Consider the following 55,203-nt stretch of genomic DNA (forward strand, 5'->3'; position numbering starts at 1 on the left):
CGCGTGGGAGGGTGACACGCATCTGGTGCTGAAGCCCAGCGAGGCCTTCACTGCGGCCAGCGTCGGCTTCGTCGGTGCGTCGGACGGGCTGACTGATCTGAAGGACGGCAGGCTGGACTGGACCTATGCTTCGACCGGCGAGACGGCGGGCAATACGATGATGACCGGGGCCCTGCCGCGCCTGCGCATGGGCCAGAGCGTTCAGCGCGACTTCGTTATCGGCTTCGGCGACAGCGAGGCGGCGGCCCAGGCGGCGGCGGACGGCGCCTTCGCGACCGGACTGGACGAGGTGCTGGCCCGCTTCAACGGCGAGGGCGAGCGCGCGGGTTGGGAGGACTATGTCGCCTCGCTGAGCGAGCTGCCGCGCATCGCCGAACAGTCCACCGACAGCGGCAAGCTGGCCTATGCCTCGGCCCTGATGCTGAAGGTGCAAGAGGACCGCACCCACGCCGGCGCCCTGATCGCGTCGTTGTCGAACCCCTGGGGCGACACGGTGGACGCGTCGAAATCCTCGACCGGCTACAAGGCGGTCTGGCCGCGCGACTTCTATCAGGTGGCCATGGCCCTGGCGGCCCTGGGCGACAGGGAGACGCCACTGGCGGCCTTCAACTATCTGCCGCAGGTGCAGGTCGGCCCGAACACGCCCGGCAATACGGGCGTCGGCGGCTGGTTCCTGCAGAAGACCCATGTCGATGGCGAACTGGAGTGGGTCGCGGTCCAGCTGGATCAGACGGCCATGCCGATCATGCTGGGCTACCGGCTGTGGAAGATGGGCTGGCTGTCAGACGCCCAGATGACCGAGCACTACAACGCCATGCTGAAGCCGGCCGCCGACTTCCTGGTCGATGGCGGCAAGGTCGGGCTGTTGTGGAACGACGCGGAGATCAAGCCGCCCTTCACCCAGCAGGAACGCTGGGAGGAGCAGCAGGGCTATTCGCCGTCCAGCACCGCCGCCGTGGTCGCCGGCCTGACGGTCGCCGCCGAGATGGCCCGCGCCTCGGGCGATGCGGCGGGCGCGACCCGCTACCAGACCGCCGCCGACGGGTATGCGTCCAAGATCGAAGAGCGGATGTTCACCACCAACGGCGACTTCGGCGACGGCGGCTACTACATCCGCATCAGCCAGAACGAGAACCCGAACGACAAGGCCCCGATCGGCGCCGCCAACGGCCAGATCGCCCCGGCCGAGGATCGGGTGGTGGACGGCGGCTTCCTGGAGCTGGTCCGCTACGGCGTGCGCAAGGCGGACGATCCTCACATCCTGTCCACCCTGCCGGTCTATGATGATCAGAGCCTGGAAGACCTTTACCGCGTCCGCTACGACTTCGGGCCCGAGGGCGACAAGACCCCGGGTTGGCGACGTTATGGCGTGGACGGCTATGGCGAGGATCATCTAACGGGCGCCAACTATGGCGTCGGCGGCGAAATGAGCCCCGGTCAGCGCGGCCGGGTCTGGCCCTTCTTCACTGGGGAACGCGGCCATTATGAACTGGCCCGCGTCAGCGTGAACGGGACGCCGTCCGCCGCTGACATCGCCGCCATCCGCCAGACCTATGTGCGCGGCATGGAGCGGTTCGCCAACGACGGCCTGATGCTGGCCGAACAGGTCTGGGACGGGGTCGGCGATCCCACGGCCCACGACTACGCCCTGGGCCAGAACACGGATTCGGCCACGCCCCTGGCCTGGACCCATGCCGAATATCTGAAGCTGTTGCGATCTTTGGCCGACGGCAAGGTGTGGGACCGGTACGACCCTGTCGCAGCCCGCTACGCCCGCTGATACGGAGAAGGCCCCGGAGATTGCTCTCCGGGGCCTCTTTCTTAGAGTGGTGATGGCTGGGATCAGAAGACCAGCTTGACCGAACCGACCACTCGGTCCTCGGCGCCGGGCACGCCGTCCACGTCGGTGTCGTGGTAGCGCACATCGAGAGCCAGGTTGTCGGTCAGGGCGTAGGCGACCCCGGCGTTCCAGGTCACATAGTCATCGGTGACGTCCAGCCACTGCTGGCCCACGGCGCCCGAGATCGTCCACTTGTCAGCGGGGCTGAAGGCGCCGTTGATTTCCGCATAGGTGGCGGCTTCGTCCGCACCGAAGAAGTCGGGCGAGTAGTAGACGGCGGCGCCGACCGTGGCGGGCCCTACAGCACGCGAAGCCGCCGCCTTGAACTCGGCGTAGTTATAGTCCGCGCCATCGGGTTCACCGGGGTACAAATAGCCGATCACCCCGAAGTCGAGGGCGAAGCCGGCCGCTTCGGTGCGATAGCCCCCGTAGATGTCGATCTCAGCATCGGTGGCGTCGCCGAAATCGACGTTCGAAGCCCAGGCCCCGGCATAGAAGCTGCCGGACGTGATATCGACGCCGCCCTGGATGGCGGGATCTTCGCTCGTCTGGCTGAAGCCGCGGAACACGTAGTCGGTCACGATGCCGGCGTTGAAGGCGACGTCGACGCTTTGCGCCGAGGCGGGCGCGGCCAGACCGATCAGGCCGGCGGCGAGAGCGGCCGCAGCGGCGGCGGAACGGAAGAATCCAGATTTCATAGTTATATCCCCTTGATTATATTTGTTTCTGTAGCGCCGAGGCTCACTCGGCAGGCGGGACGCGGCCGGCGGAGCCGCGTCCCGATTCCGTCAGTGATCCAGGCTCTCGCCGTGCAGCGAGGTATCCAGACCGGCGGCTTCTTCCGCCTCGCTCACGCGCAGGCCCGTGGTGAACTTGCAGATGATGAGGATGACGAAGGTGCCGACTGCGCTGTAGGCGATGGTCCAGGCCAGGCCGAGGGCCTGGGAGCCGACATTGGCGCCTTCCGACAGGCTGTTGATCGCGGTGGTCGCGAACACGCCGGTCAGCAGGGCGCCGATCAGACCGCCGGCGCCGTGGATGCCGAAGGCGTCCAGGGAGTCGTCGTAGCGCAGCAGTTTCTTGATCCAGACCGACGAGATGTAGCAGACCGGTCCGGCGATCAGGCCGATGATGACGGCGCCCTTGGGATCGACGAAGCCGGCCGCCGGGGTGATGGCCACCAGGCCGGCGACCACGCCCGAGAGCATTCCGATCAGCGAAACCTTCTTCTTTTCGATCAGTTCGATGATCTTCCAGGTCAGGGCGGCGGCGGCGGCGGCGAGGACGGTGTTCAGCAGAGCGACAGCCATCAGGTCGTTGGCGGCGCCCGCCGAACCGGCGTTGAAGCCGATCCAGCCGACCAGCAGCAGCGAGGCGCCGATCATGGTCAGAACCGGGTTGTGCGCGACGATGGGTTCAGCGCCATAGCCTTTGCGACGGCCCAGGAAGATGGCGCAGACCAGACCGGCCACGCCCGAGTTGACGTGGACGACCGCACCGCCGGCAAAGTCCAGCACGCCGGCCGAACCGAGGAAGCCGCCGCCCCACACCCAGTGACAGATGGGCGAGTAGATCAGCAGCGACCACAGGGCCGTGAACAGCAACAGACCCGAGTATTTCATCCGCTCGGCGAAGGCGCCGGTGACCAGGGCCGGGGTGATGATGGCGAAGGTCATCTGGAAGGCGATGAACAGATATTCGGGAATACCCGTCAGCAGACTGTTGGCCGTGCCCAGGGTGACGCCGTTCAGGAACAGCATCTCGATGCTGCCGACATAGGGCTGAAGCATCGGGTCCGGATTGGCGCCGAAGGCGATGCTGTAGCCGGCGATGAACCAGACCAGCGACACGACGGCGAAGACGCCGACCGACTGGGTGATGGTGGCGATGACGTTCTTGCGGCGCACCATGCCGCCGTAGAACAGCGCCAGGCCCGGCAGGGTCATCAGCAGGACCAGGGCGGTCGAAGTGCCCAGCCAAGCCGTGCCCGCAGCGTCCAGCTCGAGCGCCGACTGATGCGCCAGAAGCGCAGGGCCCGCCTCGGGCGTTTGGGCGAACGCCCCGCCCGCGTAAAACAGCCCGATGGTCAGAAGCAGGAGCGCGGCGGCTCCCGGAAGTCGATTCCAGACACGCGACATGAGCAAAAATCCCCCTTAGCAATCTCGCAGATGCGAAGGTTTTACTGCAATCGCGTTCGACGCAAGAGGCTTGACCGTAAACGGTGCAACTTTCTTGCAACGGTCATTAAGAAAAAGTGAAGCCCCGCATGATCCGTGCGTCACGCGGGGCTCTTTGTATTAATTCGTGTTCCGACAAACGGTGTTTGCGGCACGAAATTCGGACTGCGATCTGGTCAAGCCCAGTGCATTTGCACCCGATGCGCCGCCGCCCAGTGGATGGCCCGGATGGCGTCGATGACCGCCTCGGTCGCGGCGCGCGTGCCCAAGGCTCCGCCCAGATCGGCGGTAACGGCGCCGGCGGCGAGGACGGCCGCCACGGCGGCCTCGATCGAGTCGGCCTCATCCTCCAGCTTCAGGCTGTGACGCAGCAGCAGGGCCGCCGACAGGATGGTTCCGACCGGATTGGCCAGATCCTGTCCGGCGATGTCCGGCGCCGAGCCGTGGATCGGCTCGAACAGGCCCGGCCCTTCGGTCCCCAGCGAGGCCGACGGCAACAGGCCGATCGAACCGCCCAGCACCGAGATCTCGTCCGACAGGATGTCGCCGAACATGTTCTCGGTCAGGATGACGTCATATTCGCGCGGCTTGCGGATCAGGTGCATGGCCATGGAATCGACCAGGGCGTGTTCCAGCGCGATCTCGGGGAATTCCTCGGCGTGGATGCGGGTCACGACCTCACGCCACAGGCGGCTGGTCTCCATGACATTGGCCTTGTCGACCGAGGTCACCTTGCCGCGCCGCTGGCGGGCGGTCTGGAAGGCGGCGCGGGTGACGCGCTCGATCTCCGGCACCGTGTATTCGCACAGGTCGGTGGCGCGGTCGGCGGTGCGGGTCTTCTCGCCAAAATAGACGCCGCCTGTCAGTTCGCGGAAGACGATCAGATCGACGCCCTCGACGATCTCCTTCTTCAGCGGCGAACGGTGCGCCAGCACCGGCGAGACCTGCAACGGCCGCAGATTGGCGAACAGGCCCATGGCCTTGCGGATGGCCAGCAGGCCCTCTTCGGGCCGACGCTTGCCGCCGTCCCACTTGGGCCCGCCGACCGCGCCCAGCAGAACCGCGTCGGCGGCGACGCAGGCGGCGCGCGTCGCCTCAGGCAGGGGCTCGCCCGTCTCGTCTATTGCGGCGCCGCCGATCAGATGTTCGGAGAAGTTGAAACTGTGGCCGTAGAAGTCGCCGATGACCGCCAGGACGTCGCGCGCGGCGCGCGTCACCTCCGGCCCGACGCCGTCGCCGGGCAGCAGAACGATATTATAGGTCTTGGGGGCGGTATGGGGCATCAGACGGTCTCTCTCGAACGCTCATAGGCTTCGATCTCAGGCAGGTTTGATTGTAGCCAGCCCAGGGTGTCCACCCCGTTCAGCAGGCATTCGCGCGCGAAGGATTCAACCGTAAACGACACGGGCTGAGCATTGCCGCGCCGGATCTGGTTGGCTTGAAGGTCGATCGTGACCGGTTGGTCCGGTTGCGACGCCAGATCGTCCCACACGCCCTGGCTGACGACGATGGGCAGCAGGCCGTTTTTCAACGCGTTAGATGTAAAAATGTCAGCGATCTCAGTCGAGATCACCGCCCGAAACCCATAGTCGTACAGGGCCCAGGGGGCGTGTTCGCGCGACGAGCCGCAGGCGAAATTCTTGCCCGCCAGCAGGATGCGATGCTCGGCCGGATCGATGCGGTTCAGGATGGCCTCGGGCTTCTCCGATCCGTCCGTCTCATAGCGCCAGTCATAAAAGGCCGCCTTGCCCAGCCCCTCGCGCGAGGTCGTGGTCAGAAAGCGCGCGGGGATGATCTGGTCCGTGTCGATATTGGCCTGACTCAAGGTCACGGTCTTGGAGGTCAAAACCTGAAAGGGCTCAGACATGCTCAACCTCATTCAGATAGACGCGCGGATCGGTCAGCACCCCGGCCACCGCCGTCGCCGCCGCCGTCGCGGGACTGGCCAGGATGGTGCGGGCGTCCTTGCCCTGGCGGCCTTCGAAATTGCGGTTGGAGGTCGAGACGGCCAGCTGACCCGGCGCGACGAAATCACCGTTCATGGCGATACACATCGAACAGCCGGGAATGCGCCATTCGGCGCCGGCGGCGATAAAGACCTCGTGCAGGCCTTCGGCCTCGGCGTCGCGACGCACGGCCTCCGAACCGGGAACCACCAGCATGCGCAGGCCCGGCTTGACCTTGCGGCCGCGCAGCACCTCGGCGGCGGCGCGCAAGTCGGGCAGACGGCCGTTGGTGCACGAGCCGATGAAGACCACGTCCACCGGCTGGCTGGTCGTCGCCTCGCCGGCGGTGAAGCCCATATAGGCGATGGCCTTGCGGTCGGAGTCCGACTGGGGTTGCGGCACGGGCGTGCCGATCGGCGCGCCCGCGTCGGGAGTCGTGCCCCAGGTCGCCATCGGACGGATGGCGGCGCCGTCGATGGCCACTTCCTTGTCGAAGACTGCGCCCGGATCGCTGGACAGTTTCAGCCATTCGGCCGTCGCCGCCGGATAGTCGGCGGGGACGTGTTTCCGGCCGCGCAGCCAGTCGATGGTGGTCTGGTCCGGGGCGATCATGCCCGCCCGCGCGCCGGCCTCGATGGACATGTTGCACAGGGTCATCCGCCCTTCCATGTCCAGCGACCGCACCGCCTCGCCGGCGTATTCGATGACATAGCCGGTGCCGCCGCCGAAGCCGATGGCGGCGATCACGGCCAAGGCGACATCCTTGCCCGAGACGCCGGGCTGCAGACGCCCGTCCACCGTCACCCGCATAGCCTTGGCCTTGCGCTGCAACAGGCACTGGGTCGCCAGCACATGGCCGACTTCCGAGGTGCCGATGCCGAAGGCCAGGGCCCCGAAGGCGCCGTGGGTGGCGGTGTGGCTGTCGCCGCAGACCACAGTCATGCCCGGCTGAGTCAGGCCCAGTTCCGGTCCCATAACGTGGACCACGCCCCGGTCGTCGGAGTCCCAGCCCGCCAGGGGCACCCCATGCGCGGCGCAGTTCTTCTCCAGCCGATGCACCTGAGCCTCGGCCTGGGCCGTGACATAGGGCTTCAGCCCGTTCAGCCCCGCCGGCAGGGTCGGGGTCGAATGGTCCAGGGTGGCGTAGGTGCGGTCGGGGCGGCGCACCTTCAGGCCACGCGCCTCGATCTCGCTGAAGGCCTGCGGGCTGGTGACTTCGTGGACCAGGTGCAGGTCGATATACAGAACCCCAGGCGTGTCAGCGGTCTCGGACCGCACGACGTGGGCGTCCCAGACCTTGTCGAACAGGGTTTTGGGATCAGGCATACTGGGCCACCGTCACGCCGTCGACACGGTCGATGATGGCGATCAGTTCGGCGTCGCTGATCTCGCCGATCTGGTCGGCGCGCTGCTTGAAGCCGGCGACCACCGCAACCAGCCGCTCGCCCTCGATGGGACGGCCGATGGTCTCGGCGCGCTTGGCGATGGCGTGGCGGCCCGAATGCTTGCCCAGAACGAACCAGCTGCCTTCGAAGCCCACGTCCTGGGGCCGCATGATCTCATAGGTGCGGCTGTCGGCCAGCATGCCGTGCTGATGGATGCCGGCCTCGTGAGCGAAGGCGTTGATTCCGACCACCGACTTGTTGCGAGCGATGACCGTCTCGGTGATCTCGCACAGGATCTTGGAGGCGCGAACCAGATGGCGGCTGTCGGCGCCGGTCGTGACGCCGTAACGGTCCTCGCGGACCTTCAGGGCCATGATGACCTCTTCGATCGAGGCGTTGCCGGCGCGCTCGCCGATGCCGTTGATCGCGCCTTCGACCTGACGCGCACCGCCCTCGATGGCGGCCAGGGAGTTGGCGACCGCCATGCCCAGGTCGTCGTGGCAGTGGGCCGAGAAGATCACGTGCGGGTGGCGCTTGTGGATCCGCGCGGCCAGGGCGCGATACGTCTCGCGCACCTCTTCCGGGGTCGCGTAACCGACGGTGTCGGGCACGTTCAGGGTCCGGGCGCCGGCGTCGGCGGCGGCCTCCAGCACATCGGCCAGGAATTCGGGCTCGGTGCGGAAGGCGTCCTCCGCCGAGAACTCGACGTCATCGAACAGGCTGGCGGCGTATTCGACCGAGCGGACGGCCGTCGACAGCACCTCGTTGGTCGACATCTTCAGCTTGGCGGTGCGGTGGATCGGGCTGGTGCCGATGAAGGTGTGGCAGCGGCGATGCGACTTGGGCGCCGGCTGCAGGGCGCGGAAGGTGGCGTCGATGTCCTTTTCGTTGGCGCGCGACAGCGAGCAGAAGATCGGCCCTTCGACCTCCCCGGCCACGCGGCGGATACAGTCCTCGTCGCCCGGCGAGGCTGCGGCGAAGCCGGCCTCGATAACGTCGACGCCCAGGTCCTTCAGGACCTGGGCCATCTTCACCTTGGCTTGGGCGCTCATGGAGAAGCCGGGCGCCTGCTCCCCGTCCCGCATCGTCGTGTCGAAGATGATGACGCGGTTGGGGTCGGCGGCGATCTCCTCAGTTCGGGATACGCCGGATACTCGTACTTTTTCGGCGGTCATTACGCGGCCTCGGATTGAATAATGTCGTTGCCGATGCGGCGCACGCCGAACAGGCGGTCGATCTGGCGGCCCAGATTCTCCATGCACCGGCCGGCGTCGCGGCCGCGCACGGTCAGGGCGATGCGGCGGAAGGCTCCCTCGTCGGCCATGTTCATGCCGTCGATGTGGAAGCCCCGGCGCTCCACAAGGCCGATGAGACGCTGAAGCGAACCGTCTGCACGGTCGATCTGGATGTGGATCGTGTTGCTCATCTCAGGAGCCCTCCATCATTTCGGCGTTGCTCTTGCCCGGCGGAACCAGCGGCCAGACATTGTCTCGGGAATCGATGACCACATGGGCCAGGCAGGGGCCTTCGGCGGCCAGCAGGCGCTGGATGCCGTCGGACACCTGATCACGGCGATCGATACGGAAGGCCTCGATGCCAAAGGCCTCGGCCACCTTCACGAAGTCCGGATTGTCGGACAGGTCGATCTCGGAATAGTTCTCGGCGAAGAACAGCTCCTGCCACTGGCGCACTAGGCCCAGCGAGGAGTTGTCGATCAGCACGATCTTCAGCGGGATGCCGTAACGCTTCAGCGTCGCCAGCTCCTGGATGTTCATCATGAAGCCGCCGTCGCCGGCGATGGTGACGACGGTCGCCGACGGATCGGCCAGCTTGGCGCCGATGCCGGCGGGCAGGCCGAAGCCCATGGCGCCCAGGCCGCCCGAGGTGATGTGGGCTTCGGGCCGCGAGAAGCGGCAGTGCATGGCCGCCCACATCTGATGCTGGCCCACGTCGCAGGCGGCGACGAAATCATCGCCGGCCGCTTCGGACACTTCCTTCAGCAGGGCCGGGGCATAGACGCCCTCGCCCGGCGCGTCATAGCGATAGGCGCCGACGGCGGCCGCCTGGGCGCATTCGACGGCCCACGGCTGAATGTCCAGGGCCGGGCCGCCGGCCAGGCGCGCCGTCAGGGTCTCGATCCCGTCCTTCAGCTCGCCGACGACGGCGACATTGGCCGCCCGCAGCTTGCCGACTTCCGAGGCGTCGATGTCGAAATGGACGATGCGGGCGTTGGGCGCGAACTCGGCCAGCTTGCCCGTCGCGCGGTCGTCGAACCGGGCGCCGACGACGATCAACAGATCGCTGTCCTGGACCGCATGATTTGCGGCGCGAGCGCCGTGCATGCCCAACATGCCCAGCATGCCGGGCGCATCGGTCGGGATGGTGCCCAGGGCGTTCAGGGTCGAGACCTGGGGGATGCCGGTGGCCGCGACGAAGGCGCGCAGGGCCTCGGTCGCACGGCCGATCTTCACCCCGCCGCCGATATAGACCAGCGGCTTCTTGGCGGCGCGAATCGCGGCTTCAGCGGCGGCGATGGCGTCGTGATCGATGCGCGGCGTCTCGTTGGGAATGTGGAAGCCGTAGTCGTCGCTGGTCGTGGCGAACTGCACGTCCTTGGGCAGATCGACCAGGACCGGACCGGGGCGGCCCGAGGCGGCGATATGGAAGGCCTCCTCAATGGCGGCCGGAACCTCGGCCGCGTCGCGGACCAGGATCGAGTGTTTCACGATCGGCAGGGTGACGCCCAGGATGTCGATCTCCTGGAAGGCGTCGGTGCCCATCAGGCCCTGGGCGACATTGCCGGTGATGCAGACCATCGGCACCGAATCCATCATCGCATTGGCGATGCCGGTGATCAGATTGGTGGCGCCGGGGCCGGAGGTGGCCATGCAGACCCCGACCTTGCCGCTCTTGCGGGCATAGGCGTCGGCGGCGAAAGCCGCGCCCTGCTCGTGGCGAACCAGGATGTGCTTCAGCTTCGATCCGGCCAGGGCGTCATAGACCGGCATGATGGCGCCGCCCGGATAACCGAACACCACCTCCACGCCCAGCCGCTCCAGGGTGGAGACCAGCAGGCGCGCCCCCGATTGCGGGGCGGCCTCGGCTGAGGATTTGAAGGCGGCGGCGGTCATCAGGGTCATCCGGTCTTTACGCTTGGGCTCAGGCCGCTTCGGACTTGGGCGTGTTCAGCCAGGCCATCCGCTCGCGCAGACGGGCGCCGACCTGTTCGATCTGGCTTTCGCGGTCCGCCTTCAGCCAGGCCTCGTACTGCGGCTTGCCAGCCTCGTTCTCGGCGATCCAGTTGCGCGCGAAGGTTCCGTCCTGGATCTCGTCCAGGATGGTCTTCATGCGGGCCTTGGTCTCTTCGTTGACGACGCGCGGGCCGCTGGCGACGGCGCCGTACTTGGCCGTCTCAGAGATGAAGTGGTGCATCTTCGAGATGCCGCCTTCGTAGAACAGGTCCACGATCAGCTTCAGCTCGTGCAGGCATTCGAAATAGGCGATCTCGGGCTGGTAGCCTGCCTCGACCAGGGTGTTGAACCCTTGCATGACCAGCTCCTTGGCGCCGCCGCACAGGACGGCCTGTTCGCCGAACAGATCGGTCTCGGTCTCTTCGCGGAAGGTGGTTTCCAGCAGGCCGCCGGTCGCGCCGCCATTGCCCTTGGCGTAGCCCATGGCCCGGTCGCGGGCCTTGCCGGTGACATCCTTTTCGATGGCGAACAGCGAAGGGACGCCGCGACCGCGCTGGAACTCGCGACGGACCAGATCGCCCGGTCCCTTGGGCGCGACTAGGATCACGTCCATGTCGGGACGCGGGGTGATGCGCTCGTAGATGATCGAGAAGCCGTGGGCGAACAGCAGGGCCGAGCCTTCCTTGGCGTTCGGCTCGATGATGTCGCGATAGACGTCGCCCTGGACCATGTCGGGGGTCAGGATGGCGATGATGTCGGCGCCCTTGACGGCCTCGGCCGGTTCGGCGGTCGGGACGCCGTCGGCGGTGGCGTGTTTCCAGCCCGTGCCGCCGTGGCGGACGCCGGCGACCACGTCATGGCCGCTGTCCTTCAGGTTCTGCGCATGGGCCCGGCCTTGCGAGCCATAGCCGATGATGGCGATGCGCTGGCCGGCGATGGCGCCCGGCTTGATGTCTTCGTTGGTGTAGATGGTGATGGCCATGAGAATTCAGGCGTCCTGAGCAGCAGTGGATTTGTGAGACGCCTGACCAAAATCGGGGATCTGGGCCGGCGGCGGGTTGGGAATGGTGACCGCGCCCTGGGCCGCCGAGGCGACCGAGGCGCGGTATTTGGCGAAGACACCTCGCGCCGGGCGGACTACGTGGGGCGTAAAGCCCGCCCGGCGCGTCGCCAGATCGACATTGACGTCGATGCGGCGGTTGGTGACGTCGATGGTGATGCGGTCACCATCGCGAATGAGAGCGATCGGGCCGCCGACGGCGGCTTCCGGCGAGACGTGGCCGGCGACGAAGCCGTAGCTGGCGCCCGAGAAACGGCCGTCGGTCAGCAGGGCGACATTGTCGATCTTGCGGCCCTTCAGGGCGGCCGTGACCTGCAGCATCTCGCGCATGCCGGGGCCGCCTTTAGGCCCTTCGTAGCGGATGATGATGACGTCGCCTTCGCCGACCGAGCCATCCTGAACGGCGTGGAAGGCGTCTTCCTCGCTGTCGAAGACGCAGGCCGGGCCTTCGAACTTATCGACCTTGTGGCCGGTCAGCTTGATGACCGCGCCTTCCGGGGCGACGTCGCCATAGATGACGGCGAAGCTGCCACGGTCCATCACGGGTGCGTCGAAGGTCGTCACCACCACCTGGCCGGGGGTTTCCTCGGCCTCGGCCGCCTCGGCGAACAGGCTGCGGCCGCTGACGGTCGGGGTGTTCACGATCTTGCCGGCCTCGGCCATGCGCTGCGTGACCAGCCGGGTGCCGCCGGCGGCGAACAGGTGCGAGGCCAGGAAGCGGCCGCCCGGCTTCAGGTCGCAGATGACCGGCGCCTCGACACAGGCCTGGTGGCAGTCCTCGACCCCGAAATCGACGCCGGCCTCGGCCGCGATGGCGGTCAGGTGCATGACGGCGTTGGTCGATCCGCCCGAGGCCGAGACGGCCACGGCGGCGTTCTTCAGGCTGGCGCGGGTGATGTATTTGCGGGCCGTGTCGCCGGCGAAGACCCGCTCGACGATCAGTCGGCCGCAGCGCTCGCCCTCGGCGGCCTTGCCGGGATCGACCGCCGGCACGTCATTGGCGCCCATGGGCGAGATGCCCATGACCGACAGGGCCATAGCCATTGTGTTGGCCGTGAACTGGCCGCCGCAGGCCCCGGCGCCGGGGCAGACGGCTTGCTCGACCGCCTTCAGACCGGCGTCGTCCAACGCGCCGGCCGAATGGGCGCCGATGGCCTCGAACACCTCCTGGACCGAGACCTCCTTCGCCCCGATCACGCCAGGCATGATCGTGCCGCCGTAGTAGACCAGGCCTGGGATATCCATCCGGGCCAAAGCCATGGCCGCCGCCGGGATCGTCTTGTCGCAGCCGACGATGCAGACCACACCGTCCAGCTGGTGGCCCTCGATGGCCAGTTCGATGGAGTCGGCGACGACCTCGCGGCTGATCAGCGAGGCCTTCATGCCCGCCGTGCCCATCGAGATGCCGTCGGTGACGACGATGGTGTTGAAATCGACCGGATAGCCGCCCGCTGCGACGATGCCGGCGCGCACATCCTTGGCCAAGCGGTCCAGGTGCATGTTGCACGGCGTGACCGTCGACCAGGTGTTGACGATGCCGATCATCGGCTTGTCGAAGTCGGCGTCCTGCATGCCGGCGGCGCGCAGATACGAGCGGGCTGCGGCCCGGTTCGGGCCGGCCGTCACCGCCGCGCTGCGCGCGTTGGGCTTTCTGGGCTGTGAGGTAGAATCTTGCGTCATCGGTCCGGTTCTTTTTGAACCGCCAAGCACGAAAAACCCCGCTTCCTTTCGGGAGCGGGGTGGTGCGAGGCGATCCTGAGTGTGTCTAGGTCAGGTCGCGTGCATCCACGCCGCTTGCGTAAGCAGGCCGAGGAGTACGAGGAGAATGAGGAATACAGGGGCCTCTAGGCCGTTCGGCGCGCGAACGGCCACTACCGCCTGAGCGGTGCGTCCCTTCATCATGTCGCGCGTCATCGTGGCCACGGGGGCTCCTTGTTCTGACGCCAAGAAACCATACCGGCCGGAGTCGCACAACCCCTGTCGCAAAAATTTTGCTCAATGCATGCCAAACCGCCTCCGCAGAGGTGTTTCTTGCCTGGCGCTCTCCAAACTCACCCGAACCGCAACGCTTGCTCACGCCAAGTTAGGCTTAAGGCGCGGCGGCGGGGTTGAAACCGGGCCGCGACAGTTCCATTGAGACGCCCAACAACATAATCGTTCAGAGGAGCCTCCCCATGACCGTTCGCGTCGCCATCAATGGTTTCGGCCGCATCGGCCGTCTCGTCCTTCGCTCGATCATCGAGCACGGCCGCACGGACATCGAAGTGGTGGCGATCAACGATCTGGGCCCGGTGGAGACCAACGCCCACCTGTTCCGCTATGACTCGGTGCACGGCCGCTTCCCTGGCACGGTGACCTCGGGCGAAGACTGGATCGACGTCGGCACGGGCAAGATCAAGGTCACGGCCGAGCGCGATCCGGCCAACCTGCCGCATGCCGAACTGAAGGTGGACATCGCCTTCGAGTGCACCGGCATCTTCACCGCCAAGGACAAGGCCAGCGCCCACCTAAAGGCCGGCGCCAAGCGCGTCCTAGTCTCGGCTCCCGCCGAGGGCGCGGACAAGACCATCGTCTATAAGGTCAACCACGAGACCCTGACGGCCGACGACATCGTGGTGTCGAACGGCTCGTGCACCACAAACGCCTTGGCCCCCGTCGCCAAGGTGCTGAACGACCTGTTTGGCATCGAGCGCGGCTATATGACCACCATCCACTCCTACACCGGCGACCAGCCGACGCTGGATACGATGCACAAGGATCTGTACCGCGCCCGCGCCGCCGCCCTGTCGATGATCCCGACCTCGACCGGCGCCGCCAAGGCCCTGGGTCTGGTCCTGCCGGAACTGAAGGGCAAGCTGGACGGCTCGTCGATCCGCGTCCCGACCCCGAACGTCTCGGTCGTGGACCTGAAGGTCGTCTCCGGCCGCGACACCTCGGCGGACGAGATCAACGCCGCGCTTCAGGCCGCCGCCGACGGTCCGATGAAGGGCGTCCTGTTCACGACGACCGATCCGCTGGTCTCCAGCGACCTGAACCACATCGCCGCTTCGTCCACCGCCGCCCTGCCCCAGACCCAGGTCGTCGACGGCAAGCTGGCCCGCGTGCTCAGCTGGTACGACAACGAATGGGGCTTCGCAACCCGCATGGCCGACACGGCCCTGGTGATGGCGAAGTTCCTTTAAGAACTTGAAATGAGAGCGGTGCTGACAATCCTGGTTCTTTTGTCAGCGCCGTTCGCTCTCATCGCGGTGATTACGCTGGCGGGCTCCTTCGAGGGCCTGCTGGTAACCTCGGCGAGATGGAAACTGCGCGATCTGGGCCTTCCCCTTTCTTACTTTCTCGTGTGGGCGCCGATCGCGGCATTCACGACGTATCTCTGGCTCTCCTGGACCGATCCGCGTCCTACGAGAGGGATAGTCCGAAACCTCCAAAACGCCGCGACTATCGCGTCGCTGCTGATCCTTGGGCTAACCTTTTTGGCCGCACTCGCCTTCACCTACATCGCGCTCAGCTGGGGCGCAGCCTAGCTGGATTTAAATCATGACCTTCCGCACCCTCGACGATGCCAAGGACCTCGCCGGCAAGACCGCCCTGGTCCGCGTGGACTTCAACGTCCCGATGGAGGGCGGCAAGGTCACGGACGACACCCGGCTGCGGGTCGCACTGCCGACGATCCAGCGTCTGCGCGACGCCGGCGCCAAGGTCGCGCTGCTGGCCCACTTCGACCGTCCCAAGGGCCAGCGCGTCCCGTCGATGAGCCTGAAGCCGGTGGTCCTGCCCCTGGAGGAACTGCTCGGCGCCCCGGTCCGCTTCGCCGACGACTGCATCGGCCCGGACGCCGTGGACGCCATCCGCGACCTGGACGCCGGCGGCGTGGTCCTGCTGGAGAACGTGCGCTTCCACGCGGCGGAAGAAGCCAATGATCCGGTCTTCGCCCAGAAACTGGCGGACCTGGGCGACATCTATGTCAACGACGCCTTCTCGGCCGCCCACCGCGCCCATGCCTCGACCGAAGGGATCGCGCACCACCTGCCCGCCTATGCCGGCGAGTCCATGCGCCGCGAGCTGGACGCCCTGGACGCCGCCCTGGGCAATCCGCAAAAGCCGCTCATCGGCATCGTCGGCGGCGCCAAGGTCTCCACCAAGCTGGACCTGCTGAAGAACCTGGTCGGCAAGCTGGACCGGCTTGCCATCGGCGGCGGCATGGCCAACACCTTCCTGTTCGCCCAGGGCATCGACATCGGCGGTTCGCTGGCCGAACGCGACATGGCCGACACGGCCCGCGAAATCATGGCCGAGGCCGAGGCGCGGGGTTGTGCACTGCTGCTGCCGGTCGATTTCGTGGTGGCGACGGAGGTCAAGCCGGGCGCCGCGTCACGCCCCGTCGTCGCCGGCGGCGCCCTGTCGGCCGACGACAAAATTCTGGACGCCGGTCCGGCCACGGTCGCCCGCCTGCTGGAGGCCCTGACGGCGTCCAAGACCCTGATCTGGAATGGCCCTATGGGCGTGTTCGAGGTTCCGCCCTTCGACGCCGCCACCGTGGCCGTCGCCCGCCATGCGGCGGCTCTGGCCAAGGCCGGAGTGCTGGTCGCCGTCGGCGGCGGCGGCGACACGGTCTCGGCCCTGAACCACGCGGGCGTCTCGGACGACATGACCTTCGTCTCCACCGCCGGCGGCGCCTTCCTGGAATGGATGGAGGGCAAGCCCCTGCCCGGCGTCGAGGCCCTCAGGGTTTAACCGTCGGCGCCCGTGCCACGCCGTACTGTCCGGGATAGGGATTGTCGCACGCCCCAGAAGCGGCTTGCGGATCCCTACAGGCCGGCACATCGCAGCGTGAGGATTGTCGGCACGCGCCCTCCAGGACACTTGCCATAGACCCCGCCCAATCGATTTTTGGCGGCGTCGCACACGCGCTCAGCCCTGCCGATAGAGCGAGCATCAAAAACGTACGCATCGTTCGATTCCAACGTGTAAACCACGCCGACGATCTCACGCATCGGTTGTTCGCACAACCGCACCGATGGTGATCCACGGGATTTGCACACGCGGAGGCGCAGCGGAATCGCGCCCCCGACTTCGTAATATCCCAGGAAGGTGGTTGTTACACGGCGTGACTTTGTTGCGCCGCAACGCTAGTCTCCCGCCCAATCATAAAAGACTTTCGGCTCAGGAGATTTCATCATGGCGCGCATCACGCTGCGACAGCTGCTCGACCACGCGGCGGAGAACGACTACGCCCTGCCCGCCTACAACATCAACAATATGGAGCAGGGTCTGGCGATCATGGAGGCGGCCCACGAGGTCAACGCCCCGGTCATCATCCAGGCCTCGCGCGGCGCCCGCAACTACGCCAACGACATCGTCCTGGCCAAGCTGATCGACGCCCTGGCTGAACTCTATCCCGATATCCCGGTCTGCATGCACCAGGACCACGGCAACGGCCCGGCCACCTGCGCCACCGCCATCCAGTACGGCTTCACCTCGGTGATGATGGACGGCTCGCTGGAGGAGGACGCCAAGACGCCCGCCTCCTACGAATACAATGTCGAGGTCACCCGCCGCGTCACCGAAATGGCCCACGCCTGCGGCGTCTCGGTCGAGGGAGAGCTGGGCGTGCTGGGATCGCTGGAGACTGGCATGGGCGAGGCGGAAGACGGCCACGGCTTCGAGGGCAAGCTCGATCATTCGCAACTGCTGACCGACCCGGATCAGGCCGTCGACTTCGTCGCCGCGACCAAGGTCGACGCCCTGGCCATCGCCATGGGCACCAGCCACGGCGCCTACAAGTTCAGCAAGAAGCCGGACGGCGACATCCTGGCCATGAATGTGATCGAGGACATCCACCGCCGCCTGCCCAACACCCACCTGGTGATGCACGGCAGCTCGTCGGTGCCGCAGGACCTGCAGGACATCATCAACCAGTACGGCGGCGAAATGCCCCAGACCTGGGGCGTGCCGGTCGAAGAAATCCAGCGCGGCATCAAGCACGGCGTGCGCAAGGTCAATATCGACACCGACAACCGTATGGCCATCACCGGCGCCATCCGTAAGGCGCTGATGGAAAACCCGCGGGAGTTCGATCCGCGCGCCTATCTGAAGCCCGCCAAGGCCGCGATGAAGAAGCTCTGCCTGGAGCGGTATCAGCAGTTCGGCTGCGAAGGTCAGGCGTCGCGCATCCGCCCCCTGTCCACCGCCCAGATGGCTCACCGCTACGCCTCGGGCGACCTTGACCCGTCCTTCCGCGGCGCCGCCGTCAAAGCCGCCTGATCGATCAGAACACCGGGTAGCGGCCGCTCAGTTCGCCGCGCACCTGGCGCAGGTCCCATTCGGCGCGAACCAGCGCGTCGCGCGCTTCTCGGGCGTTGCGACGCGCGTCGCGGATTTCCCCGCGTACTTCGTCGATCCGGTCGCGGATTCGCTGCTTCTGTTCGTCCGTCAGCCCGTCCTGGCGCAGTTCGCGCTGCTTGGCGTCCAGCTTGTCCTCGCGATCCTCGATACGGGACTCGGCGCTGCTCAGCGCGCTTTCGGCGTTCTCGACCGCCGCCTCGACCTCATGCAGCCTGCGCCCGTCATTATAGGCGGGCAGGAACTCCGCCTCCTCTTCGGGGCGGCAGACGCCGTAGTAGCTATTGCCCGCCCGCCCCTCGACCCAGCCCCGCTGGAAGGTGCAATAGCTTCTCAGCCCGTCCTCGCGCGCCGATCCATAGGCGGCCGGATTGGGCGGCGCCTGATATTTCTCACAGGCCTTGGCGTGGTCGTCCAGCCGGCTCATCGGATAGCCTGCCGCCCCGTCGGCATAGCCCTTTTCCCCCCAGGCGCCGGCCAGACACTCGTCCTTGGTCATGGTCGTGCAACTGCCCAGCATCGCCGCTGCAGCGATCCCGCCGCCCGTGATCAGAAAACGCTTCATCGGATTCCCCTCCGCCCCAAGCTTCACTATCGAACGACGACAGGTCATCGCGCAAGCCGCGCGTCATGCTAGGGAGCGCAAGTGTCCGACCCTGATCTGATCGACGAAGACGACCTGCCCCCGCCCCCAGCCGCCATGGAGGTGCTGGAAGCCCGCATCAACGCGCCCGGGGGTCGCCTGGACAAGGTGTTAGCGGACGCCTTCCCGACTCTGTCCCGCGCCCGGCTCCAGGCTCTGCTGGCGGAAGGCGCTGTCCGTCGCGACGGCTCGGTCCTGACCGGCGGCTCCGCCAAGGCCCAGCCCGGCCTCTATATCGTCGCCCTGCCGCCCGTCGCCCCGGCGACGCCTCAGCCCGAAGCCATCCCCCTGACGGTCCTGTACGAGGACGCCGACCTGATCGTTATCGACAAGTCCGCCGGCATGGCCGCCCACCCGGCGCCGGGCTGCGAGACAGGCACCCTGGTCAACGCCCTGCTCGCCCACTGCGGCGACAGTCTGTCGGGCATAGGCGGGGTCGCCCGGCCCGGCATCGTCCACCGCCTGGACAAGGACACCTCCGGCGTCATGGTCGCCGCCAAGACCGACCGCGCCCACCAAGGCCTGTCCGCCCTATTCGCAACCCACGATATCGAACGCACCTATATCGCCCTGACGCGCGGCGCGCCGTCGCCGTACAGAGGCCGGATCGAAACCCGCATCGGACGCTCGACCGGCGACCGCAAGAAGATGGCTGTGCTGAAGGCCGGCGGCCGCGAGGCGATCACCGACTATGTCGTCCAGACGACCTTCGGCGAACCGGCCAAGGCGGGGGGCGCCCCAATGGCCGCCCGTGTCGCCTGCACGCTCCACACCGGCCGCACCCACCAGATCCGCGTCCATCTGTCGTCCAAGGGTTCGCCCATCCTCGGCGATGGGACCTATGGCTCGGGCAGCCCCTCCGCGCCGGTGCGGGCCGCCATCGCGGAAGCCGGCCTGAGCCGTCAGGCCCTGCACGCCGCCGTCCTCGGTTTCGTCCATCCGGTCACCGGCGAAACCCTGCGCTTCGAGACCGCCCCGCCCCCTGATATGATGAGGCTCGAAGCCCTGCTCTCTGACTTCTGAGGCCTGCCATGCTCGACCCCGAAATTCACGACAATGCCGAGCTCAAGCGTTACGAACTGCCCGTGGATGGCGAGGTGGCGGTCGTCACCTACAACCTGTCTCCGCCGAACCTGATGATCACCGAGACTCTCGTGCCGGAACGTCTCGAAGGCCAAGGCATCGCGAGCCGGTTGGCGAAACATGTGCTGGCGGACGCCCGGGCGCGAGACCTTTTGATCTTGCCGGTCTGCCCCTTCTTCTCAGCCTATCTAAAGAAGCATCCCGAGTACGCCGACGTCGTGCATCCCACCTATCGGGGACTTCTGGGACTCTGACGCGGGGGCGGACAAGCCTCTACCGATCACTTTCGCTCGCCCACGAGTTGTCAGAACGCCCGTCCCTGACATAGCATCAGTAGATAAACAGGGATTTCAGGCCATGATCGTCTTCGTCTTTGCGCTCGCTCTATCTGGGCAGACCGCAAGCCTGCCGCTTCCAACCGCATCTTCCACGCAGCAGGTTCAACCCGCCGAACCGAGACTTGTCGAAGTCGCGACCGCAGAAACAAACGGAAGTGAGGCAGAAGAACGCCGCGCCGGGCGCCGTTTGATCTGCCGGAATGAGACTGTCCTTGGGTCGCGCTTCCCTGTCCGGCGCTGCCGGCCTGCCGATTTGACACCAGATGAGCGCGCGCTTGCCGCCGATCAGTTGCGCCGGCAACAAGGTCAAAACATGAGGGCCGACGGAAGTCAGTTTTGAGCAGAAAACGATATTAAATAGCACCATTATACAAAGAGGTTTCACGCCATGATCATTATCGCATTCGCTCTTGCGCTCTCCGGTCAGACGACAACGCTACCCCTTCCAACCGACTCATCTGCCGTTCCGGTTCAAACTGCCGAAGCCACCACGGCGACCCGCTCGAACGGAACGGCGGCGGAAGAACGCCGTGCCGGACGGCCATTGGTCTGCCGCAACGAGCCGGTCGTCGGATCGCGTTTTCCCGTTCGGCGTTGCCGGCCTGCTGATCTGACTCCGGAAGAGCGCGCGCTCGCCGCTGACCAACTGCGCCGCCAGCAAATCGTCACCATGAATGGCGACTGATCTGCGACTAGCCAGAGGCGCGTCTTGAATAGCAACTGACCAAGTTCTATATCTGACGCCAGCCGGCACGAGTGGCGCCGGGGTAACGGTCACGCTTTTGTGTGACCTGCGCATCTAAAAACGGCGGCAACCCATCGCTACTTTACCGGTTGAGGGGTGAGACGTTGGCGCACACGCCGTGGCCGACGACGAAGAGCCCGCTCGTTTGACGGTCGGAGGGACCATATGGCTGCCAATAGTACGCTCGCGGTGATGTCGCCTGAACAAGGCCTGTCGCGTTATCTGACGGAAATCCGCAAGTTTCCGATGCTGACCAAGGACGAGGAGTTCATGCTCGCCAAGCGTTGGTCGGAGCACCAGGACCCCGAGGCCGCCCACCGTCTCGTGACCTCGCACCTTCGTCTCGTGGCCAAGATCGCCATGGGGTATCGCGGCTACGGCCTGCCGATCGGCGAAGTGATTTCCGAGGGCAATGTCGGCCTGATGCAGGCCGTCAAGAAGTTCGACCCGGACAAGGGCTTCCGCCTGGCCACCTACGCCATGTGGTGGATTCGCGCCTCGATCCAGGAATACATCCTGCGCAGTTGGTCGCTCGTGAAGATGGGCACCACCGCCGCGCAGAAGAAGCTGTTCTTCAACCTGCGTAAGGCCAAGAGCCAGATTTCGGCCTTCGAGGAAGGCGATCTGCACCCCGAACACCTCGCCGCCATCGCCACCAAGCTGGGCGTCAGCGAGGAAGAAGTCACCAACATGAACCGCCGCCTCGGCGGCGACGCCTCGCTGAACGCGCCGCTGCGCGCCGACGGTGAAAGCGAGTGGCAGGACTGGCTGGCCGACGATACGGCCGTTTCCCAGGAAACCCAACTCGCCGAAGACGAGGAAAAGGGCATCCGCATGAGCCTCCTTCAAGAGGCCATGGAAGAGCTGACGGATCGCGAGAAACACATTCTGACCGAGCGCCGCCTGAAGGATGACCCCGTCACTCTGGAAGAGCTCGCCGGCGAGTACGGCGTGTCGCGCGAGCGCGTCCGCCAGATTGAGGTCCGCGCCTTCGAGAAGCTGCAGAAGGCCATGCGCGCCGCCGCTGAAGAGCGCAACCTCGTCGACGCCTGATCCGAAGCCGACGTCACCTGTGGCGACGCCTCAGGTGACGTCGGCTCAGGACGCCCGGGCCATCTCGACTACAGGAGCCGATCTTGCAGTCGCCAACAGTTCGTCAATCGGCATCAACAGCCCCGCCTTGGTCACGGCGCCGGATCCCATGAAGGCTTCCAGCCCGCCGGCTGCAATAGCCAGTTTGGCGTCACCGCCCTTGACCGCCAGGCCCTTTAAAGTTTGGGCCTGCTGGTGAATCGCCCGGATAGCCTGAGCGGGATCCTGATCAAACTGGGCTATGGCCGCCGCCAAGATTCGGATGGCCTGATCCTTGACGTCAATCTTGACGCCGCTGGCGCCGTCAGCCCGGCGCTTGCGCGCTCCGGAATATTCGCCAGAGTTGAAGCGACGCCGATCAGGACCGACGTAGCCGACGGCCTCCACCCAGGGCCGTGACTTCAAGGCGACGTTCTCCACCCGTTTGAACAGGTCGCCAATCGTATAGGGCTTGCGCAGGAACTCGTGCACGCCGGCGTCGCGCGCGCCCTTGATGGCGGCGGCCGTGGCCTCATTGGTGATCATAATGATCGGCGCCGTGCGGCACGCCATGTTCGACCGACGAATCCGCCGCGCCAAGGTCTCCCCGTTCAGCGCCTCGCCGGCGCGTTCGGTAAAGATGATTCCCGGCTCTACATCGCGCAGCAGCTCGAGCGCGCCTTCTTCGTTCACCGCGACATAAACCTCGCGCGCGCCCAGGCCCTTCATGATGTCGGACAGAAGTCGCGAGGCGGCGACGTTCGGCTCGACGATCACGACCCGGCGCACTGCGGGCTCGATGCGGCTCAGGGTTCTGGTGTCGGCGGTGAACAAGGGCTTCTGCTCCGGTTTCAGTCGGAACCCTAGCTTCTGCTGGTTAAGGCCCGTTGAATCGAAGCGCCTTTTCGTCTCACCCCTGGAAGGGATCTCGCATCAGGATCGTGTCATCCCGCTCGGGACTGGTCGACAGCAGAGCCACCGGCGCGCCGATCAGTTCCTCGATCCGCCGCACATATTTTATGGCGTTGGCATTGATGTCCTTGAAGCTGCGGACCCCGGCGGTGCTTTCGCTCCAGCCTTCCAGTTCCTCGAATACGGGTTCGGCCGCCGCCTGGGCCTTCAGGCTGGAAGGCAGATAGTCGAGTACCTCGCCATCAACCTTGTAGCCGACGCAGATCTTCAGCGTCTTCAACCCGTCCAGCACGTCCAGCTTGGTCAGGGCGATTCCGTCGATGCCGTTGATCGCCACCGACTGGCGCACCAGCACGGCGTCGAACCAGCCGCAGCGCCGCGCCCGGCCCGTATTCACCCCGACCTCGCGGCCGACAGTCGCGAGATGCTGTCCGACCTCGTCATCCAGCTCGCAGGCGAACGGGCCTTCACCGACGCGGGTCGTATAGGCCTTCACGATGCCCAGCACATAGCCGACGCCGCGCGGCCCGATGCCCGATCCGGCGGCCGCCTGGCCCGCCACGGTGTTCGAACTGGTCACGTAAGGGTAGGTGCCGTGATCGACGTCCAGGAAGGCGCCCTGCGCCCCCTCGAACAGCACGCGCTTGCCGTCCTTTTGCGCCTGATCCAGCACGCGCCAGGCCGGCTTCACATAGGGCAAGATCTTCGGCGCGATCTCCAGCAGCGACGCCAGCAGCGCCTCCGGGTCGATCGGCTCCAGCCCCAGGCCCGCACGCAGCGGATCATGGTGCGAGCGCAGACGCTCGATCTTGACCTTCAGGTCGTCTTCATTGGCCAGGTCGCACACCCGGATGGCGCGGCGGCCGACCTTGTCCTCATAGGCCGGGCCGATGCCCCGCCCGGTCGTGCCGATCTTAGCCCCCGGCGCGCTGGCGGCCGCTTCGCGCGCCACGTCCAGCGCCGGATGGATCGGCAGGATCAGACAGGCGTTGTCGGCGATGGTCAGGATGTCGGGGCTGATGGCCACGCCCTGAGCCTCGATCTTCGAGATCTCACCCACCAGGTGCCAGGGGTCCACAACCACGCCATTGCCGATGATCGACGGCTTGCCCTGAACCACGCCCGAGGGCAGCAGGGCCAGCTTATAGACCTTGCCATCCACGACCAGCGTATGGCCCGCATTGTGACCGCCCTGGAACCGCACGACCATGTCGGCGCGGTTGGACAGCCAGTCCACGATCTTGCCCTTGCCCTCGTCGCCCCACTGGGCGCCGACCACCGCTACGTTCGCCAAAGTCCGTACTCCGCCTTAGCGTTCTCCTCGGAAAACGCGTCAAAACCAGCAGGCGCCGCAGCATCGCGACGGTCTGAATGCGGGCGCAGCCTATAGCGGGGGAATCGTCCGGTGTCGTCCCGAACCGTCGTATTTTACGACAGTTCCTCCACGGCCGTCTCGAACGCCCATTCCAGCCACGGCGTCGCCTCGACCACATCGGCGACCTCGACCGTGCAACCGCACCACAGCCTCAGTCCCGGCGGCGCATTGCGGTGGGGCTCCATGTCGAACACGGCCGCCTCGCCTTCCAGCAAAGCCTTGAACCGCATCACGAAGGCTTTCTGCGCCTTGGCGTCCAGAGCGGCGATGCGTGGGTCGGTGAATTTCAGACAGACCGAGGTGGTCGAGCGGATCTCGGGCCGGTCGGGCAGGAAATCAATCCAGTCGGTCCGCTTCACCCATTCGGCCAAGGCTCCATAATTCGCATCGGTCCGCCGGATCAGTTCGCGCAAGCCGCCGATCACTTGCGCCCACTCCAGCGCGTCAATCCAGTCCTCGAGGGTCAGGATCGAGAAGGTGTTGATCGCCACCCCATCGCCCAGCGCCCGGTCGAACCTCTTGCCGTCCGTCAGCCGCAGCAGCTTGGGAATGGCCCGATCCGGCCGGTAGGAATCCAGCCGCGCCACCGCGCGCGGCGACAGGGCCACCACTCCAATGCCCGCTTCCCCGCCCAGCGCCTTCTGGAAGCTGAAGGTCACCACATCCAGCTTGTCCCAGGGCAGATCCATGGCGAACGCGGCCGAGGTGGCGTCGCAGATCGCCAACCCTTCGCGGTCGTCGGCGATCCAGGCGGCGTCCGGCACGCGCACGCCCGAGGTCGTGCCGTTCCATGGAAACACCACGTCCTTGGACCAGTCCGCCCGGCTAAGATCCGGCAGTTCGCCCCAGGGCGCCGTCAGGGCTTCCGGTTCCAATCCCAGATGATCCCGCACGTCCGCCAGCCAGGTCAGACCAAAATTCTCGAACGCCACCACCTGCACCGGCCGAGCGCCAAGCATGCCCCACAGGGCCGCCTCGACCGCGCCGGTGTCGGAGCCCGGCGTATAGAGCAGCACATGGCTGTCGGGGACTTCCAGCACCGCCCGCGTCAGCCGCAGGCCATGCGCGAACCGCTCCACCACTTCCGGCGCGCGAATGCCGCGCCCCAGCAGATCGGTCCGCAGGCCCGCCAGGCTGTAACCCGGCCGCTTGGCCGTCGGGCCGGCCGAAAACCACGGCCGCGCCGGCTTCATATCGGGCTTTGCGATCATGGTGTCCCCTGCTCGAGCGCGGCTCAACGTCCCGGCGTATACGGCCGCTTGGCGCGCCAGTCTTCGGCGAATTTGACCAGGGCCGCGTCCGGCTCGTCCGGCAGGGTCACCACCAGCCGCGCCAGCAGATCCCCGCGCCGTCCCTGGGCGAAGGCGCCCCGTCCCTTCAACCGCAACAGCTTGCCCGAGTTGGAGCCGGCCGGAATCGTCATCTGCACCACGCCCTCGGGCGTTGGAACCCGCACCTTGGCGCCCAGCACCGCATCGGGCACCGAAACCGGCAGATCCATAGTCAGGTCCGCGCCGTCACGCTTGTAGATGGGGTGCGGCTCGATCTTCAGCTCGATCAGGGCGTCACCGTTCTCGGCGCCACGTCCGGGCGATCCCTGCCCCCGCAAGCGAATAGTCTGGCCATCCGCCGCCCCCTTGGGAATGGTCACATCCAGCGTGCGTCCATCAGAAAATTGAATTCGCTTGGTCGCCCCGGCGATCGCGTCTTCCAGACTGATGTCCAGCGTCGCCTTCACATCCTGACCGCGCGCGGTGAAGTCCCGCGCGCCGCGCTGACGCCCGCCGCCGCCGAACATGCCGAACAGGTCGTCCAGATCGACGCCCTCGAAGTTGGCGCGCCCGCCAGGGCCGCCGCCGCCCGAAAAGCCGCCTTGCCCGAACGGACCGCCCCCCGCACGGCCGCCGCCGCCGAAGCCCCGGTACTGTTCGTTGCCGTCGTTATCCAGCTGGCCGGCGTCGTACTTGGCCCGTTTCTCGGCATCGCCCAGGATATCGAAGGCGGCCGTCACCCGTTTGAACTTGTCCTCGGTGATCTTGTCCCCGGGATTCTTGTCGGGGTGCAGCTCCTTGGCCAGTTTGCGGAACGCCTTCTTGATCTCGTCCGCGCTCGCGCCCTTCGAAACGCCTAGTTCCTTATAGGGATCGCCTGCCACGTGCGTTGCCGCTCCAACTGAAAACACCGAGAGGCCGTCAGTTAAGCCATGCCCCCGCCCCCGCAAAGGCCCGAACCCGGCATATTTGCTCAGACCAGCCCAATTTCCGCCTCGACGCCCCAGCCGAACCCCTCGCCCCATTGCGCTACGCCGATACGCGCCGTGGGCGTCACCCCGCCCGGAAAGTCTGCGGCCAAATCGGCTGCGGAATAAAGAACGGTCGTACCCTCGACCTCCATCGCCCGCACCACCGCATCGGCATTGAGCACCCGGACCTGGAACAGGATGGGATCAACTGCGGTCGGCTCGCCGTCCCAGCCGTCGCCGTACAGCCGCACGCGCGGTGTCCAGCGCACCGCCAATCCTTCGTCCCCAGCCTCGACCGTCAGTCCTGCCGGAGACCAAGGCCGCGCATAAAGCCCGTGTAAGGTGAAGCCGAGCTCGCTGAACCCCGCCCCTCCCGGCGCAGCCCCCGCAGGTCCGACGCGACAGACCAGCGGCAATCCCCGCTCATTCCGCCCGATCTCCGCCCGCGCCAGCCTGTCGTCCAGAAATACCACGACCGCACCGGACCGCGGCCCCGACCGCATCTCGACCTCGGTTCCCTGCTGCCCGCGCAGCAGACCCGTCAGCCGCCAGATCTCCGGCCCAACCAGCACGGCCGATCGATATTGCACCACCTCCCACCCCGAAGGCGTCTCGACCGCCAGCCTATTGGCCCCGCCCAGCACCGCCGTCTCATTCGTGCTCCCCGGCGCCGCCCCCTCGACACGGACGATGATCGCGTTGACCTCGTCCCAGCGGTGACGCACCCCAGGCTGCAGCCGATCGACCAGCACCCCGACCGTCGCCGGCGCGGCCATGTCTGCCCGTTCGGTCAGAGCATTGGTGGAGGCTCCGGCGTGCAGCCGCATCGTCCGCCACGGCTCCGCCGCCGCCGCCACGACTGGCCGCCCATCGTCCTCGCGGCCGATCAGCGGCGGCAGGTCCATGACCCGCACGAAGGGCGCCCCGACCACAGCAGGCGTCTCGCTGCCGCCTCCACCGACCTGGTCCTCGTAGGATCGCCTGTCTCCAATCGGTTCCAGCACGGCGGACGGAGCGTCATCGGCCGTGACACGCGTTACCCGCCAATCGCCTTGGCGCCCCTCAGGGCGCAGGACATCCCCCGGCTCCACCCGCAAGGCCTCTAGCGGCCCCAGCGCCAGGGTGACCGTCTCCACGCCTGCTTCTTCCAAGGCCCGCACCGCTGCCGCCCGCGCCAAACCGTCGCCGCACGCCAACGGCAGGTCCAGATCGACACCGCCGCCGGTCCTGGCAGCACCGTCGTTGGCCCGCACCGTCACGGCTCCAGTCTGATAGTCCGCCACTTCGTCGACAAAGCGCACCCGCGCCTCACCGGGTCTTGGCTCCAGTGCTCGGTCGGCTGTTTCGGCCGCCCCCTGGTCCGGCAAAGCCAGAGCCTCCCGCCTAAGATCGGCGCAAACGGCGGTCCGGCCCAACACCGCCACCCGCCCGTCGCGTTCGGCCGCTACGGCGTCAAAGGCGGCCAGCAAGGGCTCCAGCGCATCGCGCGTCCGCATCGGTCGGTCGATGACATAGCCGGCCGCGCGCCCCTCGATTCCCTCGACAATCTTCTCGTCCGCCGCCAGTCCCCCGCGCCACAACACAGCTTCGATCAGGTCGCGCCCATCGCCCGCCAGCCGTCCGTTCAGCCAATGCCCGGCCCTCCAAGCCCCTGCATCCGCCCAAACATCCGCCCGCCCCGGAAAGGCCGGGTAAGGCCGCGCGTCCCAGCACCAGGCATCCGCGCCTTCCAGCATCCGCCCGCCATAGACCGCAGACACCGGATTGTTCTCGGCCCGACCATAGTGGTTCAGCACCGCCTCCAGCGCCGCCCGCTGCACCGCGTCGTCACGCGCTCCGGTCGATCCCGGCGGCAGACTGCTCTCGTTGCTCTTGGGATCCTGGAAAAGGTTCGGCGCATTGCCGCCTCGGTCCACCGCCGCACAGCCGAATTCTGACAACCGCACTGGCTTCATCCCAGGACCCCAGGCCGTCGGCATCGCGCTCCGCACCCCGAACGGCCGGTCATGGTGCGCGTTCGACCACCAGGATTTCAGATCCTTGGGCCGAAACACCCAATCTTCGCCATACGCCGTATCGACGATGGATGTCCGCACTTGCGCCGCGCGATCCACCTCATTCGCATAGTACCAGTCGAACCCGTCCCCGCCCGCGACGCCCGCAGCCAGATAGGCCGGGTCCGCCGCGCCGCTGAACACGGCTGCATCCATGCCGCCGTCGCCCTCGCGCCAGTCGGTCAGCGGCGGATACCAGTCGATTGACACATGGTCGATGTTCGGATCGGCCCATAGCGGGTCCAGATGGAACACCACCTCTCCGCCGTTCTGCCGCCCGAAATATTCGCTCCAGTCGGCCGCGTAAGACAGCTTCACCTCCGGCCCGACCACCACCCGGCATTCAGCCGCCAACCGCTGAAACTGTTCGACCGCCGGAAAGCCCCCAGCCGCATCCCGCGTCCAGGTCACGCCCCGCATCTCCGACCCGATCAGCAGGCCGTCGGCGCCCTCCTCGGCGGCGATCCGGGCGTAGTGCAGCGCCATACGCCGCAGCCCCCAATCCTCGGCCCCGCCAAACAGGGCCGCGATCTCCGCCGTCGCGCCCGCACCGTCCACGCCCGCCACCCGTCCCCGCCACGGATAGCCGGGGCAATCCATGAATACGAAGGGGTACAACGTCACCTCCAACCCCCGCGCCTTCAGCTCCCGGATCGCTTGCCGAACGCTCCCGTCCGACGGCGTCCCTCCATAGGCCGGCGCCCCATCCACCCGACTGACCTCATAGGCCTGGTGGCGCTCCAACCCCGCCACTGACCAGATCATCGGCTCGGTAGGCTTGCTCCGCCGCTCCACCCCCGGCCGCACGCGGCAGGCGCCCGCCCGCAGATCATCCCCAAACCACCCCACCACCAAACTGACCCGTTTCAGATTCGGCAACTGCGCCTGCAGCTGATCCAGCGACACCACCAAGTCCGCCCGCCCCTCGCCATTATGGCCGTTCTCCGCCGTCGTCCGCGTCAGCCCCTCGCGCCGCACCACCGCCTCAGTCGCCAGGGCGAACTCACCCGCGCCGGGGATCAGGCACACGCCTTCCAGCAGATCCTCCAGCCGCGACTCCGCCCCGCGCGGCCGACGAAAAACCTCGAAACTCAGCTGCGGAACCCGATCCCCGAACGGCCCCAATGGCAGGTCCTCGAACACCACATAGGCCGTGCCTCGGTAAGCCGAAGCATCCCCCTCGACCGCCTCGATCAGCGGGTCGGGCGTCTGTGCCTCGCCCCCGCGATACACCCGCATCGCCACGCCGCTCAGGTCCATCAGCCGCCCGTCGGCCCAGACCCTTCCGATGCCGTCGATCTCCCCCTCGCACAGGGCCACGGCGAAGCTGAGCGAATAGACATAATCGACCGTCTTCAATCCGCCCTTGCCCGCTTGTCCCTTGTTCTTGCTTTCCAAAAACCGGGCCGCCCAGATCACCTGCCCCGTCACCCGCGCCCGTCCGAAGACACAGGCCATCGGCGCACCCTCCGCCGTCCCCTGCACCTTCAGAGCCTCCAGCCTAGGCCCGACCTGCCGCGCCGGCGACAGCGATCCGATCACCCGATTGTCGATCGCCCGCCCGATCGTCGCCCCGATCACCCGACCGACCGGCCCGCCTACCGACTGCCCCACCGCGCTCAGTACGACTTGCGCCATTCAACCCTCCTGCAAACCACGCTGCGGGAACCGGAACACCGCCACCAGACGCCGACGCCACCAGACGCCCATCCAGCTTTCCACCACCGCCCGGCCCCAATAGGCGTGGATCATCCTCGGCTCCGGCCCATCGCGATCGCTCAGGATCGCGCAGTGTTTCGCCGCCGCGCCCGGCGACATCCGGAACACCAGCACGTCACCCGCCCGCATATCCTCGACCGGCACTGGCCTTAGCCACCGCTCCGCCGCCTCCAGAAGGGTCTCGCGCCCGCCGGTCTCGGCCCAGTCCGCCGAATAGGCCGGCGGCGTCTCCAGCTCGTCCCCAACCACCTCGCGCCACACCCCGCGCACTAACCCCAGGCAGTCCGCCCCCACGTTCTTCACACTGGCCTGATGCCGATATGGCGTGCCCAGCCAGGACCGGGTGGCGGCGATCACCTCTCCCCTCACCGCCGGCTCCCGCCGTCGTTCCGCGCGTTCCCCGCCGGATAGGCCGTCAAGAAATCGTCTCCCGGGACATCCGCGAACCCTCGGAAGTTCACGCCATTGCCGAACGTCCGGACGCAGGTCTCCCACCGCTTGTCACACCGCCGCCCCGCCGCCTCCAAGACCCCGCAGCGCTCGTCGCCGAGCCGCGCGTCGCACATCCGCCCATAGGTCCGCCCGATCACCCGCTCCAGCTTCGCCAATGGCCCTTCCAGATCGGCCACGAAACGCCCCTCCTCACGGCGTATTCGTGCCAGGGTCCCGGTCCACAGCCGCACCTTCAGCCTGGGTTCTGACCAGTCCACCCGCCACAGCTCCACCGCCGCCCCGTCGAACAGGCCCGCCGCCACATCCGCCTCGCTGATCGCCGCGTCGTCCAACGCCCCTGCCAATGAAACCGCGCCCGCCGCCAGACCCACCGCGCTCTCCGCCGCCCCGGCGGTCCAGCCGCTCCCGGCCCGACAGATCACCCCGTCCACCACTAGGTCGCGGTCATGATCGGTGAACCCCGTCACCGTCCCGTCGACCCGCTCCAGCCGCCAGACATGACAAAGCCGCGCCGCCGCGCTCTCGATGCGGGCGGCCATTTCGTCCGGTACGTCTCTCATGATCAGACCCGAACCTCGATCAGCGGAACCGCCGCCATCCGCCCGGCGTCGAAACTCTCCAGCGTTGTCTCGATCCGGTCCGTGTCGAACCGCACGGGCGTGTCGAACAGGAAGCCGGCCGTCACCACCGCCCCGGTCGGCGGCGCGACCGCCAGCCTCACAGCCCCTGTCGCCGCATCCGCCGCAAAGCCCGAGATTTCGACGCCCCCAACAGCAACCCGAACCGATCCCTCGACCGGTTTGGAAATCGGCCGTTCCACGTCGCCGTAGGCCTTGATCAGTTGGAACGCCGTCCGCGTTCCGTCGCCCACGCCCAGCACCTGATCCTCCGCCGACACCGTCCCGCTCGGCGGGCACGACTTGAAGTCGGCGAAGTCCTTGAACCGAAACCCGTGCAGCCGCCCCAGCCGCCCCTCGAAAAAGGCGATCAGCTCGGCCATGTCGTCCAGCGACCTCAGGTTCGCCCCGATCAGATACCGTCGCCGCCCCAGGGCCCACGGCGTCGACCGTCGCTCAAACCCGGACGCCAGCGTCGCGATCTCCGTCCGCCGCTCCACTCCTCCGGTCGAACCGAAGGCCAGCCGCGCGGGCAGGCGCACTTCATGGAAGTCCATCCAAACCTGTCCTCTGTTTTACTTGTTCGCAATGCGCCGCTCGTCCATGCTCGCGGCACTGCGGCCGCCACGGCCGTATCAAGACGGGAGCGAAGACTTGCGCGGCGAAATCCTCAGCTACGACACCACGGCCGGAACCGGCCTGATCAGCGGCGACGACGGCGTGCGCTACAGCTTCATCTCATCCGGGCTTCAGTCGCCGGCCGTTCCCGCCGCCGGCGTTCGCGTCGACTTCGTGCCGGAGGGCGCAGAGGCGACCCAGATCCTCATCCTGGCCGGCGGCCCCTCCACCGTCGGCGTCGCCGGCGGCCTGTCCGCCTCGACCGACACCACCGTCGCCGGCTTCGACTGGCAGAAGCTGTTCCTGTCGTTCGAGGGTCGCACCCGCCGGAGCCATTTCTGGATCGGCTGGCTGGTCCTTTTGGGCGTCGGCGTTGTCGCCAGCTGGCTGCCGATCATCGGCGGCCTGATCTCACTTGCCTTGATCTGGCCCAACCTGGCGATCTCGGTGAAACGTCTGCACGACATGGGCAAGACCGGCTGGCTGATCGCCATTCCGTGGGTCTCATCCATTGTCTTCTTCATAGTCGGGATCGTCATGGTCGGCATGGCCGCCGTCGCCAACGGCATGACCGACTACGACTTCGACGAAGACCCGGCCGCCCTCCTGGCCCTGATCGGCCCCGGCATGATCGCCTTCCTGCTTTCGGCCGTCGTTCCCCTGATCTTCCTGCTGTGGATCGGTCTCGTTGAAGGCCAGAAGGGCGACAACAGCTTCGGCCCGAACCCCAAGGGCGAATAAGCCCAACGCGAGGGCGAGTGGTCGGCGTTCTTCGCCGCCACTCGCCTCTCCACTCTACATCCGTCTCGCGCCCAGGCTGACCGCCCGCGCCAGCATCTGGGCCACCTGGGCCTCGGACCGCAGCAGGGCTGCCGCCCCGCCGTCCACCGTCACATTGACCGTGACCCCGCCGCCCGCCGCTGGCCCGATCTCGCCACCAGTTGCAGGCCGAAACACCTCCGGCCCGCGTTCCCCGACCAGATAGGCCCCGCCGCCCAAGACCGTCCCTCCGTCGGCCCGCGCCCCGCTGAAGCTCGACACCGCCGCCTGGATCGCCGCACTCAGCTCGCCTCCTGAACCGCCGGATCCTGCGGCCGCGTTCACCGCATTCAGCACCGCCTTCGCCAGCTCCGAAAGCGACACCTCCCCGTCCGCCGCCGCCCGCGCCAGTGACCGGGTCAGACTGTCGCCCGCCCTGCCGAACGCCGCTTCGATGGCGTTGGCGGCATCCTCGGCCGGCCCCTTCAGCGCCTCCAGCGCCGCCCCCGCCTCGGCGGCCTTCTGCGGCACATCGTCGATCCCGCCCCGCCCGAACTCATCCCTCATCCGGCCAGTCCTCCATCAGTTTCGCCAGGCCCGCGCGTCCCATCGGCGCCGTCGCGCGCGGCGTCTCGGTCAGCATCCGCCACTCCTTCAGCGACAGCCGCCAGAAAGCCTCGGGCGTCACCCCCATCCGCATCGCCGCCCGCAACATCTCGCCCCACGGGGTCAATTGGGGCGTATGTTCCGCCGTCACCGCGCCGCCGCCTCGAACGCCGCCGCCACCGCCCGCGCCGCCTCGCACGGCTCGACGGCGTCCACCTCAGGTGCGCCTTCGCCGCCACCGCGCAGCACCGCCGCCAGCACCACCATCAGGTCCCGCGCCGACAGAGCCTTCATCCGGTCCGCCACCGCCGCCAGCCCCTCGACCGCTAGCCCGGTCTCGATTTCCGCCAGCGCCCCCAGCGTCAGACACACCCGACGCCGCACTCCGCCCAAAACCACGCCCGCCTCGCCCCGCGCCCCAATCTCCCCCCCTTGGGGGGAGAGGGCCCCGCGGCCCGAGGGGGGCCAGTCCCAGCCGCTCATGTAGCCGAAAACCCGATCTCGCCCGCGCTGGCCAGGCTCAGCGCAAACGTCGCCTCCCCCTCGTGCTCACCGGCGTACTCCAGCGCCGCCACCAGGAACGGTCCCTCCAGCACGCCGAAGTCCGGCACCACCAGCCGCCAGCGTTTCGCCGCCTGATCGAAGAAGGCCTCACGCACCAGGGCGTCCGACGTCGCATCGCGGAAGATCCCCTGCCCCGACACAGCCGCCGACTTGACCCCCGCCCCCGCCAGCAGCTCGCGCCACCGGCCGGCACTGTCGCCGTCGGTCGCATCCACCGTCCGCGCATTCAGCGAGATCGTCCGCGCCCTCAACCCCGCCACTGTCGTAAAGACGCCCGCCGCGCCCTCGATCTTCAGCAGCATGTCCTTGCCCGCCTGTGCGGTCATCCGTCTTCTCCCCCGTCCTCTGTCACCGCCCTCAGCCGCACCACGGCATAGGTCCGACGCCCATCCCCGGCCCGGAACACGTCGGCGAAGTTCGCCCTCAGCGTCGCCGTCCGAACCCCGTCCGCTTCCAGCACGGCCTCGTGCAGGCACGCCCGCACCGCCGCCGCCACGGCCTTGGCCTCTTCCGATCCCGCGAACCGCGACACGCCCGTCAGTGTCAGCCTTTGCTCCACCCCGCCCCCGTCTGCCGCCACCGGCCGGCTCTCGGACCGGCCGAACGTCAGATAGGGGCAAGCCGCTCCCTCCGGCGCCTGATCGAACACTCGCGCACCCACGAGGGCCGCCACCGCCGCATCCGCCTTCAGCGCCGCCAGAACCGCCTTCTGCAGCGCGCTTTCGTGATCCCTCATCGCACCCGCTCCAGGCCCAGCTTGACCCGCCCAGGCCGCAGCGCCTCCACTGAAACCAGGTCCCAATCCGCCCCGCCGAACCGCAGAACCCGGCCGACCGCCAGCCTTTCATCAGCTCGCGCCTCGGCGCTCAGGGTCTCCAGCGTCCGCCGCTGATCCCCTTCACCTCGCTCGACCCGCCGCCGCGCCCCGCATTTCAGCCAAGCCGACCCAACCGCCTCGAACGTCACGCTCCGCCCGCCATAGAGCGTCTCCGCCTCCACCGTCCGGAACAGCCCCGCCAAGGTCCTCACAGCCGCACCACCCGATAGGACGCCACCCATTCGTCGATCGGCGGAACACCCGCGTCGTCTCCCCGCTCATAGGCCCGCAGCACCAGCATCAGGATCGCCAGCCTCAATCCCGCCGGCGAGGTGGAGGTAAGGCTCACCCCCACATCCCCCTCCACCCGCGCCTGGGCCGCCGCGATCAGGGTCTGGATCAGCCCGTCCTCGGCCTCATGCTCGACCCGCAGAAACAGCTTCGCCTCCGCCACCGTCACCGGCTGCGCCATGTTTCACCTCGCTTTGCTCGGAAGTGGCGAGTGGCGTGTGACGAGTGGCGAGCATCGCCCCATCCATGCCGCACGTCGCCGTTTGTCATCGAACGAATGGGCGAGCGGCTCTCGCCACTCGCCACTCGCCACTCGTCACTGCCGCCGTCAGGCGGCCGCGAACTTCATCACCTTCACCGCGTCGAAGTTCTGCACCCCGCCGCCGACGCGCTTGGTCGTGTAGAACAGCACATAGGGCTTGGCCGAATAGGGGTCTCTCAGCACCCGCACCCCCGCCCGATCCACGATCAGATACCCCCGCTGGAAGTCTCCGAAGGCGATGGACAGGCTGTTGGCCGCCACGTCCGGCATGGTCTCGATCTCAGTGACCGGATAACCCAGCAGCGACGCCGTCTCGCCCAGTCGCGTCGCCGGCTGCCAGATATAGTTGCCGTCCGCGTCCTTGAACTTGCGCACGGCCGAGACCGTTTTGCGGTTCATCACGAACCGCCCGTTCGGCCGGTACTGGGCCTTGGGCGCATAGACCAGGTCGATCAGACGATCCGCCGGACTGATCGGTGCGAACCCACCCGCCGCGCCCGAGGCCACATAGCCGATCTGACCCCAGGTCTGGCCGGCGTCCGCCACCGTCGGATAGGTCAGGAAGCCCTTGGGCTTGTTCACACCGTCGCCGTTGACGAAGGCCTGGGTCTCCTGGGCCGCAAAGGCGTCCTCGACTTCGGCCGCCAGCCATTCGTCCAGATCGACCATGGCGTCGTCCAACAGAGCCTGGGTCGCCGCCGGATTGGCGTACAGATCGGCCGAGGGGAACTCCAGCAGGGCTAAGGTCGCCGGGTCCGTCTCCGGCCGCGCGGCCGTCTCCGCCACCCAGCCGCAGGCCACGCCCGCCGTCGACACCGGCTTTCTGAACACTCCGGCCGCCACCGTCCGCACCGTGGCGATCTCGCGCATCGGCGAGGCCGCCATCAGCCGCCGCTCGATGGCCCGCTCGGTCTCATACGGCACGACATAGCCGCCCGAGGTCGCCCCGCCCGACAACCCCGCCTTGACCTCCAGCGCGCCAGATTGGCCCGTCTTCAGATAGCCGTCCCAAGCCGCTTTGGCTTCTGGCGCCGACGCCGGCTCGGCGGGCTCGCCGCCGATAGCCGGACGCCTATTCTGGCTCATCACCCGATCCAGCCGCGCCTGCGCCGCCGCCACCGCCTGGTCGATCCTCGCCACCTTCTCCTCCAGCAGCACATCGGCCACCGCCTTCTTCTCGATCTCGCCCAGCCGGACGTCGTTCGCCCCTTTGAACGCCTCGAACGCCGCCATCATCTCGCGCACGGCGCCGTGCGCTTCGGGCGAGCCCGAAGCCTGTTTGGTCTCTTTCATGATGTCTCCGTTGGAAAAAAAATCGCCGGCCGGCGCCGACCTCTTCAGACGAGGCTGAACCTCGCCTCCGGCAGCATGGGAAAGGTCACGACCGTTCTCAGCATTTGCACAGCGACGCGCCTCGTTTGCGGCGCCAGTGCTGATTGGCTAGGATCCGGACTATGATCGCAAGCGAAAATCAACAAGCCGCTCGCCAAGGCGGGACTGTCGCCGCAATCGCAGTCGGGGTCAGTTTGGGCGTGCTGCCCCATCTGCTCGGCCTCGTCTTGGGCATGATCAACTTCCTGATCACACCGCTTCTCTTGCCCATACTGGCATCGGCTTCAGGATGGTGGCTGGGCCGACGCTTCCCCGCCAATCGTTTGCGCTCGATGTTGTTTGCGTCGGCTTCTGCGAGCTTCGCTTACGTGGCGGCTTTGATAGGCCAACTCGCACTCTTGGCCCGGACGAACGGTTCTTGGCATCAGACCCTGGCCGTTGACGACGCCGTCGAGATGACTCTTGGCGCCATGGCCTTGGCGCTACTGTTCATATCGATCGGGGGGCTGCTTTCGACAGTCAAACGGAAACCGAAAACCGCGCATCTTTGAGGGCCGGAAAGGTCACCAGCGACACCTCCCACAGCTCCACCCCGCTCAGCACCCGCAGCCGCCCCTGCATCCGCGCCCGCGCCGTCCGGTATCCGATCGACAACCCGTCCATGACCCCCGCCCGGCTCAGGGCGGCGGCGAAGCGGGCTTCAGCCGACCAGTCCTCGATCCGGCCCCGCACGAACAGGCCGCGCTTGTCCTCGACGATCTCGTCCCAGACCCCGACCGGCGCCCGCGCGTCATGCTGGTTCAGCATCCGCACCCCCTGCGCGCCTGTCCGCGCCAGGCTCTCGGCGAACGCCCCCGCTTGGACCACATCCCCGTTCAGATCCGCCACGCCCCACAGGGAGGCGTAGCCCTGGATCACCACTTCCCCTCTCCCCTTGCGGGAGAGGGAGACCGCGCACGGCGGCGCAGCCGTCGTCCTGGCGCGGTCGGGCGAGGGGTCAAACCAGCCCTTCCATCCATGACCGGCCAACCCCTCATCCGACCCGCAAGGGGAGAAGGGATCATTCGACGCCCTCATCGCCCCTCCAGCCTCCGCTCGATCCTCTCCACCGCCGCCGCCGTCGCCTCCCCCTGCGTCTCCAGCCGCGCCAGCCGTTCGGCCACCAGCCTCTGCTCCCCGACCCGCTGTTCCAAGGTCGCGATCCGCGCCGCCGCGCCCCCGGCCCAGACCAGCCCCCCGACCGTCTGAACCGCCAGCGCGACAATCAACGCCGCCACCGCCTTCTTCACCGCATCGCTCATCCTTCCACTCCCGCCATCCGCCGTCTCTCCTCATCCGTCAGGAAGCTCGCCGCCTCCAGCCGCGCCCACAAGGCGTCCCGCTCAGGCTGCAGCGCCGGCACGGCCTCCAGGTCGGCCCGCACCTCGCAGCCGGGGAACCGCCCCTCCAGCCACCCCGTCATCGCCCCGGCCGCCTTGCGCACCAGGGGCGCGATCGTCTGTCGCCAGAAGGCGGTGTTGGCCTCGCGATAGTTGGCGTAGGTGGCGTCCCCCGGTATCCCCAGCAACTGCGACGGCACCCCGAAGGCCAGGGCGATCTCGCGCGCCGCCGCATGTTTGCCGGCGGTGAAATCCATCTCGGCCGGGGTCAGGCTCAGCGGCTTCCAGTCCATCCCGCCTTCCAGCAGGATCGGCCGCCCGGCGTTCTCCGCCCCGGCGTATGCGGACGACAGCTGCGCCTTCAGCGCCTCGAACTGACCATCCGTCAGCCGCTCGCCCTTCTGCGCCCCATAGACCAGCGCCCCCGACGGCCGCGCCGCATTGTCCAGCAGGGCCTTGTTCCAGGCCCCCGCCGCATTGTGCGCATCCACCCCCTGCGCCGCCGCCTCCATCGGCGACAGTCCGTACCAGTCGTCCAGCGGGTGCCACAGCTTCAGCTGCATCACCGGCCCCCAGCCGTCCGCCGCCCGCCCGATCCGCATCGACCGTCCGTCGACGCAATACTCCCACGCCTCGGGCCAGCCCGACCGGCCGGGAACCACCTTCACCCGGTCGGACCTCAGCGCCCACAGCTCTTCGGGAACCTCGTCCCCGACCGCCTCGACCCAGGCGTTGCCCGACACCTGAAGCGCCCCATAGACCGCCTCCATCAGCTCCGCCCCCGACTGTTCGGGATTGGGCCGGCGGATCAGCCGCGCCAGCGGATGGGCCTCGTCCCGCACCCCCTCCACAAACACCGCAAAGGGCGCCGAGGCCGCCGCCTCCGCGATCATCCGGATACAGCGATAGGCAACCGCATTCTTCTGATACCCCTCGCGCGCCAGACTGGCGTAGTCATTGGGCGTCCACCGCGCCCGCCCGACGCCCGACAGCAGCACCGCCGCCCGACTGGCCTTCTCTTCCGGCGCACCCACGCGCCCCGCCTGGCCGAACGGCCACCGGATCGAAACCATCAAAATCTCCTGGAAGAATTCTCCCTCCCCTTCATGGGGAGGGACGGCGTGGCGTCAGCCGAGCCCGGGTGGGGCCGTGCGATCCGGCGCTCCGCCGTCAGCCTCAACGTCTTTCAACCGCGTCCTGTCGGACCCCACCCCGATCGCTTCGCGATCGCCCCTCCCCATGAAGGGGAGTGAGAGATGTGGCTTCGCCATCCATCGCAACATCGGCCGCTCGACCCACACATGCACCCCCGCCCCCGCCGCCAGACTGAGGCCGACGGTCAGCACCACCACCCCATCCCCCGGCAGGACCGCGCCCGCCTCGAACACCCGACCCAGCCCCCGGATCACCAACACATGGACCAGATAAACCGCATACGAAGCCTCCCCCATGAAGATCAGCCCGCGCCAGACTGGCCCCCGCCGCGTCTCCCCCACGACCGCCCCCAGCACCACCAACCCCGCCGGCAATCCCCAGATCGCCACCCGCGCCAGCCCGATCAGGGGCTGGTTCAGCGCCGCCTCGCCGTCGATCTCGCCATATCCAAACCCCAGCGACAGCCCGAACCCGACCAGGCCCAGCCCTACCGCGACCGGCCCCCATACCCTCGGCAGGCCGCGCCCCCAGCGCGCGATCCCCACCCCGATCAGGAACTCCAGCACCATCGGCGACCCGACGAACCTCAGCACCGGCGTCGCCACCGCCAGCCCCGCGACCACCGCCACCACGGCGCCGCCCGCCAGCCCCCATCCGGCCCGTCCGCCCCCCGCAATCGCCAGGCCGAACCCGGCGTAGAACAGCATCTCGAAACACAGGGTCCACCCCGCCCCCAGGGCCGGGAACGTCATTACCAGTCCACTGAACGGCCAGAACAGAAAGGTCGCCGCGGCCACATCGGGCGTCAGCGTCCCGCCCCGCGCCATCCCGAACAGGATCGGCAAGGACAACAGCCAATAGAGGGGGGCCACCCGCCGGAACCGCCGCCACAGGAAATCCCCCGCAGCCCGCAGTCCCGTCTGGCCCCGCGTCGTCGTGGCGATGATGAAGCCGCTGATCACAAAAAACAGATCGACCCCCGCCGCCCCGAAATCCTCCACCGTCCCGCCTGCCAGCACAGTCTCTAGACCCAGCCGCCCCGCGCTCAGATCGACCGCATGGGCGACCACCACCCCTGTGGCCGCCACGAACCGCAACACCTGGATGTCGTCGAACCTTCGCCCCATCCGTCACGGATAACACCAGCGCGAACCAGACCCAACCTCAGATCATTACTCGCGCCCGCACCGCCTGTGCGATCCGCGCCTGGCCCGCCGCATTGGGATGGACCGAATCGAACATCAGGCCCGGCGCAAACGTCCCGCCGAACAGGGCCGCCCCGTCGATGGGCGCCGCCAATCCCTTCTCCGCCGCCACCGCCACGGCCGCCGCCGCAATGGCCTGCTGCGTGGCGTAGCTCGCCTTGCCCTGGGCCGGGTCCGACGGCGTCCCCGCCATCATCAGCACATCGCCACTGATCAGGGCCCGCTCCACCAGCAGCCCCAGATTGGCCTGATAGGCCGCGACCGCCGTCCCATTGTTCCAGTCATTGATCGTCAGGCAGATCACCGTCAGATCCGCCCCCGCCGCCGGCAACGCCCCATAGGCCCGGTACGCCTGGTCCGTCGTGGTCCAGTCCGCCACGCGCGATCCGCCCCAGCCGGCGTTGATCACCTGCACCCGCCGCAGCTCGGATGTCCACGCCACGCCCCCGGCGATGAAGACCGCGCCTCCCGACGCCCGCCGCACCGAAATCGGCCCCGTCGTCTCGGGGAAACGGACCGTATGCCGCTCCAGCCCCGGCGCCTTCAGCGTGTCAATGGTCGCCCGCACCACGCCGTCGGTCTCGACCGCGATCACGCCCAGGGCCGTGTTGCACACCGCATAGAGGTCGAACCGGTCCACCGGCCCGTCCGGCTGGAACGCCCAGGTCTCGGTTCCCCAGTCCGGCGTGGTGAACAGCCGCCCGCCCAGGCTGGCCAGGGTCGTGACGCTCCACCCGTTCCCCAGGCTGACGCGCGGATCATAGGCGCCGTATCCTCCCGTCGCCAGATCGCCCGCCCCCGCCCCGACCAGCGACGCCGCCGAGGCCGGCAGCCCGCCCGCGCGCATCAGATCCGCCAGCCGCTTCGGCCAAGCCGCGCCTCGCCCATCCGGCGTCCACCCGCCCGGCACGCCGCCGAACCCCTGGGCCACGCTGTCGCTGACGACCAGCAGCCGCGCGTCCCCCACCCCCGCCAGCATCCCGCGCACCGCCGCCGACCAGCGCGGCAGGTCGGGCACATCGAAGCCCAGCCGCGACGGCGCCAGCATCCCGCCTGGCGCCGCCGTCCTCGCCTCGATCGCGAGGCTCAATCGAACACCGCCACGACCTGGGCCGCCGTCGTCCCCGTGGCCAGAACCCGCCGCACCTGCACAGGCAACCACCCCACCGGATGATTGACGAAGGTCACGGCCTCCCCGTCCTCGCCCCCGACCGTCAGCACCCGCACATTCCCCGCCGCCCCGACATACAGCGCCTTGGCGTAGGTCGTCAGATCGTCCGTATCGCTGGGCGTCACCACCGCCGCGCGCCGCCCCGGCCCGCTGGCGTCCCGCCCATGATTCAGCAACCCGTCCCGCTCCGCTATGGCCGGCATGTCTCTCTCCTGGATGTAGTGGATCACCTCCCACCGGAGGAACGGGCCGCGCACGAGATCGGATGGGATCACCCGCCCGGCTCATCGCTATTTCCCGCCATGCCCAAACAGTACCGCAACAGCGTCCTCAGGCGCGCAAACAGCCGCGACAAAAGCACAAGCCTTTGAAGTCCAACAATTCAGACCAGCGTCATTGTAATAGAAGCCGCCGCGAACCTATCAGGCCGCGGCCGTCAGCCTCGCTCGACCGCCCACTCGGGCGCCTCGAAATCCAGCGCGTCCTCAGGCTCGGCCAGCGACAGTTCCGAGATCGTCTGGCCGCGCACCGACACCCCAGCCGTATGCACCGTCTCCGGATCGCCCGAGATCAGCGGATGCCAGGCCGCCAGCGGCCGCCCCTCGTGCAGCCGGCGATAGGCGCAGGACTTGGGCATCCATTGCAGCGCCTCGATATTGTGCGGCGTCAGCTTGATGCAATCTGGGACCTGGGCCTTGCGATTTACATAGTCCGAGCAGGAGCAAGCCTGGGAATCAAACAGCTTGCAGTGAACACGCGTCGGGATCACCTCGCCCGAATCCTCGTCCTCGAACCGGATCACGCAGCACAGGCCGCACCCGTCGCACAGCCCCTCCCATTCGGCCGGAGACATCTCGGCCAGGGTCTTGGTTTCCCAATAGGGCGGAACGGAGGACGGAACGGAAAGCATGGGACGGCGCACCTAGTCGACGGATGCGGCCATCAGATGGCGGCCGCGTCCTGAACCAGACACCCATACCATCCCAGGCCCTCATAGGTCTCGTATCCGGGCGTGCGGGCATAGCCGACGGTCCGGTCGCCCTTGGAATAGCTGCCCATGGCGCCCGCGCCGACATCCAGTTTCACCGTCTCGCTCAAGACTCCGACTCCGTCGGAGGCCGCCAGCACCCGGTGCTTCTGGTCCAGCAACAGCACCCGCGTCCGGGCCCGCTCCTCGGGCGTCAGCCGCACCCCGTCCACCACCGTCTGCGCCTGGCTCTGCCAGTCGAAATGGATGCCCAACACCCCAATCACGGCCCCGTTCGCCAGGCCGCCCTTGCGGATGGCGGTGGCGTAGGTCGCCACGGGCGCCCCGTTCAGCGCCTCCAGCCGCGCGATGTCCGCCACCGCGAAATCATCGCCCGACTTCGTCGCCATGGCGTCGCGGAACCAGGACATGTCCCGCGCCGACTGCCCCTGGACCCCATAGCGATCCGGCCGTCCATTGGCCACGACCACGCCGTTCCGGTCGCAGATCCAAAGGTCCAGATAAACGGTATAGGCGTCCAGAATGACCTTCAGCCTCTGGCTGGCGTGCTCGGCCTCGGCCGCGTCGGGTTCGGCGACGCAGTCCACTACCGCGCTGTCCGTCGCCCACCAGCGAACGTCGCAGGTCCGCTCATACAGGTTCCGGTCGATGATCTCGATGGCGTTCAGCGCCAGGTCCGCCAGTCTCTGCCCCCGCAGCTGACCCAGGATCGCCCCGCCGATAGCCGACAGTTCCGTCAGATCGCCCCGCACCTGCTGTTCCAGCGCCCCGGCCACATCGTCGATCTGGCCCGAAATCCGCTTGAACTCTTCGGCCACGACCATGAAACTGCGCCCCGCATCCCCGCTGCGCGCCGCCACTACCTGGGCGTTGACCACCAGCATCTTGGCGGCTCGGTTGACCGAGGCGATCTCCCCGATCTTCTCGCCCGCCACGAGGTTCAGCCGCTCGGACAACTCGAGAATACGCTCCGGCCTGGCGGCCGCGCCCACATCGCTCATCTGAGATCCCCACCTCGCCCATCTTGGCGCGCCAGAGGGAGGGAGGGCGAAGCCGAAGATGCCGCAACACCTAAGGCTTTAAAACTTAACGCATTCTAACCATGATTCAGTGAACAATGGTCTTTGAAAACAGATTGATCACCACGACCCCGCCGACGATCATCGCCAGCCCCGTCACTGCCGGCAGATCCAGCCTCTGGCGGAAGGCCAACGCCCCGATCACCGAGATCGCCACCACCCCCAGCCCGCTCCAGATCGCATAGGCGATCCCCACCGGCATCTGTTTCAGCGCGACCGACAGCAAATAGAAGGCCAGGCCGTAACAGATCGCCATCCCCGCCGTCGGCCAGGGCCGGCTGAACTGCTGGCTTTGCTGCAACAAGGTCGTCCCCACGACCTCCAGCCCGATGGCGCCCAGCAGCGCGCCCCAGGTAAGGGGGCTCATGCCTCGTTAGCCCTGATAGGATGGCCGGGCGTCAACAGCGACAGCAGCGCCTGCCGCTGCTCGGGCGACACGTCATGCACCCCGAACAGGTCTGACACCCACAGTCCATCGGCCAAAAGCCGCAACATCAAGGCGTCGTCCGCCCCGACCGGATCGCTGGGATCATCCACCTTCACCCGGTCGATCCAGGTCCGCCAGCGCTGGGCCAGGGCCGGCTCGATGGCGCAGGCGGCCATCACCACCCGGCCGATGCTGACGTCCTGCGGCGTCACCGGCTCCGTAACCGTCGCCCGCAGATAGGCCCGCGCACTGCGGCCATAGGGCTCCGGGTCCCGCGCCGCCTCAGCCAGAATGCCGTCGGTGTGCATCTGCCCCAAATGGTCGATCATCCCCTCCAACAGGGCGATCTTGGTCGGAAAATGATGCAGCAGCGCCCCCTTGCTGACCGTCGTCCGCGCCGCCACCGCATCCAGCGTAAAACCAGACGCCCCCAGTTCGGCCGCCACCTCCAGCGCCTTTTCGATGATCTGGGCCCGAGTGTCTTCGGGGGCGCGTCGGCGTGTGATGGTGCTCATAGCCACTACATACCAACCGGACGGTACGTGCCAAAATGAAAATCCACCGCCCATCAATCTTCGACTTGATGCCCGAAGGATCTGACCACTACAGAGAAGCGTTGCAGTAATCGGGGGTTACGCGTGATCATCGGCATTGACTTGGGGACGACCAACAGCGCGGTCGCTATATGGCGTGACGGCAAGGCGGAACTGATCCCCAACAGTCTAGGTCATCTCCTGACTCCCTCTGCGGTCAGCCTGGATGAGGCAACGGGCGAAATCCTTGTTGGTCTCGGGGCTCGGGAACGACAATCGACCCATCCGTCCCTAACGGCGACCGCATTCAAACGTTACATGGGCTCCAACCGCTTCACGCGCTTGGGCCAAAGAGGCTTTTCGCCGGAGGAACTATCGGCCCTGGTCCTGCGCCGCCTAGTCGAAGACGCCCAGATTTTCTTGGGGCAGCCGGTGACCGAGGCGGTCATCACCGTGCCAGCCTACTTCAATGACAAGCAGCGAAAGGCCACGCGTCGCGCAGGCGAACTGGCGGGGCTCAAGGTCGAGCGCTTGCTGAACGAGCCCACCGCGGCCGCCCTCGCCTATGGCATCCATGAATTGGATGACCAGAGCCTATTCCTGGTCTTCGACCTCGGCGGCGGCACCTTCGACGTCTCCGTTCTGGAAATCTTCGAGGCCGTGATCGAGGTGCGCGCCTCCACTGGCGACAATCGCCTGGGAGGCGAGGACTTCAATCAGGTGCTCATCGAGGACTTCGGCAAGACGATCGGTGATCTCATTTCGACCAAGGACAGGGCTGATCCCGTTCTGCGCGAACGCATCCGTGCGGCGGCCGAGCGGGCGCGACGCGGCCTGACCGACAGCGCCGAGGTCGTCATGTCGGTGACCTGGAAGGACCAGGTGTTCGAACATCTCTTCACTGCCGATCGTTTCGACACCCTGTGTTCTGGTCTGGTGACCAGAATGCGCGATCCCGTACTACGCGCGCTACGCGATTCCGGTCTGCACGCGGGTCAGTTGAAGGAGATCGTCATGGTCGGCGGGGCGACACGCATGCCTCTCGTTCGCCGCGCCGTGACCAAGATGTTCGGCCGTTTCCCCTCCAACGCCGTTGATCCGGATCAGGCCGTCGCCCTTGGCGCCGCCGTCCAGGCTGGCCTTAAGGCCCGAGACGTCGCCCTTAAGGAAGTCGTCCTGACCGACGTCTGCCCCTACACCTTGGGCGTAGAGGTCAGCGAGCGCGGGCCGGGCAACATGATCCGCGGCGGCGTGTTCTCGCCGATCATCGAACGGAACACCGTCATCCCAGCCAGCCGCGTCCAGATCTATTCGACCATGGAGGCGAACCAGAAGTTCGTGAAATTGCCGATCTATCAGGGGGAGTCCCGCGCCGTTGTGGACAACATCCGCCTAGGCGAGGTGGAAATTGCAGTGCCTTCCGGCAAGGCCGGCGAAATCGCGGTGGAAGTGCGCTTTTCCTACGACATCAATGGCCTGCTCGAAGTGGACGTCCATGTCCCCGCAACGGGCGAACGGCGGGAACTGATCATCGCGGACGAAGAGACTATGACAGCGCCCGAGTTTGCCAGGCGTCGAGCCGAACTCGCCGAACTGAAGCATCACCCGCGCGACGCAGACCTGAACCGCGCCGCCCTGGCCCGAGCCGCCCGCTGCTTCGAGGACTCTCTGGGCGATCAGCGGCAGTTCATCGGCCAGCACATGGATCGGTTCAGCTTTATTCTGGAGCGACAGGACCCGCGCGAGATCGAGCACGCCCGCAAGGAACTGCTTCAGGTTCTCGACCAATTCGAGGGCGCCACGTGGCTGTAGACCGTTCGATCTGGCGCGAACTGGCGATTTCGCCGTCCACCGATGAGCGTGAGATTCGTCGCGCCTATGCGCGCCGGCTAAAGATCGTCCATCCCGAGGACGACCCCCAAGGCTTTCAGGCCCTGCGGGACGCCTACGAGCAGGCGCTGCACCGGGCCCGGCAGGCCGCCTGGCAAGGCGCACAAAGCGCGGCGCCCGAGGCGGCGTCAGGCGCCGTGCCTGCCGCCGATCTCCCTCAGCCCGTCGATGAGGACCAGCCGGCGGACAGGGACGCAACGCCCTTGGACGCCATTGCGGCGGATGATGTTCTGGCAGGCGAAATAGCGCGCGATCAGGCGGACCGCGCCGAGCATCAACGACGCTGCGACGCCTTGTTGGCCGCCCTGAATCGCCCGACCTTCGACGAGGAATTGATCCTCAACGCCCTGATCGAGGTCTTCCATTCGCGCGCCCTCGGCGCCTTGGACACCCACCAGTCGACGGAACACTGGCTGGGACAACTCGCGGCCCAGCGCAGCCCCGCCTTCGCCGTCCTGGTCGAACCGACTGTGGCCTTCTTCGGCTGGGATCGCCGCCCGGTCGGCGAACATTGGAGCCCAGGGCTCGGCGCGCTTCAACATCGCGAGGATCTGGACACGCTCAAGCGCCTGAGAAGTCCCGGCCACCCGGCCCACGCCTCCTTCGTCGCCCTGGCCGCGCCCATCAGGCTCAAGGATCGCGTGGCGGCCCGCTTCAGCCCAGATTTCCGCAAGCAGATCGGCGATCTTCTGGCCCGGATCGACTACGAGACGCCTTACGTCCTCAACTATCTGAACCCCGACTCCATCGCCTGGTGGCGCGAACACCTGTCGCGACCGCGTTTCGGCCTTTCCAGCCTGGCCGTGGTCATCATACCGGTCGCGGTCTGCGCCCTCATCGCTGCGGTGCAGAATGGAGCTGGGCGTTCGACCGTGCCTCCCCTAATCATGATTGCCGGCGGCCTGATCGGCGGCCTCCTTTCCGTTCTGGCCGGCCATTACCTCCTCATTCTGCCGCGCTGGAGACTATCGCAGTCCGGGCGGAGCTCCGACTTCTGGATTTCCTGCGGCTGGGCCGTCGCGGCGGCCGGTCTTGCGCTTGTGGCCGCCCTCGTCCCTCCAGGCCTGTCCGACGCGACCACGGGGGTTCTGATCATCAGCATCGGCCCGATCAGTGCGGCTCTTGTCTGGTGGGCCGCAATCGTCCTGGACAACGACGGCTTCAAGACACGCTTGCAATGGCTCTTCACCTGGCCGCCGGTTTTCCTGCCGCTGTGGATCGTCACCCAGTTCGCCTTGCCGGCCCGCCCCATGCTGTGGATCTCTCTCTGGCTGTTGTTGCTGCTGTTCGCCATGGGCGCCGTCCACCTGGCCCGCCGCGCGTCGTCGACGCCCCAGACGCGCCGCACCGCCGACATCGGCCTTATCAGCCTGGCGGCGACCGGCGCCGCCCTGGCCCTGGCCTCCGATGTCCTTCCGGTGGTGCCCCTGGCGGTCGCCGTCCTTTATCTAGCGGCCGCTGGCGGCATCCTGGCCTCGGCGCACCAGTCGCTCTCCATGCTGCGGATAAGGCGCTGGGCGACGCCGATCGGCGTCGTCATTCTTGCCGTCGTATCCTTTTCCGGGTCGGAGACCGATGCTCAGACCATGGGGTCCACTCTCTTCGCCTGGGGCGGCGCCTGGATCGGCGGGCTGATCGCCCTGACCACCCTGGGCGACAGGATCGGGCTGTTCGTCAAACAGAAGCAAAAGCCGAGACCGCGTTCGCTCGGCGCATGATCGACGACCACGGCCTATCCAAGTCAGCGGATGGCGGATCGCCCTCCCCTCCTCTATATGGCCGCCCATGGCAGCCAGACCCCCCCTCGTCGCACTCAAGGACGTTCGCCTTCAGGACGGCCAGCGCCCCCTCTTCGACGGTGTCGACCTCGCGGTCGAACCGCGCAGCCGTGCGGCCCTCGTCGGCCGCAACGGCGCCGGCAAGTCCACCCTGATGAAGGTGGTCATGGGCCTGATCGAGCCCGACAGCGGCGACCGTTCGGTCCAGTCCGCCGTCCGCTTCGCCTATGTGCCGCAGGAGCCGGTGATCACCGGCGATACCCTGCTCGACTACGCCTCGTCGGGCGAGGCCGAGACCTGGACCGCCGAAGCCTGGCTGGCCACCTTCGGCCTGAACCCCGAAAAATCGACCCAAGGCCTGTCCGGCGGCGAAACCCGCCGGGCCGCCCTGGCCAAGGCCTTCGCTGAAGAGCCCGATCTGCTGCTGCTGGACGAGCCGACCAACCACCTCGACATCCTGGCCATCGAACTGCTGGAGAACGAGCTGATCCAGGCCCGGCTCGCCCTTCTGGTCGTCAGCCACGACCGCGCCTTCCTGAACCGCGTCACCAATACGGTCCACTGGCTGGAGAACCGCCGCGTCCGCACCTTGAACAAGGGCTTCGTCGAGTTCGACGAATGGTCCTCCAAGGTCATGGAGGAAGAGGCCGAGTCCCTGCGCCGCCTCACCAAGACCATCGAGCGCGAGACCGCCACCTTCTACTCCTCCATCACCGCCCGCCGCAGCCGCAACGAGGGCCGCGCCCGATCGCTGAACGCCCTTCGCGCCGAACGTGCCGAGAAGATGAAGGACGCCCCGCGCGAACTCTATCTGGGCGTCGATTCCGGCTCGACCTCGGGCAAGCTGGTCGCCGAGATCAAGGGCGTGTCCAAGGGCTTCAACGGCCGCACCCTGTTCAAGGACCTGACCACCCGCATCATCCGCGGCGACCGGCTGGGCATCGTCGGCCCCAACGGCGCGGGCAAGACCACCCTGGTCAAGACCCTGCTGGGCGAACTGCCGCCGGACGAGGGCACGGTCCGCATGGGTTCCAATCTGGAATCCGTCTATCTGGACCAGTCCCGCGAGGGGCTGAAGTCCGACATGACCCTGTGGGACGCCCTGACGCCGGGCGGCGGCGACTCGATCCTGGTGCGCGGCGTGTCCAAACACGTCGCCGCCTACGCCAAGGACTTCCTGTTTTCCGAGGCCCAGTTGCGCCAGCCGATCTCGACCCTGTCGGGCGGCGAGCGCAACCGCCTGCTGCTGGCCCGCGCCCTGGCGAAATCGGCCAATCTGCTGATCCTCGACGAACCGACCAACGACCTGGACATGGACACGCTGGACAAGCTGGAAGAGCTGCTCGAGGGCTATGACGGCACCCTGATCCTGGTCTCCCACGACCGCGACTTCATCGACCGGCTGTCCACCTCGACCCTGGCCCTGAACGGGCGGGGCGACATTGTCGAAACCCCCGGCGGCTGGACCGACTTCATCCGCCAGAATCCCGGCTTCCTCCAGCCCGGCTCCAACCCCCGTCCCCAAGACAAGGCCGCCGCCCAGCGCGCCGCCGACAACCCCGCGCCCGCCGTCGCCCAGGCCGCCGTCAAAAAGACCGCCAAACTCTCCTTCAAGGACGCCCACCGCCTGAAGGAGCTGGAGGCCCTGATCGACAGTCTTCCCGCCGTCATCGCCAAACACGACGCCACCCTGGCTGACCCCACCCTCTACACCCGAGATCCCAAGGCTTTCGACGCCGCCATGAAGGCCGCCGACAAGGCCCGCGCCGACCTTGAGGCCGCCGAACTGGAATGGCTGGAGTTGGAAGAGAAGAAGGCGGCCCTGGCGGGGTGAGGGTCGCGGCCTAAACTCCCGTTTTGCCGTCTTTCGCCTCACCGTCCTGTTCGGCAGGCTTCGGCGCCTCGCGCCGGTTCTGCATGACGCCGACGACGATGAAGGCGACAATCCCGAAGGCGAACCAAAGGCCGAAATTCTTGGTCAGCAGACCGATCAGGCCAAAGATCAGCAAGACGCCAAAGGGTGTGAGCCGTTTCATGGCGCCGACCTTACGGCGGATTTCGGCCTTTGGCGAATTGGCCGACGCCCGCGCCCTTGAAACCAAACCCGCCCTCACCCACTCCAGCAGCATGACCCTGCGCACCCACGTCGTCGACTTCCCCCCGCCCCAGCAGGCGGCGGTGCGGCGGATCAACGCCGTCCTGGCCCGCGCGCCGCGCCTTCGCACCGACGCCTGGCGCATCGAGGCCGGCCAACGCCTGTCGCTCTGGCTGGACGCCGCCGCCGGCGCCGTCACTGTGCCGCGCCTGCGCAAACGCGGCGTCACGGTAGAGATCCTCCAGACCGACGGCGACCACCCCGTTCCCCTGCGCATCCTCCGCCCGGAGGGGCCTCCCCGCGCCGTCGTGCTGGACATCCACGGCGGCGGCTGGGTTCTGGGCAGCGCGGGTCTGAACGACCGGCTCAACGCCCACCTGGCGCGTCACGGCTTCTGCGTCGTCTCGGTAGACTACCGCCTGCTGTCCGAGCGTCGCCAGGTCTATATCGACGCTGCTATCGCCGACTGCCTGGCCGCCGCCCACTGGACGGTCACGAATATCGACCGCCTGGGCGCCGCGACCGTCTTCCTTACGGGCGAATCCGCCGGCGGCCACCTCGCCGCCCTGACCGCCATCGCCCTGCGCGACCAGGGCCTGATCGACCGGGTTTCGGGCTGCGTCTTCACCTATGGCGTCTTTGATCTGTCGGGGACCGAAAGCGTCCGTTCCGCCGGCCCGGACACCCTGTTGTTCAACGGTCCGACCATGCAGGCCGACCTGGCACGGCTGGCGCCCGACCGCGACGAGGCGGGCCTTCGCCGGCCCGACGTCTCGCCCCTCTACGCTGACCTGACCGGCCTGCCCCCTGCCCTCTTCCTGGCCGGCGAGTACGATCCCCTGTTTGAGGACAGCCTGCTGATGGCCACCCGATGGGGCGAAGCCGCCGATGCCGACTTGATCCGCGTGCCAGAGACGCCCCACGGATTCCTGCACTTCGGAGGTCCCGCCGCCCGTGGCGCCCGCAGCGCCGTTCGCGCCTGGCTGAGCAGCCGGCTCACAACCTGAATCATTTCACGATTGTCGCACCGAGGGATTTCCCTTACCGCAGAAACCTTCACCGCCGCGCAGTCCATACGCAGGGAAGAAAAGGAAGCGGCTTTTGAATCCGGCGTGGTTTCGCAGCAATCCGATCTATGGCTACGGCCTGGCGATCTGCGCCTGGCTGACGGCCTTCTGCGTCCGCATGGCCCTGGCCGACTGGTTTCCGCCCGGTTTCCCCTACCTGACCTTCTTTCCGGCCGTGGTTGTCGCCGCCTATTTCGCAGGCCTGTGGCCGGCGGTTCTAACCGCCGTCCTGTCGGGCCTTAGCGCCTGGTGGTTCTGGATCGGGGCGCCCGGCTTCGACTGGAGCACGGCGACCGGCCTCGCCCTGGCCTTCTATGTCTTCGTCGTCGCCGTCGACATCTTCTTCATCATCGGCATGAACTCCGCGACCGACAATCTGCGACGCGAAGTGGCGCGCAACGCCGCCCTGGCCGAGAGCCGAGACCTGCTGCTGAAAGAGGTCCAGCACCGCGTCTCCAACAATATCCAGGTCGTCAGCAGCCTGCTGCGGCTCGAAGCCGGGATGTCAAAAGATCCCGCCGCCCGCCGCGCCCTGTCCGAGGCCTCGGCACGCACTGCCATGATCGCCAATGTCCAGCGCAGCCTGCTCGACGCCGACGGAGCGGCCGCGCCCTTCGACGACCTGGCGCGCCGACTGGTCTGCGACGCCCTGAACGCCGCAGGCCGCACCGACGTGACCGTCGTGGTTCAGGAAGCCCGCCACGCCCTGACGGCGGAGGAGGCGACGCCGGTCGTCCTGATCCTGCTGGAATGCGTCAACAACGCCCTGGAACACGCCTTCCCCAACCGGCCCGGCCGCATCGACGTCCGCCTGTATGAGGAAGGGTCCGAACGCCGGCTGGAGGTGCGCGACGACGGCGCCGGCCCTCCACCGGACTTCGATCCCGCCAAGGGACGCAGCCTGGGCCTGCGGATCGTCCTGGGTCTGGCTGAACAGCTTCACGGCCGCTTCAGCATCATCGACGCCGGCCCCGGCGCGCTCTGCGTTCTCAGCTATCCCGGGACGCCAGAGCACTGACATCCTGTTTCTGTGGACAAGACAAAACGATGATCCGCAAAAGCGAATTCAATCCGTCCACCGATGTTCACAGGCTTGTCCACCGCCGCCGGGCCAATCATGCACATCGGCGCGAGTTCGGACGCTTGCCTCATACCGGGTTTCGCGAGACCGTCAACAGGCCGAGGGACACGGCGGCGCGGAAATCGGGGGAGACTTCGGCATCAAGCGAACCGGCCCGGCTCTACGACCCAGCGTGATCGGGCGATCTTCGGATCGTAACGGGCGGCGGGCGGGATCTACGGCTCCGGCTTTGGACGGTCTCCGGACCGACGTCAGCAGGGGAACCGGATCGGGATCGACGGACGACGCGGACGCAATGCCGCGGGACGCCTGAGACCCTGAGCGCGACAGGAAACAGCCGACCGTCCTTGCGGGCTCGCCCACGACGACGCCCAGGCCAAGGCCCTGACCCAACCGGCCAAGTCCAACCCGGACTTGGCGAGGGGACGAAGTTCACGGGTTCCCCCTGAACGCTTCGTCCCCTCGCTCAATTCCGCCAGATTCACAGGTTTGCGCTAGACAGACGCCCCACCATCTGCACCCATGCCGTGCAGTTGGAGGCCGTCATGCGTGCAGTACATTTCCCTCTCAGCATCCTGGCCGCCGTCGCCGTTGCGGCGTCGGCCGGTTCGGCGAAGGCCGACCGACGGTCGCAGGACGCGGGGCCGCCCCCTCCGGCGCCCTCGCCCATCACCGTCAGGTCAGGCGCCCTGGCCGGGCCGGTCCCGTCGGTCGAAAACACCATCCTTCAGATGCCCCAGGCCGAAGCGACATGCGCGGGCGTCGCGGTGCAGCCCCTCTACAGCGAAGCCCTGCCGGCGCAGCAGTCCGCGCGACGAGGTGTGTCCGACGCAGAGACGATCCTGGCCTTCTCGGTCGCGTCGGATGGGCGCACGATGGATATCCGTCCCGCCGACGCAGCCCCCGCAGCCTTCAACACCCTGCAGGCTGGCCTCGCCGCCTGGCGGTTCTCCGCCCAAGCGCGCAAGGATTGCCGCCTGACGATCCGCTGGCGCAGCGTTCGACTGGACGAAGCGGAAGTCCCGGACCTGCTGAACTATTTTGCCGTCACCCGGACCACCGGGGCCCTACGCGACGCCGTGACGAAACGCCTGGGCGGACAGGGCGCCGACTGCGGCGACCGGTTCGGCGGCCGCCGACCGGACACTGTTGTGTTTCCCGACTTTGAAAAAGGGCGCAAGCCCCCGCCCGGCGGCCGCAGTTGGTCCGTGACTCGCTGGAACATCGACGCCGATGGCCGCGCGACCGACGTCGAGACTCTCGGCTCGTCCGGCGACGTAGACCTGGACTCCGAGGCTCGCCGTGCAGCGGCCGAGACCCGGATGCAGCCCGGACCGGCCCGGACCGGCTGTGTCTACAATCTCTATCGCTCGGGCGAGACCCTGGCGGCTCCGCCGCTGACGCCGGAAGATCAGCGTGAAGACCCGCTGCAGCAATGCCCGCCGGCCGTCGCAGACCGGTTCTCCGTTCGGGCCAATCCCGTATTTCCGACCGTCTTCAACGAGCGCTCCATAGAGGGCTGGGCTCTGATCCGCTTCGACATCGCCCCCTGGGGCCAGATCGGCAACGCCTCGGTGGTCGAAGCCCAGCCGGCCGCCGCCTTCGGCGTCGACGCCCTGCGGCTGGTGCAGTCCAGCCAGGCCACGCCGGGGTTCGAGGCCGGCGTCCGGTGCGTTGTTCCCGTCCGCTACAAGCTGCGGGACGAAACGGCTGCGCCCGACGTGGATCAGAACTGAACCCCCGCCTTCCCAAGGCCCCCATCCCCCCGTAAAGCAGGGCCATGATCCAGCTTGGGAATCGCCTGCTGACCCGTCGCCGCGCCCTGCTCGCGGGCGGCGCGGCCGTGGTCGGAGGCGCGGCGCTCGGCCTTCGCGCCTGCACGCGATCCGAAGCGCCGGTGGACGAACAGGGTCGGGTGCGGCTGCGCTTCGCCACCGACTGGCGCGCTCAGGCCGAACAGGGCGGCTTTTATCAAGCCCTGGCGACCGGCGCCTATGAGAAGCGCGGCCTGAACGTCGAGATCATCCAGGGCGGGCCGGGCGTCAATGTGCCGCAACTGCTGGCCTCGGGCGCCGTCGAACTGGGCATGGGCTCCAACAGCTTCATCCCGATGAATCTGGTCGCGGCCGGCGCCCCGGTGAAGGCCGTCGCCGCCTTCTTCCAGAAGGACCCCCAGGTTCTGATCGCCCACCCCGATCCGGCGCTGGAGACCATCGCCGATCTGACGGGCCGCCCCATCCTTCTGGCCGACGCCTCGATCAACGCCTTCTGGGTCTGGCTGAAGGCCCAATATGGCTTCACCGACGATCAGGTCCGCAAATACACCTTCAACCTCGCGCCCTTCCTGGCCGACGAGCGGGCGGTGCAGCAGGGCTATCTGACCAGCGAACCCTACACCATCGAACAGGAGGCCGGGTTCGAGCCCAAGGTCTTCCTGCTGGCCGACGAAGGCTATCCGTCCTACGCCGCCATGGTCCTGGCCCCCAACGCCTTTGCCCGCGACAACGCCACCGCGCTGCGCAGCTTCATCGCCGCCTCGGCCGAGGGCTGGCGCGACTATCTGCGGGGCGACCCAAAGCCCGGTGACGCTTTGATCCGCAAGGATAATCCGGAAATGACCCAGGCCATCCTGGACCAGGCCCGGCAGAAGCTGCGCGACAACGCCATCGTCGACGGCGGCGACGCGGCCCTCTACGGCCTGGGCGCCATGACCGCAGACCGCTGGCAGGCCTTCTTCGAGGTCACCAGCCAGGCCGGCGTCTTCGATCCCGGCCTGAACTGGCGCGAGGCCTTCACCGACAACTATCTGCCGGGCCGTGGCTGAGCCCATCGCCTCGCTACGGGGCGTGACGGTCGATCTTGTCGGCCGCGCCCCGCTCGGCCCCCTCGACCTGACCGTGGCGCGGGGCG

General features: G+C 67.3%; 58 protein-coding genes (2 of these 58 only partly in view). 20 read left to right on the forward strand and 38 right to left on the reverse strand.

The window, feature by feature from the left end:
• Nucleotides 1–1,780, forward strand: the 3' portion of a protein-coding gene (locus tag ACW17X_RS08160) for a glucan 1,4-alpha-glucosidase (protein ID WP_492096687.1). It extends 605 nt beyond the left edge of the window; the window shows 1,780 of its 2,385 coding nt (coding positions 606–2,385); its start codon lies beyond the left edge, outside the window; the stop codon is at nucleotides 1,778–1,780.
• 62 nt (nucleotides 1,781–1,842) lie between these two features.
• On the opposite strand, the gene ACW17X_RS08165 is transcribed toward ACW17X_RS08160, so the two are convergent.
• The 10 genes from ACW17X_RS08165 to ilvD form a co-directional block, all read right to left on the reverse strand.
• On the reverse strand, nucleotides 1,843–2,538 hold the full coding sequence (locus tag ACW17X_RS08165; RefSeq protein ID WP_492096688.1) for a TorF family putative porin: 696 nt from the start codon (nucleotides 2,536–2,538) through the stop codon (nucleotides 1,843–1,845).
• Nucleotides 2,539–2,628: 90 nt separating this feature from the next.
• Nucleotides 2,629–3,978, reverse strand: coding sequence for an ammonium transporter (locus ACW17X_RS08170; protein WP_492096689.1), 1,350 nt, complete (start codon nucleotides 3,976–3,978; stop codon nucleotides 2,629–2,631).
• Between the two features lie 215 nt (nucleotides 3,979–4,193).
• Entirely contained in the window at nucleotides 4,194–5,300 is a 1,107-nt protein-coding gene (gene leuB, locus ACW17X_RS08175) for a 3-isopropylmalate dehydrogenase (protein WP_492096690.1), read from the reverse strand.
• Complete coding sequence (leuD, locus tag ACW17X_RS08180) at nucleotides 5,300–5,884, reverse strand: 3-isopropylmalate dehydratase small subunit (RefSeq protein ID WP_492096691.1); 585 nt, start codon at nucleotides 5,882–5,884, stop codon at nucleotides 5,300–5,302. Before leuD ends, leuB begins: the two co-directional genes overlap by 1 nt.
• Nucleotides 5,877–7,289, reverse strand: a complete 1,413-nt coding sequence (gene leuC, locus ACW17X_RS08185) for a 3-isopropylmalate dehydratase large subunit (RefSeq protein WP_492096692.1) — start codon at nucleotides 7,287–7,289, stop codon at nucleotides 5,877–5,879. The genes leuD and leuC overlap by 8 nt, the downstream gene beginning before the upstream one ends.
• Nucleotides 7,282–8,523: a 2-isopropylmalate synthase gene (locus ACW17X_RS08190; protein ID WP_492096693.1), complete on the reverse strand. Its 1,242-nt coding sequence runs from the start codon at nucleotides 8,521–8,523 to the stop codon at nucleotides 7,282–7,284. Before ACW17X_RS08190 ends, leuC begins: the two co-directional genes overlap by 8 nt.
• A complete protein-coding gene (locus tag ACW17X_RS08195; RefSeq protein ID WP_492096694.1) occupies nucleotides 8,523–8,774 on the reverse strand; it encodes an ACT domain-containing protein in 252 nt (83 codons plus the stop codon). The genes ACW17X_RS08190 and ACW17X_RS08195 overlap by 1 nt, the downstream gene beginning before the upstream one ends.
• Before the next feature lies 1 nt (nucleotide 8,775).
• Nucleotides 8,776–10,488 carry an acetolactate synthase 2 catalytic subunit gene (gene ilvG / locus ACW17X_RS08200; RefSeq protein WP_492096695.1) on the reverse strand — a complete coding sequence of 571 codons (1,713 nt, stop codon included), beginning with the start codon at nucleotides 10,486–10,488 and terminating at the stop codon, nucleotides 8,776–8,778.
• 19 nt (nucleotides 10,489–10,507) lie between these two features.
• Nucleotides 10,508–11,521 carry a ketol-acid reductoisomerase gene (ilvC, locus tag ACW17X_RS08205; RefSeq protein ID WP_008260071.1) on the reverse strand — a complete coding sequence of 338 codons (1,014 nt, stop codon included), beginning with the start codon at nucleotides 11,519–11,521 and terminating at the stop codon, nucleotides 10,508–10,510.
• Nucleotides 11,522–11,527: 6 nt separating this feature from the next.
• Nucleotides 11,528–13,279: a dihydroxy-acid dehydratase gene (gene ilvD / locus ACW17X_RS08210; protein ID WP_492096696.1), complete on the reverse strand. Its 1,752-nt coding sequence runs from the start codon at nucleotides 13,277–13,279 to the stop codon at nucleotides 11,528–11,530.
• 494 nt (nucleotides 13,280–13,773) lie between these two features.
• Here ilvD and gap point away from each other — a divergent pair, with 494 nt between their 5' ends.
• The 4 genes from gap to fba all read left to right on the forward strand — a co-directional run bounded on the left by gap (nucleotide 13,774) and on the right by fba (nucleotide 17,866).
• A complete protein-coding gene (gap, locus tag ACW17X_RS08215) occupies nucleotides 13,774–14,781 on the forward strand; it encodes a type I glyceraldehyde-3-phosphate dehydrogenase (RefSeq protein WP_492026330.1) in 1,008 nt (335 codons plus the stop codon).
• A 9-nt stretch (nucleotides 14,782–14,790) separates the two neighbouring features.
• Nucleotides 14,791–15,126 (forward strand): hypothetical protein, encoded by a 336-nt coding sequence (locus ACW17X_RS08220; protein WP_492096697.1) that lies wholly within the window; start codon nucleotides 14,791–14,793, stop codon nucleotides 15,124–15,126.
• Nucleotides 15,127–15,139: 13 nt separating this feature from the next.
• Nucleotides 15,140–16,336: a phosphoglycerate kinase gene (locus ACW17X_RS08225; RefSeq protein WP_492096698.1), complete on the forward strand. Its 1,197-nt coding sequence runs from the start codon at nucleotides 15,140–15,142 to the stop codon at nucleotides 16,334–16,336.
• Nucleotides 16,337–16,780: 444 nt separating this feature from the next.
• Nucleotides 16,781–17,866, forward strand: coding sequence for a class II fructose-bisphosphate aldolase (fba, locus tag ACW17X_RS08230; protein ID WP_492096699.1), 1,086 nt, complete (start codon nucleotides 16,781–16,783; stop codon nucleotides 17,864–17,866).
• Between the two features lie 4 nt (nucleotides 17,867–17,870).
• Here fba and ACW17X_RS08235 read toward each other — a convergent pair whose 3' ends face one another.
• On the reverse strand, nucleotides 17,871–18,509 hold the full coding sequence (locus tag ACW17X_RS08235) for a DUF2799 domain-containing protein (protein ID WP_492096700.1): 639 nt from the start codon (nucleotides 18,507–18,509) through the stop codon (nucleotides 17,871–17,873).
• Between the two features lie 135 nt (nucleotides 18,510–18,644).
• On the opposite strand from ACW17X_RS08235, the gene ACW17X_RS08240 reads away from it, so the two are divergent.
• The 5 genes from ACW17X_RS08240 (at nucleotide 18,645) to rpoH (ending at nucleotide 21,806) form a co-directional block, all read left to right on the forward strand.
• Nucleotides 18,645–19,610: an RluA family pseudouridine synthase gene (locus tag ACW17X_RS08240; protein WP_492100454.1), complete on the forward strand. Its 966-nt coding sequence runs from the start codon at nucleotides 18,645–18,647 to the stop codon at nucleotides 19,608–19,610.
• A gap of 8 nt (nucleotides 19,611–19,618) precedes the next feature.
• Nucleotides 19,619–19,924 (forward strand): GNAT family N-acetyltransferase, encoded by a 306-nt coding sequence (locus ACW17X_RS08245; RefSeq protein ID WP_492096701.1) that lies wholly within the window; start codon nucleotides 19,619–19,621, stop codon nucleotides 19,922–19,924.
• 103 nt (nucleotides 19,925–20,027) lie between these two features.
• Complete coding sequence (locus ACW17X_RS08250) at nucleotides 20,028–20,348, forward strand: hypothetical protein (protein WP_492096702.1); 321 nt, start codon at nucleotides 20,028–20,030, stop codon at nucleotides 20,346–20,348.
• 48 nt (nucleotides 20,349–20,396) lie between these two features.
• Nucleotides 20,397–20,693, forward strand: coding sequence for a hypothetical protein (locus ACW17X_RS08255; protein ID WP_492096703.1), 297 nt, complete (start codon nucleotides 20,397–20,399; stop codon nucleotides 20,691–20,693).
• A gap of 225 nt (nucleotides 20,694–20,918) precedes the next feature.
• Complete coding sequence (rpoH, locus tag ACW17X_RS08260; RefSeq protein ID WP_267514364.1) at nucleotides 20,919–21,806, forward strand: RNA polymerase sigma factor RpoH; 888 nt, start codon at nucleotides 20,919–20,921, stop codon at nucleotides 21,804–21,806.
• A 45-nt stretch (nucleotides 21,807–21,851) separates the two neighbouring features.
• On the opposite strand, the gene ACW17X_RS08265 is transcribed toward rpoH, so the two are convergent.
• From ACW17X_RS08265 to ACW17X_RS08300, 8 genes are all read right to left on the reverse strand, one after another.
• Complete coding sequence (locus ACW17X_RS08265; protein ID WP_492096704.1) at nucleotides 21,852–22,658, reverse strand: response regulator; 807 nt, start codon at nucleotides 22,656–22,658, stop codon at nucleotides 21,852–21,854.
• 76 nt (nucleotides 22,659–22,734) lie between these two features.
• Entirely contained in the window at nucleotides 22,735–24,030 is a 1,296-nt protein-coding gene (locus ACW17X_RS08270; protein WP_492096705.1) for an adenylosuccinate synthase, read from the reverse strand.
• 134 nt (nucleotides 24,031–24,164) lie between these two features.
• Entirely contained in the window at nucleotides 24,165–25,322 is a 1,158-nt protein-coding gene (locus tag ACW17X_RS08275) for a phosphoserine transaminase (protein ID WP_492096706.1), read from the reverse strand.
• A 23-nt stretch (nucleotides 25,323–25,345) separates the two neighbouring features.
• Nucleotides 25,346–26,266, reverse strand: coding sequence for a DnaJ C-terminal domain-containing protein (locus ACW17X_RS08280; protein WP_492087853.1), 921 nt, complete (start codon nucleotides 26,264–26,266; stop codon nucleotides 25,346–25,348).
• A gap of 89 nt (nucleotides 26,267–26,355) precedes the next feature.
• On the reverse strand, nucleotides 26,356–30,045 hold the full coding sequence (locus ACW17X_RS08285; RefSeq protein ID WP_492096707.1) for a baseplate multidomain protein megatron: 3,690 nt from the start codon (nucleotides 30,043–30,045) through the stop codon (nucleotides 26,356–26,358).
• Nucleotides 30,046–30,483, reverse strand: coding sequence for an NlpC/P60 family protein (locus tag ACW17X_RS08290; RefSeq protein ID WP_492096708.1), 438 nt, complete (start codon nucleotides 30,481–30,483; stop codon nucleotides 30,046–30,048).
• Nucleotides 30,484–30,491: 8 nt separating this feature from the next.
• Nucleotides 30,492–31,139, reverse strand: coding sequence for a phage/gene transfer agent baseplate hub protein (locus ACW17X_RS08295; RefSeq protein ID WP_492096709.1), 648 nt, complete (start codon nucleotides 31,137–31,139; stop codon nucleotides 30,492–30,494).
• Between the two features lie 2 nt (nucleotides 31,140–31,141).
• A complete protein-coding gene (locus ACW17X_RS08300) occupies nucleotides 31,142–31,753 on the reverse strand; it encodes a phage distal tail protein, Rcc01695 family (RefSeq protein WP_492096710.1) in 612 nt (203 codons plus the stop codon).
• Nucleotides 31,754–31,850: 97 nt separating this feature from the next.
• Between ACW17X_RS08300 and ACW17X_RS08305 the strand changes: the two genes are divergently transcribed.
• The gene (locus tag ACW17X_RS08305; RefSeq protein WP_492096711.1) at nucleotides 31,851–32,555 is read left to right on the forward strand and encodes a DUF805 domain-containing protein; all 705 of its coding nucleotides are present in this window, start codon (nucleotides 31,851–31,853) and stop codon (nucleotides 32,553–32,555) included.
• Between the two features lie 54 nt (nucleotides 32,556–32,609).
• Here the strand turns inward: ACW17X_RS08305 and ACW17X_RS08310 are convergent, their stop codons facing one another.
• The 8 genes from ACW17X_RS08310 to ACW17X_RS08345 form a co-directional block, all read right to left on the reverse strand.
• Nucleotides 32,610–33,140: a phage tail tape measure protein gene (locus tag ACW17X_RS08310; protein ID WP_492096712.1), complete on the reverse strand. Its 531-nt coding sequence runs from the start codon at nucleotides 33,138–33,140 to the stop codon at nucleotides 32,610–32,612.
• A complete protein-coding gene (locus ACW17X_RS08315; protein WP_492096713.1) occupies nucleotides 33,130–33,330 on the reverse strand; it encodes a phage tail assembly chaperone in 201 nt (66 codons plus the stop codon). The genes ACW17X_RS08310 and ACW17X_RS08315 overlap by 11 nt, the downstream gene beginning before the upstream one ends.
• Nucleotides 33,327–33,662 carry a GTA-gp10 family protein gene (locus ACW17X_RS08320; RefSeq protein WP_492096714.1) on the reverse strand — a complete coding sequence of 112 codons (336 nt, stop codon included), beginning with the start codon at nucleotides 33,660–33,662 and terminating at the stop codon, nucleotides 33,327–33,329. Before ACW17X_RS08320 ends, ACW17X_RS08315 begins: the two co-directional genes overlap by 4 nt.
• The gene (locus ACW17X_RS08325; protein WP_492096715.1) at nucleotides 33,659–34,069 is read right to left on the reverse strand and encodes a phage major tail protein, TP901-1 family; all 411 of its coding nucleotides are present in this window, start codon (nucleotides 34,067–34,069) and stop codon (nucleotides 33,659–33,661) included. Before ACW17X_RS08325 ends, ACW17X_RS08320 begins: the two co-directional genes overlap by 4 nt.
• Nucleotides 34,066–34,479 (reverse strand): DUF3168 domain-containing protein, encoded by a 414-nt coding sequence (locus tag ACW17X_RS08330; protein WP_492096716.1) that lies wholly within the window; start codon nucleotides 34,477–34,479, stop codon nucleotides 34,066–34,068. The genes ACW17X_RS08325 and ACW17X_RS08330 overlap by 4 nt, the downstream gene beginning before the upstream one ends.
• Nucleotides 34,476–34,772, reverse strand: a complete 297-nt coding sequence (locus ACW17X_RS08335) for a phage head-tail adapter protein (RefSeq protein ID WP_492096717.1) — start codon at nucleotides 34,770–34,772, stop codon at nucleotides 34,476–34,478. Before ACW17X_RS08335 ends, ACW17X_RS08330 begins: the two co-directional genes overlap by 4 nt.
• Complete coding sequence (locus tag ACW17X_RS08340) at nucleotides 34,769–35,032, reverse strand: head-tail connector protein (protein ID WP_492096718.1); 264 nt, start codon at nucleotides 35,030–35,032, stop codon at nucleotides 34,769–34,771. Before ACW17X_RS08340 ends, ACW17X_RS08335 begins: the two co-directional genes overlap by 4 nt.
• A 147-nt stretch (nucleotides 35,033–35,179) precedes the next feature.
• On the reverse strand, nucleotides 35,180–36,406 hold the full coding sequence (locus ACW17X_RS08345) for a phage major capsid protein (protein WP_492096719.1): 1,227 nt from the start codon (nucleotides 36,404–36,406) through the stop codon (nucleotides 35,180–35,182).
• 161 nt (nucleotides 36,407–36,567) lie between these two features.
• Here ACW17X_RS08345 and ACW17X_RS08350 point away from each other — a divergent pair, with 161 nt between their 5' ends.
• Nucleotides 36,568–36,996 carry a hypothetical protein gene (locus tag ACW17X_RS08350; RefSeq protein ID WP_492096720.1) on the forward strand — a complete coding sequence of 143 codons (429 nt, stop codon included), beginning with the start codon at nucleotides 36,568–36,570 and terminating at the stop codon, nucleotides 36,994–36,996.
• Here the strand turns inward: ACW17X_RS08350 and ACW17X_RS08355 are convergent.
• The 10 genes from ACW17X_RS08355 to ACW17X_RS08400 all read right to left on the reverse strand — a co-directional run bounded on the left by ACW17X_RS08355 (nucleotide 36,965) and on the right by ACW17X_RS08400 (nucleotide 44,364).
• Nucleotides 36,965–37,363 (reverse strand): HK97 family phage prohead protease, encoded by a 399-nt coding sequence (locus ACW17X_RS08355; protein ID WP_492100455.1) that lies wholly within the window; start codon nucleotides 37,361–37,363, stop codon nucleotides 36,965–36,967. The two genes, ACW17X_RS08350 and ACW17X_RS08355, sit on opposite strands and share 32 nt — an antisense overlap.
• Nucleotides 37,364–37,518: 155 nt before the next feature.
• The gene (locus ACW17X_RS08360; RefSeq protein ID WP_492096721.1) at nucleotides 37,519–37,746 is read right to left on the reverse strand and encodes a hypothetical protein; all 228 of its coding nucleotides are present in this window, start codon (nucleotides 37,744–37,746) and stop codon (nucleotides 37,519–37,521) included.
• On the reverse strand, nucleotides 37,743–38,897 hold the full coding sequence (locus ACW17X_RS08365) for a phage portal protein (RefSeq protein WP_492096722.1): 1,155 nt from the start codon (nucleotides 38,895–38,897) through the stop codon (nucleotides 37,743–37,745). Before ACW17X_RS08365 ends, ACW17X_RS08360 begins: the two co-directional genes overlap by 4 nt.
• Nucleotides 38,898–38,951: 54 nt before the next feature.
• A complete protein-coding gene (locus ACW17X_RS08370; RefSeq protein ID WP_492096723.1) occupies nucleotides 38,952–40,106 on the reverse strand; it encodes an acyltransferase family protein in 1,155 nt (384 codons plus the stop codon).
• A 37-nt stretch (nucleotides 40,107–40,143) separates the two neighbouring features.
• On the reverse strand, nucleotides 40,144–41,274 hold the full coding sequence (locus ACW17X_RS08375) for an SGNH/GDSL hydrolase family protein (protein WP_492096724.1): 1,131 nt from the start codon (nucleotides 41,272–41,274) through the stop codon (nucleotides 40,144–40,146).
• The gene (locus ACW17X_RS08380; RefSeq protein ID WP_492096725.1) at nucleotides 41,271–41,558 is read right to left on the reverse strand and encodes a spike base protein, RCAP_Rcc01079 family; all 288 of its coding nucleotides are present in this window, start codon (nucleotides 41,556–41,558) and stop codon (nucleotides 41,271–41,273) included. The genes ACW17X_RS08375 and ACW17X_RS08380 overlap by 4 nt, the downstream gene beginning before the upstream one ends.
• Before the next feature lie 233 nt (nucleotides 41,559–41,791).
• Complete coding sequence (locus ACW17X_RS08385; protein WP_492096726.1) at nucleotides 41,792–42,265, reverse strand: YcgN family cysteine cluster protein; 474 nt, start codon at nucleotides 42,263–42,265, stop codon at nucleotides 41,792–41,794.
• A gap of 32 nt (nucleotides 42,266–42,297) precedes the next feature.
• The gene (locus ACW17X_RS08390) at nucleotides 42,298–43,344 is read right to left on the reverse strand and encodes a cache domain-containing protein (RefSeq protein WP_492096727.1); all 1,047 of its coding nucleotides are present in this window, start codon (nucleotides 43,342–43,344) and stop codon (nucleotides 42,298–42,300) included.
• A gap of 106 nt (nucleotides 43,345–43,450) precedes the next feature.
• Nucleotides 43,451–43,789 carry a DMT family transporter gene (locus ACW17X_RS08395; RefSeq protein ID WP_492096728.1) on the reverse strand — a complete coding sequence of 113 codons (339 nt, stop codon included), beginning with the start codon at nucleotides 43,787–43,789 and terminating at the stop codon, nucleotides 43,451–43,453.
• A complete protein-coding gene (locus ACW17X_RS08400) occupies nucleotides 43,786–44,364 on the reverse strand; it encodes a TetR/AcrR family transcriptional regulator (RefSeq protein ID WP_492096729.1) in 579 nt (192 codons plus the stop codon). Before ACW17X_RS08400 ends, ACW17X_RS08395 begins: the two co-directional genes overlap by 4 nt.
• A gap of 123 nt (nucleotides 44,365–44,487) precedes the next feature.
• On the opposite strand from ACW17X_RS08400, the gene ACW17X_RS08405 reads away from it, so the two are divergent.
• The 3 genes from ACW17X_RS08405 (at nucleotide 44,488) to ACW17X_RS08415 (ending at nucleotide 49,884) form a co-directional block, all read left to right on the forward strand.
• Nucleotides 44,488–46,194, forward strand: a complete 1,707-nt coding sequence (locus tag ACW17X_RS08405; protein WP_492096730.1) for an Hsp70 family protein — start codon at nucleotides 44,488–44,490, stop codon at nucleotides 46,192–46,194.
• On the forward strand, nucleotides 46,185–47,990 hold the full coding sequence (locus tag ACW17X_RS08410; protein ID WP_492096731.1) for a J domain-containing protein: 1,806 nt from the start codon (nucleotides 46,185–46,187) through the stop codon (nucleotides 47,988–47,990). Before ACW17X_RS08405 ends, ACW17X_RS08410 begins: the two co-directional genes overlap by 10 nt.
• A gap of 67 nt (nucleotides 47,991–48,057) precedes the next feature.
• A complete protein-coding gene (locus ACW17X_RS08415; RefSeq protein WP_492096732.1) occupies nucleotides 48,058–49,884 on the forward strand; it encodes an ABC-F family ATP-binding cassette domain-containing protein in 1,827 nt (608 codons plus the stop codon).
• A gap of 10 nt (nucleotides 49,885–49,894) precedes the next feature.
• On the opposite strand, the gene ACW17X_RS08420 is transcribed toward ACW17X_RS08415, so the two are convergent.
• Nucleotides 49,895–50,086: a hypothetical protein gene (locus tag ACW17X_RS08420; protein WP_492096733.1), complete on the reverse strand. Its 192-nt coding sequence runs from the start codon at nucleotides 50,084–50,086 to the stop codon at nucleotides 49,895–49,897.
• On the opposite strand from ACW17X_RS08420, the gene ACW17X_RS08425 reads away from it, so the two are divergent.
• The 5 genes from ACW17X_RS08425 to ACW17X_RS08445 form a co-directional block, all read left to right on the forward strand.
• Complete coding sequence (locus ACW17X_RS08425; protein ID WP_492096734.1) at nucleotides 50,085–51,152, forward strand: alpha/beta hydrolase; 1,068 nt, start codon at nucleotides 50,085–50,087, stop codon at nucleotides 51,150–51,152. The two genes, ACW17X_RS08420 and ACW17X_RS08425, sit on opposite strands and share 2 nt — an antisense overlap.
• Nucleotides 51,153–51,246: 94 nt before the next feature.
• The gene (locus ACW17X_RS08430; protein WP_492096735.1) at nucleotides 51,247–52,230 is read left to right on the forward strand and encodes a sensor histidine kinase; all 984 of its coding nucleotides are present in this window, start codon (nucleotides 51,247–51,249) and stop codon (nucleotides 52,228–52,230) included.
• A gap of 608 nt (nucleotides 52,231–52,838) precedes the next feature.
• Entirely contained in the window at nucleotides 52,839–54,029 is a 1,191-nt protein-coding gene (locus tag ACW17X_RS08435) for an energy transducer TonB family protein (RefSeq protein ID WP_492096736.1), read from the forward strand.
• Between the two features lie 44 nt (nucleotides 54,030–54,073).
• Nucleotides 54,074–55,117, forward strand: coding sequence for an ABC transporter substrate-binding protein (locus ACW17X_RS08440; RefSeq protein ID WP_492096737.1), 1,044 nt, complete (start codon nucleotides 54,074–54,076; stop codon nucleotides 55,115–55,117).
• Nucleotides 55,110–55,203 carry the 5' end (the start) of an ABC transporter ATP-binding protein gene (locus ACW17X_RS08445; protein WP_492096738.1) on the forward strand. Its footprint extends 674 nt past the window's final position, so the window shows 94 of its 768 coding nt (coding positions 1–94); its start codon is at nucleotides 55,110–55,112; its stop codon lies beyond the right edge, outside the window. The genes ACW17X_RS08440 and ACW17X_RS08445 overlap by 8 nt, the downstream gene beginning before the upstream one ends.

The sequence above is a fragment of the Brevundimonas sp. FV1ye4L genome (assembly GCF_058681255.1).

Bases quoted from the DNA above. Each gene is read 5' to 3' on its own strand.
- fba (WP_492096699.1), top strand. From the start codon at position 16,781: ATGGCGCGCATCACGCTGCGACAGCTGCTCGACCACGCGGCGGAGAAC.
- ACW17X_RS08395 (WP_492096728.1), bottom strand. From the start codon at position 43,789: ATGAGCCCCCTTACCTGGGGCGCGCTGCTGGGCGCCATCGGGCTGGAG.
- ACW17X_RS08440 (WP_492096737.1), top strand. From the start codon at position 54,074: ATGATCCAGCTTGGGAATCGCCTGCTGACCCGTCGCCGCGCCCTGCTC.
- ACW17X_RS08250 (WP_492096702.1), top strand. From the start codon at position 20,028: ATGATCGTCTTCGTCTTTGCGCTCGCTCTATCTGGGCAGACCGCAAGC.
- ACW17X_RS08190 (WP_492096693.1), bottom strand. From the start codon at position 8,523: ATGACCGCCGAAAAAGTACGAGTATCCGGCGTATCCCGAACTGAGGAG.
- ACW17X_RS08435 (WP_492096736.1), top strand. From the start codon at position 52,839: ATGCGTGCAGTACATTTCCCTCTCAGCATCCTGGCCGCCGTCGCCGTT.
- ACW17X_RS08425 (WP_492096734.1), top strand. From the start codon at position 50,085: ATGGCGCCGACCTTACGGCGGATTTCGGCCTTTGGCGAATTGGCCGAC.
- leuC (WP_492096692.1), bottom strand. From the start codon at position 7,289: ATGCCTGATCCCAAAACCCTGTTCGACAAGGTCTGGGACGCCCACGTC.
- ACW17X_RS08295 (WP_492096709.1), bottom strand. From the start codon at position 31,139: ATGAGAGACGTACCGGACGAAATGGCCGCCCGCATCGAGAGCGCGGCG.
- ACW17X_RS08300 (WP_492096710.1), bottom strand. From the start codon at position 31,753: ATGGACTTCCATGAAGTGCGCCTGCCCGCGCGGCTGGCCTTCGGTTCG.
- ACW17X_RS08370 (WP_492096723.1), bottom strand. From the start codon at position 40,106: ATGGGGCGAAGGTTCGACGACATCCAGGTGTTGCGGTTCGTGGCGGCC.
- gap (WP_492026330.1), top strand. From the start codon at position 13,774: ATGACCGTTCGCGTCGCCATCAATGGTTTCGGCCGCATCGGCCGTCTC.
- ACW17X_RS08255 (WP_492096703.1), top strand. From the start codon at position 20,397: ATGATCATTATCGCATTCGCTCTTGCGCTCTCCGGTCAGACGACAACG.
- ACW17X_RS08285 (WP_492096707.1), bottom strand. From the start codon at position 30,045: ATGGCGCAAGTCGTACTGAGCGCGGTGGGGCAGTCGGTAGGCGGGCCG.
- ACW17X_RS08325 (WP_492096715.1), bottom strand. From the start codon at position 34,069: ATGACCGCACAGGCGGGCAAGGACATGCTGCTGAAGATCGAGGGCGCG.
- ACW17X_RS08245 (WP_492096701.1), top strand. From the start codon at position 19,619: ATGCTCGACCCCGAAATTCACGACAATGCCGAGCTCAAGCGTTACGAA.
- ACW17X_RS08415 (WP_492096732.1), top strand. From the start codon at position 48,058: ATGGCAGCCAGACCCCCCCTCGTCGCACTCAAGGACGTTCGCCTTCAG.
- rpoH (WP_267514364.1), top strand. From the start codon at position 20,919: ATGGCTGCCAATAGTACGCTCGCGGTGATGTCGCCTGAACAAGGCCTG.
- ACW17X_RS08170 (WP_492096689.1), bottom strand. From the start codon at position 3,978: ATGTCGCGTGTCTGGAATCGACTTCCGGGAGCCGCCGCGCTCCTGCTT.
- ACW17X_RS08320 (WP_492096714.1), bottom strand. From the start codon at position 33,662: ATGAGCGGCTGGGACTGGCCCCCCTCGGGCCGCGGGGCCCTCTCCCCC.
- ACW17X_RS08380 (WP_492096725.1), bottom strand. From the start codon at position 41,558: ATGCCGGCCATAGCGGAGCGGGACGGGTTGCTGAATCATGGGCGGGAC.
- ACW17X_RS08390 (WP_492096727.1), bottom strand. From the start codon at position 43,344: ATGAGCGATGTGGGCGCGGCCGCCAGGCCGGAGCGTATTCTCGAGTTG.
- ACW17X_RS08165 (WP_492096688.1), bottom strand. From the start codon at position 2,538: ATGAAATCTGGATTCTTCCGTTCCGCCGCCGCTGCGGCCGCTCTCGCC.
- ACW17X_RS08385 (WP_492096726.1), bottom strand. From the start codon at position 42,265: ATGCTTTCCGTTCCGTCCTCCGTTCCGCCCTATTGGGAAACCAAGACC.
- ACW17X_RS08310 (WP_492096712.1), bottom strand. From the start codon at position 33,140: ATGAGGGATGAGTTCGGGCGGGGCGGGATCGACGATGTGCCGCAGAAG.
- ilvG (WP_492096695.1), bottom strand. From the start codon at position 10,488: ATGACCCTGATGACCGCCGCCGCCTTCAAATCCTCAGCCGAGGCCGCC.
- ilvC (WP_008260071.1), bottom strand. From the start codon at position 11,521: ATGGCCATCACCATCTACACCAACGAAGACATCAAGCCGGGCGCCATC.
- ACW17X_RS08330 (WP_492096716.1), bottom strand. From the start codon at position 34,479: ATGAGGGATCACGAAAGCGCGCTGCAGAAGGCGGTTCTGGCGGCGCTG.
- ACW17X_RS08220 (WP_492096697.1), top strand. From the start codon at position 14,791: ATGAGAGCGGTGCTGACAATCCTGGTTCTTTTGTCAGCGCCGTTCGCT.
- ACW17X_RS08345 (WP_492096719.1), bottom strand. From the start codon at position 36,406: ATGAAAGAGACCAAACAGGCTTCGGGCTCGCCCGAAGCGCACGGCGCC.
- ilvD (WP_492096696.1), bottom strand. From the start codon at position 13,279: ATGACGCAAGATTCTACCTCACAGCCCAGAAAGCCCAACGCGCGCAGC.
- ACW17X_RS08400 (WP_492096729.1), bottom strand. From the start codon at position 44,364: ATGAGCACCATCACACGCCGACGCGCCCCCGAAGACACTCGGGCCCAG.
- leuD (WP_492096691.1), bottom strand. From the start codon at position 5,884: ATGTCTGAGCCCTTTCAGGTTTTGACCTCCAAGACCGTGACCTTGAGT.
- leuB (WP_492096690.1), bottom strand. From the start codon at position 5,300: ATGCCCCATACCGCCCCCAAGACCTATAATATCGTTCTGCTGCCCGGC.
- ACW17X_RS08340 (WP_492096718.1), bottom strand. From the start codon at position 35,032: ATGGCGCAGCCGGTGACGGTGGCGGAGGCGAAGCTGTTTCTGCGGGTC.
- ACW17X_RS08195 (WP_492096694.1), bottom strand. From the start codon at position 8,774: ATGAGCAACACGATCCACATCCAGATCGACCGTGCAGACGGTTCGCTT.
- ACW17X_RS08350 (WP_492096720.1), top strand. From the start codon at position 36,568: ATGATCGCAAGCGAAAATCAACAAGCCGCTCGCCAAGGCGGGACTGTC.
- ACW17X_RS08275 (WP_492096706.1), bottom strand. From the start codon at position 25,322: ATGATCGCAAAGCCCGATATGAAGCCGGCGCGGCCGTGGTTTTCGGCC.
- ACW17X_RS08360 (WP_492096721.1), bottom strand. From the start codon at position 37,746: ATGAGCGATGCGGTGAAGAAGGCGGTGGCGGCGTTGATTGTCGCGCTG.
- ACW17X_RS08365 (WP_492096722.1), bottom strand. From the start codon at position 38,897: ATGGTTTCGATCCGGTGGCCGTTCGGCCAGGCGGGGCGCGTGGGTGCG.
- ACW17X_RS08420 (WP_492096733.1), bottom strand. From the start codon at position 50,086: ATGAAACGGCTCACACCCTTTGGCGTCTTGCTGATCTTTGGCCTGATC.
- ACW17X_RS08235 (WP_492096700.1), bottom strand. From the start codon at position 18,509: ATGAAGCGTTTTCTGATCACGGGCGGCGGGATCGCTGCAGCGGCGATG.
- ACW17X_RS08225 (WP_492096698.1), top strand. From the start codon at position 15,140: ATGACCTTCCGCACCCTCGACGATGCCAAGGACCTCGCCGGCAAGACC.
- ACW17X_RS08240 (WP_492100454.1), top strand. From the start codon at position 18,645: ATGGAGGTGCTGGAAGCCCGCATCAACGCGCCCGGGGGTCGCCTGGAC.